The organism is Allofournierella massiliensis (assembly GCF_964241245.1).
GTDB lineage: Bacteria > Bacillota > Clostridia > Oscillospirales > Ruminococcaceae > Allofournierella > Allofournierella massiliensis.
This window is the reverse complement of record NZ_CAXSWZ010000013.1, coordinates 1-57,017: the sequence shown is the minus strand read 5'-3', so window position 1 is coordinate 57,017 and position 57,017 is coordinate 1. Positions and strand designations below refer to the sequence as shown.

Here is a 57,017-nt window from a genome sequence, read left to right as displayed (position 1 = left end):
ATCCAGCAGCGCAGCGGTGAGCATATCGCCCGCCGCGCCCATGGCACATTCAATATATAAGGTTTTCATTGGTCACTGCCTCCCATATGATTGATCATGCTGGCCAGATAGCCCGCACCGAATCCATTGTCGATATTCACCACGCTCACTCCGCTGGCACAGGAATTAAGCATGGACAAAAGTGCAGACAGGCCGTTGAAATTAGCGCCGTAACCCACACTGGTGGGGACCGCGATCACCGGGCAATCCACAAGGCCGCCCACCACACTGGCCAACGCACCCTCCATGCCTGCCACGGCAATCACCACACGGGCCTGCATCAGCACATCCAGCTTGGACAGCAGCCGGTGCAGCCCGGCCACGCCCACATCATACAGCCGCTCCACCTTATTGCCCATGGCGATGGCGGTGCGGGCAGCCTCCTCGCAGACCGCCATATCACTGGTACCTCCGGAGACCACGGCAATGTAGCCGGGTGCGGTGATTTTTCCGGTGGGGTGCACGATGCCCAACCGGGACATGGGGTCGTAGTCCATCGGATGGCGCTGCGCCACATAATCCGCCGACTGCTGATTCATGCGGGTCACGATGATGTCGGTGGCATCCCGGCTTTCCATGGCTGTGAGGATGCCGTCGATCTGCTCGGCGGTCTTGCCCGCGCCGTAGATCACCTCCTGCGCGCCCTGACGCAGGCCCCGGTGGTGGTCCACCTTGGCATAGCCCAGGTCCTGAAAGGGCTGCAGCTTCATCTGAAGCAGCGCCTGCTCGGGCGTGAGCGCTCCCTGCTGTACCTGTTCCAGCAGGGCCAGCATCTCCTGTTTTTCCATTGTTATTCCTCCCCTCGGGGTTCCAGATCCAATACGACCGCCGCAAACTGCGGCTTCAATGCCTTCACAAGCTCTTTCCGCTGCTCCAGTGCCTTGCTGAACTGGGCGGCGGGCAGCTGCAGCTTGGCCGTGTCGCCCACGCAGCGCACCCGAAAATCGGAAAACCCCAGCCGGAACAGTTCATTTTCCGCCGCTTCCACCCGCCGCAACGCCTCGGTGGTAATGGCAGTACCGGTGGGAATGCGGGTGGCAAGGCAGGCATAGGCGGGCTTGTTCCAGGTGAACAGGCCCAGTTCCTGGGATGCCTGCCGCACCTGGGCCTTGGTCACGCCGCACAGCCGCAGCGGACTGTAGACCCGCATCTCTTCCAGTGCCCGCATGCCGGGGCGGTCGGATGCATCATCCGAGGCGTTGGTTCCGTCGATAATCTCTTCGAAGCCGTCCGCTTTGGCAGCGGCCAGAATCGCTCCGAACACCTGCTTTTTGCAGTAATAGCAACGCAGCGGACCGTTCTGCCGCACGTTTTCGTCCGCCAGCGGCTGGGCGGGCAGCACCTTCAGTTCCACCCCCTGTTCTTCGCACAGGCGGCGGGCATGCTCCAGCTCAAAGCGGGGCTGAAAGGGGCTGTCCACAAAATAGGGTTGAATCCGGCAGCCACAGCGCACGGCCTCGGCCAGCAGATAGGCGGAATCCACGCCGCCGGAAAGGCCCAAAGCCAGACGGGGATGCCGGGTAAAGAACTCCTGCAGTGTCATGTGGGTGGTTTCTCCTTATTCTTTATTATACATCGTTTGAAATGGGTTTCACAGCTCGATCCGACGGGTACACACCCGGTCCAGCAGGGGGGCGGAGTGGCTTACGGCCACCAGTCCAATGCCGCGGCGAGTGGTTTCCTCCACCAGAAAGCTCCACAGCTGTGCCTGGGTTGCCAGATCCAGCATGGCGCTGAGCTCATCCGCCAGCACAAATCGGGTGGCAGGACCCAGTGCCCGGACGATGCAGAACCGCTGCAGTTCACCGCCAGACAGCTCTGCCGGATAACGGCTGAGCCATTCCGGTTGGATGCCCAGCGCCTGAACCAGCCGCTCCTCCGGCTCACCTGCTTCCCGCAGAGTTTTCCCTAACGTCAGGCGGGGGTCCACCACCTGCTCCGGATGCTGCCAGATCAGCTGCACCGGGCAGTAGCCCCGATAGCTGGCAAGAGACTTGCCGTCCAGCAACACCTGGCCGGACTGGGGCTTCTCGTAGCCCGCCAGCAGCTTGCACAGGGTGGTCTTACCCCGTCCACTGGGGGCGAAAATACCCACTCGCTCGCCGCCTTCCACCCGCAGGGACAAGTCTTGCAGCACGCTCCTCCCGCAAGGATAGGTAAAGCAGAGATTCTTTGCTTCCAGCGTCATAGCTGTTCTCCTTCCGGGTGCAGGCAGCGCACATAGCCTGCACCCCGTTTTTCATAGGCGACCGCACCCTCATGACATTCCGGCCCCGCCTTGGGGCAGCGTGGTGCGAAAGCACAACCTGCCGGCAGCTGGCCCACCGGCTGAGTACCAGGCAGCGGAACAAAGCCATGGTTGGGGCTGGCCTGCCAGAGTGCCTGGGTATAGGGGTGCTGCAGCAACTCCTTTGCTGCAAAGCTGGCCGCCGGAGCCTCCTCTACCGCCGCGCCCGCATAGAGCACGATCACCCGGTCCGCCACTTCCAGTGCGGCCTCCAGATCGTGGGTAATCAGCAGTACGCCCGCGCCTGCCTGGGCCAGCTCCTTAAAGTGGCCCAATACCCGCCGGGCCGCTTCGGGATGCAGGCCGGGGGTGGGTTCGTCCGCCACCACCAGCGACGGGGTGTGCTGCACTGCGGTGGCAATCAGCACCCGCCGGGCCATGCCGCCGGACAGCTGAAAGGGATACATTTTTTCCACCTCAGGACCAAGCCCGTAACGCCGCAGCGCCGCCGAGGCCTTTTGTGCATCGCCTTTTTCGCCCTTTGCCTGCTCCCCCACCTGCATCAGCGGGTCCAGATAGGAGACATTCTGGGGAACCAGTACAATTTCATGTCCCCGCAGTTTCCCGGCCAGCCGGTCGTCCAGCGGCTGGCCCCGGTAGAGTACCTGCCCGCCCACCTGGGCATTGTGAGGCAGGATACCCAGCAGCCGATGGGCCAGCAGGCTCTTTCCGCTTCCGGAAGCACCGACCACTGCCACCAGTTCGCCCTCATCCAGCGAAAAGCTCAGATCCCGCACGCCGGGCAGCGTCACCCGCCGGAAGCCCTGAGCGTACCGGGAAAAGGACACCGTAAGCCCCTGCACCTGCAGCAGCGGGGCTTTTTGTCTGTTCGATTCCATTATGCCGCCTCCTGTTCCGCGTTCACTGACCAAAGCGCGGCCAGGCTTTTGCCCGCCAGCTCAAACAGCAGCACCACCGCCACCAGACAGATGCCGGGCAACAGCGCCAGCCACCAGCGGCCGGTGGCCAGATACTGCATACTTTCCGAAAGAATCACGCCCACCGCGGGCTGTTCGCTGGTCAGACCAAAGCCCAGGAAGGTTACACTGGCCTCATGGAGGATAGCGTGGGGAAACAGCAGCACCAGCCCGGTGAAGAACTGGGGCAGCACGCCGGGCAGAATGTGCCGGACCGCGATGGCTGCCGGGGATGCTCCCAGCTTGCGCGCCACCTGCACATAGCCGCTCTGCCGCAGCTGCATCACCTCACCCCGGATCAGCCGTGCAAGGCTCATCCAGTGGGTGGCCACGATGCCGATGGTCACGCCCCAGAACCCACGTCCGCAGGCGCAGGAAATAAGCACCAGCAGCAGAATGTGAGGAATTCCCATAAACAGATCAATCAGCCAGGTGAGGGCGCTGTCTGCCCAGCGGCCCAGCAATGCGGCGCTCACGCCCGCCGCCAGCGCCACCACTGCGCTCACCGCAGCGGTAACCACACCGATGCGGATGCTCAAAGAAAGTCCGCTCAGGGTGCGGGTAAGCATATCCCGGCCCATCCAGTCCGTACCGAACAGATATTCGGCACAGGGCGCCAGATTCTTGCGCGTGAAATCTGTGGCAAGGGCCTGCTCCCGGCATGCCATGCCGGCGATCATAACCGCCAGCAGAATTGCAGCGGCAAAAACCAGCCGGATCAGCGCAGCGGTTCGGGGCTGGCGTAAATTGTTCAAAATCCGCTTCATGTCCTGCCTGCCCCCTTTCGGATGCGGGGGTCCACCAGACCATACAGGCAGTCCGCCACAAAATTCGCACCGAACACCATGGCACTGCAAATCACCGTGATGCCCAGAAGCAGCGGCAGATCTCCGCCCAGGCCCGCTGTCACCGTGGCCTGACCGAGACCCGGATAGGAGAACACCTCTTCCACCAGTACCGAGCTGCCCAGCAGCTCACCCAGGCTGGCAAACTGCAGGGTGATAGCAGGCAGCAGCACATGCCGCAGCACATGGCGCAGCAGGATGCCCTTTCCGCTCTCTCCCCTGGCCCGGGCAAACAGAACGAAATCCGACTCCAGCGCCTGAATGGTCTTCTGCCGGGTGTGCAGGCAGACCGATGCGGTGCCGGTGATGCTGAGAGCCAAAGCAGGAAGGATTGCATGCCGCAGCCTGTCCGCCAAGGTAACGGCGGTGGCTTCCAGTCCGATGGGTACACTGAGCCCCACCGGCAAAAGCTTGAGCCAGACGCCGAAAATCATCAACAAGAGCAGTGCCACCCAGAAGGCGGGCGTGCTGGCAATGATCATGGACCAGCCCCGAATCAGTTTGTCCGGCCAGCGGCCCTGCGTCGCTCCGGCCAGTACGCCCAGACCGAAGCCCAGCAGCCCGGAAATCACCCAGGCCAACACCAGCAGCCAGAGGGAATTTGCCAGCTTTGCTCCAATCACCGTAAGCACCGGCTGACGGTAAAGCAGCGAGACACCGAAATCTCCCTGCAGCATTCCGCTTACCCAGGCTGCGAACCGTTCCAGGGGCGGGGTATCCACACCCCAGTACGCCTGAAGGCGCTCGATTTGCTCCGCGCTCATGCTGCCCATCGCCGCCTGGCCCACATTCTGCTGCAGCGGGTCGATGGGAGACAGGCTCAGCAGCACAAAGGCTGCCAGACTGGCGCAGAAGATCAGCAGCAGCATCCGGATCAGCTGCCTGACCGCCATGCGGGCCATTCGTTTTGCCATAAAAACTTCTTCTCCTTTTTCCTAACGGGCAGCCGCACTGCTCCGTTCAAAGCAATGCGGCCGCTTTGTCTTCGGTCAGGCCTGGTTCCAGGTCCACTGGTCCACGTTGTTCACCAGCGACCAGCCGTGGCCATGGGGATGCAGCTTCTGCTGCGCCACTTCCAGATTCTGATTCACCCAGTACAGATGATCCACATTCACCATCCAGACCCAGGGCACATCGTTCACGATCTCCTCCGACTGGGTCTGCTGCCACAGCGCGTAGGACTCTTCCAGATCGCTGCAGGCCAATGCCTGGTCCATCAGCTCATCCACCCGAGCATTGGCATAGGGAGAATACCGGGCCAGATCGCCCACCGTGTGGTAGATATTGTACATCTCCATGGGGCTGTGAGTTCCCCAGCCCCAGACCAGCGGAGTGTTCTGGGCCCGGTCATAGGCGGTATCCCAGCCCACACCCTCGGTGCTGGTCTGGATGCCCAGCTCAGCCAGCTGGTTGGCCATGTCGGCCGCAAGAGCCTGGCGGGTGGAATCGCCCATGGGGTACAGCAGGTTCAGACTGGCGGTCTGGCCGTCCTTCTCCCGCACGCCGTCACTGTTCAAGGTCCAGCCCGCTTCCTCCAGCAGGGCGGCGGCCTTCTGAGGATCGTAGGTCACCTCATCCGCCTCAGAATACCAGGGCATGCCGTCGCACACACTGTAGGCCGGAGTACCGTAGCCGTTGAGCACGTTATCGATCATTTCCTGCCGGTCAAAGCCGATGTTGATGGCCTGACGCACCCGTACATCCGCGGTGAAATCGTTACCGATGCCGTTTTCTTCCTCCACTGCAGGCAGGTTAATGCCCCGGTTGTCCACGGTCTTCACGGCCATCAATTCAAAGCCGTCATTGGTCTGGTCCGTATAGGAAGCGGCGGTGTAGGCCACATCCACCTGACCGGCCTTGGTAGCAGCAAAGGCAGCATCCTCGCTCATGAAGAGGATGACAACCTTTTTCATCTTTACTTCCTCACCGTAATAATCCGGGTTGGCTTCCAGGATCACCTGCTGGCCCTTATCCCACTGCTTGAGGATATAGCGGCCGGAACCAATGGGATTCTGGCCATAATCCGGGCCATAAGCGTGCCCAGGAACAATGCCTACCACCGCCATGGAATAGGGCCAGGTGGAATAAGGCCGGTTCATGTGAAACACCACTGTGGTGTCATCCACTGCCTCCGCGCTGTCCAGCATGGTGAAATCGTTCACCGTGCTCTCTGCCTTTACTGTATTATAAGTAAAGGCCACATCCGACGCGGTGAGGGGCTCGCCGTCGGTGAACTTCACGTCATCCCGGATGGTGACCGTCCAGGTCAGGCCATCCTCGCTGACCTGCATGTCAGTGGCCAGGTCATAGCCAATGCTCATATCCGCATTGGTGACCACCAGCGTGCTCTGGATCAGCGGCTCATGCACATGCTCGCCCGCACCCCAGCCATAGGCCGGGTCAAAGCCGGATGCCGGTTCGGATTCCACGTTCATTGCCACCACCACAGTGTCGGTCTGCTGCTGGCTGGCGGTGCTGGCCGCAGCTGTGGACTGGCTGGCCGGCTGGCCGCAGCCCGCGGCACCAATCGCCAGACACAGGGCCATGACCGCTGCAAGGATTTTCGTTTTTTTCATGCTCGTCTTTCCTTTCCTTCGCTGAACTTGCCGCGCAGGCGCACCCCGGATGGGCACAAAAAAGCCACGCAGGCAAAGAGCCCCGGCCATAACGTGCCGAAGCATCATGCCTTCGTGGCATTCAATTCGCTGTTGCAGAATTTCTCGCTTCTCCTTCGTGAAGAAGCAACAAAAATATATTAACATAAATTCGTGTGTATGTAAAGATACACGGAAGAAAAAGACGGCGGGCGCACCGCATATACGATACGCCCGCCGATTACTTTTGTTATTTACGCTTTTTCCCTCTCCATTTGGTCATTCAACCGACTGATCAAACTGCAGATTGTCGAAGCTGGTCAGCTCCTGAGCCTGGCTGGTGCGGGGATAATACTCCACCTTTACCTGGTCTCCTGGCTGGGTAATGGCCAGCTCAGCGGACAAACTGCCCTGCACGCTGAACAGCAGCTCGGGATGCTCGTTCAGCACCAGATAATAGGTGGAGCCGCTGCTGTTGTACTCGCTGCCGATGCGCTGCACGGTACCGGTCAGGCTGGTACGCTCGCTGTTCACGTTGCCCACCATGGTGCTGCCGCCCGCACGCAGTGCCTTTTCGTAGCTCAGGCGCGCTTCGTCGATGGTATCACCCACGCCCACGGTCTGATAGTCCTCCACCGATACATAGGCGTATTTCTTAATCAGACCTTCGTTGTCCTTCAGGGTCATGAAGTAGGTGGGCCGGCTGTTCAGATTGACAATCAGCGGGAAGGCCGCCTGGTAGCCGTACTGCTGCACCTCGCCCTGAGCCGACTGCTGAGCCGCCGTCTCGGTGGCGCCGCTGATGCGGTACAGATGCGGCTCCTTGGTGACCATGTCCACCATTACAAAACCGATGGCGCTCTCGTCGCCGCCCACACTGGTCAGGCCGGTGAACAGATAGCACCTGCCGTCGTTGTAAATCAGGGTTTCGCCTGGGCTGGTACGGTATTTGTCCTTGTCGCTGAAGTTCAGATAGCCATGCACGTACTCGCCCTTGTTGTTCAGCTGGGTTACAATGAAATCCTCCGGCTGAACGCGATCTACCCAGTCGGGAAGCTCGTCAATGCTGTAACGCTGGCTTTCGCCGGTGGAGCAGTTGAGTACCACCGCGCCGGTGGCCTCCGGCAGCGAGAAGCCCCGCAGATACTTATAGGTAGTGATGACCCAGTAGGGCTGGCCGGAATCGTCCAGCTCAAAGCTGTAATCGGTCAGGCCGGTGAAGGGCGCGGCCGTGAAGCGGGCATAGAACATCAGGTTCTGCCACAGATAGGCGCCCGGCTGGTATTTGATGGTGTAGCCGTCCACATACTGCACGTCCTGAGGATTAGTGGCGGATACCACCACATAACCGGGAGTGCCTTCCAGATTGGTAAGCCATTTGAATACACCGGAATGGTAGGTGGGTACCGCCCAGACCAGCTTTCCGTTCACCTGCTGCAGGGTGGGCTCGCCCAGCACCACCTGGCTGCCCAGGCTGGGACGCTCACCCAGTTTTTTGTCCGCCAGCTTCTGAGCCATAGCCTTATCTACGATTGGCAGCTGGCTGGTATCGGTGGTGTCGAAGTCCTCGGCGAAGTCCATCTGAACCAGCTCCGGCATCTGATCCCGGAAGGCGTTCACCTGGAACAGAACGCTGGACCCGGCCCATACAATAAAGTACGCGCCCCAGAGCACTGCCACCAGAATCAGCGGCCAGCGGCTGCCGTTCTGGAAGCGTTCAAAACGCACGCTGCCCGGCACGCCCTGTACCGGCCCCGGCTGTGCCACCACCCGGCCAATGCGGTCCAGAGTAAAGATGGCCACCAGCACCGTGATCAGCACACAATACATAAATGCCGATTCCGGATAAAGAGGATTCAGGTTGGGGTGCTGAAACACCACATACAGTGCGAATACCAGCAACGTGGCCAGCACTGCCTTCAATTTCCAATGTTTCATGGTTTCGGTTCCTTTCTCTCCTGTGCGGCTGCATGCCGCTGTTTACTGGTATTCTATCACTGATCCTGCCTGCTGCCAAGAAAGAAACGGTTAAAATTCCTCTGCACATAAAAACAGCCGGGAGACTTCGCTTCTCCCGGCTGTTTTCACGCCTTATTATTCACAGGGTTCCGGTTCGCAGCCGCCTCCCCGCTGATCCGGTGCAGGCTGGACCGCCTGCACCGAATCATCCTGAATCTTCTGTACCCCGCCAGGCAGGAGCATGGGATCTACCCAGGGCAGATACGCCCCAAACCCTTCGTCTGGGTCGGTCTGATGCTTTTTCCCGCCTTGTTTGCCGGGCTCGTTGCCCTGATCCACCTGCCCCACTGCGTTTTGTCCCTGATGATGAAAATTCATACCGCTTTCCATAGTTGATTTTATATCCTCCTTTTCAAGGTTTGGCGCACGGAATGATCTTGGAATCCTGTTTTTTCTCTCCGTTTTTGGCCTTTTGCAGATAGTATGACCAATCAACTGTAAAATATTTGGAAAACTTTTGTAAAAAGGAGAAAACTGAAAATTCTCCGTTGACAAAACAGGTTGCATGGGCTATAATAAACAACGTCGCCGGTGAGAACACCGGGCCAGACGTCCGGGTGTAGCGCAGTTTGGTAGCGCGCTTGAATGGGGTTCAAGAGGCCGTGAGTTCGACTCTCGCCACTCGGACCAAAAGCCATCAGCTGAAAAGCTGGTGGCTTTTTTGTTGCTGTAACGCGGGTTTGCGGGCGGTTCCGAACTTCGGAACCGCCACAAGCCCTTTCTTTTTTCCTGGCCGTTTTGCTCCTGTCCTGGGGGACATAATGAATGGATTCATTGCGCTGTGCTGGTCTTGTGATCAAAAATCCATAAAATGCGCCGCATCGCCAATACCACTGCCGATAGCACACACTTACATCGTAAAAGATGTCGCTGTCATGCTCAACATTATGCGTACACCGGCATACGTGCTGGTAAAGGAAGGTCCTCCAAAACCTCATGTACTGATACGCCAATTCATATTTTTCAAAAGTCGTTTGATGACTGGCTGGAGAAGTTGCAGTTGTAGAGTAGGGCGTTAAATATTCAAAGAGTCGCCGTAGGCTCAAAGCTACGACGGCCTTCTCATATCGGTTACTTTCCAAACAAATCACTATGAGTCCCTGTACGGGTCAAAGTCAATACCAGAACATCGTCCTCAACTCGGTAGACCAAGAGCCAATCAGGCAGAATGTGACATTCTCGATGGCCGACCCAGTTGCCGGTAAGTGCGTGATCTTTATTCTTTTCTGGTAGAGATTGTCCTGCAGCCAAAAGAGCAACGATCTGTTCCAGCAATTCGATTTTCAAGCCACGCTTGATTGCCAGCTTGTAGTCCTTTCGGAATTGCGTGGTGAACTTGACCATATATTTTGTCTGGCTCATTTTTTCAAATCCGCAAACAACTCATCCATATCGGTGTATCCCTTTACAGACGGATCCTTTGCGATCCTTTCCGCCTCCAGCATGGCTGCAATCGTTTCCTTGTTGGGCTGATTTAAACTAATCTCAAAAGGAATCCCGCCCTCTCGAAGAGACTGCCGGACAAAGATGTTGAATGCGGTGGACAGGTTCATGCCGAGTTCAGCAAACAGCGCATCAGCCTGTGCTTTCAGTTCGGAATCCATACGAATACTAATATTGGTGGTAGAACCGGCCATAGAATCATCTCCTTCCTATTGGTACTTTTATTATATGCCATTTGCACGAAGAAAGCAATGCAATGCACGAAAATCTACAAACATTCCATACCGTTGCAGGAGATGCAGAAAAAGCCCTCACATCACACCTTGCGGCAAGGCAAGCAGACATTGCATCAGCACAAACAGCAGACCAAAACACAGCGTCTCCTGCGCAAAAGGTCAAAAGCAAGGACCGGAAAATGGCGCGGTGACAGAAACTCTGAATAAGCAGCTCTTCCTCAATCTCCCGTATGTGCTGAACAACTCAGAAAACACACCTGAACTTTCTATGAACAGCAAGGGAACGCAACGAAGTCAGGCGTTTGTGCTTCACTCAATCTTCTGCACTCCTCGACATATCTCACCTGCTGAAAGCACCGATAGGCGCATAAGATAAGGGACAGGCAATCTTGATGCCTGTCCCTTCCTTTTACTTGATGCCGATATACCGATTTTGCCGGACTTTACGCAAACAGCTTCTTCTTTTCTCGAATTGTATAGACCGATGGATCTGCCAGCAGTGCATACCCATCGGATCTGCATCGAATATCTTCCTGCCACTTTTGGCTCACACTCACATTATCACCTCGACAGCTGGTATGGGCCATGGGCTCTGTTTCGGCAACGATTAACTGCCATTTGCTGTTAGCCGGCAAAGTCAGTTCGATGGCACACGCCGGCACCTCCGTCTCGCTGAACTTTTCGCCAGCCTGATACCGCAGCGGATGTGGATCATGATACAGCGTACGGCTGACATGCTTCCCAATGCACATGCGATAGATTTCGCCGGGTGTGGCACCAATGGCCCCCGAACGACGCTGCTCCGACTTGTCCGCGTGGCCCATCTGCTGATACGCCTGTTTGGTATCCATGCCGCTCTCACAATATATCCAGGTACAGAAATTACGACGCAATGCATGACATGTAAGCATACTCAGCAAATAATTATCCTGGCACACCTCATCAAAACGATAAGGTCGGTTCTTCTTCAAGGCCTCCAAAATCCGCGGATCACGCAGAAGCTCTGGAATTTGCTCCGTAATATTGTTCATCGTACCGGACACCGTTTTTGCGTCTGTACAGTACTCCCCTGCCTGCACACTTCCACACATGAGCATCAAGGAAACGTTGCCATAATCCCTTTCCAGCTCCTGCTGACGCTGCATCAGGATTTCTCCCAGTTCGACCGACATCGGCACCACTCGATAGGACGACGTCGTTTTGGGAATTTCTGTTCGTGTGTTCGAACTGACGCCGAGCTGACCTGTAACACGCAAGTAATACATGGCGCCCTGCGAACCCTCCAGCCTGGCAATCGAACAAAACAGCAAACCTCCATATTCACTGATCCGTAGCCCCGTGTCCGCCAATATACCGACCTGTCCCGACAGGATAGTCTCATCGCACACCTGCTTCAACAAATGTCTCGGAATACTGCGGGCACTGTCAATATAAGACAGCAGCAGATCCTGCCGGGAAGGCTTACCCGCATAGCGCGTGGGCACGAGCGGTATATTATAGCCTTCCGTCGTCTTCAAATCCCAGATCAGCAGATACAAGAGATTCAAACGTTTTGCGGCCGATGGGGGAGCTTCTGCACCCGCCACCCAGTCAGATTTTTTGCGCGCAGTCCCCGCTGCGTTGCGGCAGATACGCTCCTGCAATGCACGATAAATTTCCGGCGTAAGAGATTCTGCCGTCGTTCCGCGCAATTCGGTAACCAGAATATCATACTGACGCCGATAGTCATCGATTGTACGTTCGGCCCACTGCTGTTGATGAATCGAGAAGAACATCTCTTTATAGGACTCCGCCGCATCTCCCAGGTCATGGGTAGGCTCATAACGATTGCCGGCCGCCAACAATCCGGCCTGATACATCGCCTGAATCAACTCATTGGCAATGGCCGGAAAATGGTGCTCCTCAATGTCTGCCGGATTTGCTCCATACACGGGTTTATCCACCGGGCAATCGCTCTCACTGGCAAAAAGCTGGCGCTTGGTAATCACTTCACCGGTTTCGGGGTTGATGGGGCTTATCAAGGCGCGGCACGGCGCCTTGGATGCTTTGCGACCCCTGGGGTAGGCCGTCCGTACACGGAAGCTTACCCCGCCATAATCAACTGTTTTTGTCATTTGATTTCCCTCCATTCCGCCTTTACGGCATAATCCGATATGATTTTCACCGTCTGTGGTCCTCCTGTGTCATTCGCTGCCTCAAAGATATAGCGATTTCCAACCGCATCTCCAAAAGATGGACACCGCCGCAGCCGCAGATAACGCGCCACAGCATACTCATCACTGAGGATATCCAGATAGGCCTCTTCATCCGTTTCAGTCCGAACAAGGCCAAACATGGCATGCAGCATCGGAAGGTCAGCACCACAGGTCTGAGCAAGGTACTGTGCATCCCGGTAGAGCAGCTTGACACCAGCAGCCTCTGCCTGCAGGTATACCGCTCCATTCTTCCGGGTACGCGGAATCGGACTTTCGGAAATTCCCGCCTTCGCCAGAAGATCACCGATCATCTCATCCAGGTCTGCGGGGCCTACAATCGCACCATCCGGTGCCAGATCAGACAACCTCATCTGAGCAATTTGATGATCGCTATAACCTTGATGCCGCAGGTAATCGATGTACTCCAGCAAAATGGTGGCCGCCCACGGATAGAGGACCACCTTGCGCAGCCGCCGCAGCGGAAAGTCATTATTTGTGGGTCCGATCTGAGAATACCGTTTATGCAATCTGCGCATAACGCTGGTGATTGTGATGACATAGCAGCTTTCGCCTCCTTCCAGAATCAGCTGCACGATGTCGCCAAAACGCTGGGCGCTGATTTCACAGGTTTCCATGCCGCAATAGATCATCGCCAGCACAAACATCAGATACTCGCGCCGCTCCACATTCTCAACTGCAAACAGTGCCGCCCTCTGATCATCGTCCAGATGTGCACTGCGTACGCTGTTTACCAATGCACTATTTTTGCCTTTGATCTTGGCAATCATATCCGCCAACTGAATGCCAGTCGCGCAATCACCGTATCCGCTGCTCTCGATTGCAGCAAACAGCCCTTTATAGGCCCGTTTTGCGTATCCGCGGTAGGATGCACTGGCCTTCTTCCGGGACAGAAGGTGGTTGACTTTGCAAATGAGCTGCGTCTGTGTGGTGCTATCCATATCACGCAAACGCATCTCCCCGATCACCGGCAGTACAAACGTACGGAGCGCCGACATCATATGATTCCGGGCATCCGCCGTTTCGCCCGAAAACAATGCGTCTCCCGCATAATGTACATACTGCTCAATTGTCACATTGCCATACTCGATGTTGGCCTTCCAATAATGTGCAAACAGCAGCGCCGCCATGCGTTCGATCCGCGGCAGCAATTCCTTCTTCGCCCGCCTGGTTGCCTCCTGTGCAGTTTTGCCGCGGCAGCGCATCTCGTACTTGGCGTCGGGGTTTTCTTTTGCTTTCCGTTCGATTGCAGCAATGTCTGCCGCAATCATCTCTGCCAGGGCCGGCTGTTCCGCCGCGCGCTCTTTAAGCGCTGCCACAATCGTCGCATTTGTGTACGGGGCTCCCGTCTTCGGGTCGATCAACTGATAGATCGCATCCTGCTGCCCCTTCTGGTCGCGCGCCGGGCGGACATAAAACCGCTTTGTCCCGCCCATGCATTCTGTGTCATTTTTTGATTTGGACATCCTCTCATCCCTTCTTTCGTTTTGTCTGTTGTGTGTAATTTAAGGTAGTAGTGATTAACGTCCCTCTTCAAGGACTATGCAGACCGCACCTGCATCCGCCTGTATTCCGCAAAAAACAAACAGTCATCCTGTATGCTCCTTTCCGGCATTGCACCGGTCGAATCACAGAATGACTGTTTATCTCACAATATTTATATTAATAGCGCCAAAAGATCCCACTTCGAGTGGGCAATTACGATTCGCCAAATTAGCACTCAGGTTGTGCTTTCTATGTCCCTATATTAACACACAGCATTTATTTTTGCAACACTTTTTATCAAATTTTTTATTTATTTTGCATTAAAAAATCTCTTAGGTTTAAATTAAAAAACGCAGAAATTTTCATTTTACGGCATTCTTCACTTCAAGCAAAAAAGAAACAATTCATTTAATAAACCTTCAAATCAATACATCACAAAGAGAAAACCGCATGCTTCGATCTATAAAATTTTATAACAGAAAATTGTGAGTTATTTCTCACATTGAACAAAAAGCCATCCCGCAACAGTCCGGCAATGTCGGCGCAATCACAGAATGGCTTTTTATCAGAAATAATCTTGTAAACTCCAGAGGACGCACTTGGAGTGGGTAGTTTCGTTGCTCAAAATTCGCGTTGGATTCCTGTTTCCCTTTATGATATGAATTGCATCTGCAGATATCAATCAATCTTCTGAAAATTTTCAGAAGATGTCATGTGCGGCTGCATCAATCCGCTTGCGGAGAATTTCCTGAACCTCCTGCATCAGCAGCAATCCGGTGGAAAACCCGTATTGAAATGCATCGCTGCTTTCTGTATCGCAGATAATCAGTGTCTGTTCCAGCATCTGGTCCACCAGCGCCATATCCTCCTCGCTCAGATTGTTCCGCAGGTCTTTCAGGAGCTGTTCAATCTCCTTGCCCGCCTGTTTGTGCCGGCTGTTTCCCTCCAGGTTATTTTCACAGGGAAGCAACTCTCCCCGGTAGATTGCATCCAATACCATGCGGATTCCCTCCTTTATCACAGAAGCTGCTTTTCTTTGTGGGTAGCAAGAGAGAAGTTGTAGGGCGCACTGGGCCGTCCGTCCGGGAAGTTGGGCGCGGGCAGGGTATTCAGAATGCGCACCATCTCCTGCAGTCTGTCAGAATAGCCGTTTGTCAGCAGGATTCCCCGGGTGGGCTGAATTCCCTCCAGAACCAGACCGTCCCAGTACATGCGCAGCTGGTACAGATCCTTCGGTTCCGCCTTTCGAGTCTTCAGCTCATAGATATCGCATTTTCCATTTTCTCCTTTGTCCACCACATCCACGCGGGTACCGGTGGGCCAGACGCAAATCTCGCTGGTTACCTCATCCTCCGGGTTTGCTGCCTTGAGAATTTTCATCCACTTCTTTTTCAGTTCATCCTCGCTGAATGTGGCTGCGTTTTTCTGCGGCGGGAACTCAGCCAGCGCTTCAAAGACCTTGTCCCAGTCCGGGTCGTTGCGGTCAATACCGGTCTTGTTGTTCAGAGTGGCAAGAACACCACGGGGCAGCTCCGGCAGGATCAGCTCGCCTACAAAATCGTTGTAGCTGTTGTGCCGGGAAATGGGCGTGCCGTCTTCTTTATGCCAGATTTCACCCAGCTGAGCGGTGGCAATCACCCGCTTGCCCAGCCGAATATCGATGCCCTGCGTGGGCTGGGTTCCCTGATAGTAATACCGGGACTTGCCGCCCAGTACCAGATGATCCCGCTTGGATTTATCGAGGGTGCCATGGACGTAGATCACCGGTACAATCTGGCCGCCCAGTTCCACTTCCAGTTTTTCGGTGCGGGCCATCATCATGGGAACCTGGATGGGCGGAACCAGCATACTGCTCTGGCCTACCGTCACCGCGATCTTGGCGCTGGGCTCCAGCGTGACCGGATCCAGTTCCAGGTAGCCCCGGTAGGCAACGCCCAGATGCTCGATCAGCCACAGCCGCAGGGTGGCCAGATCGCTAAGCTTCCGGTTGCCCTGCCGCTGCAGGGTGCGGGCAATGGCCATCGGCACCCGCACATAGATGACCGTGGAGGGATCAGGCCACTGAAGATTCAGGCCCTCGGGCAGCTGAAGAGCGTCTTCCTCTGTTACGGTCATCTTCAGGTCAAAGGGGCCGCTCACTTTGTAATAAGGGCCGGGCTGGCTGCGGGTGTAGATGCACCAGTCACCGGTGCCGCCGGACAGACAGGCCAGCGCATTGTTGAGACCATATCCGTGCTCATTCAGGCGGCTGTTGGTCAGCGGAGCACTGCCCAGCTGAAGCGCATTGGTGAGTGCGGCAAGATCCATGCCACAGCCCCAGTCGGCCACTGCCAGGTGAATATAGTTCTTGTCCGCATCAGGTGCCAGCGCCACGCAGATCCGAGCCTTTTCGCCCGCCAGTGCGGCGGCAAGAGCATCATCGCACCCCTCGAGGATACCCTGATGGAAGAGCATTCCTTGACGGGCCAGCCCGACAAAAGCCTTGCGGGTGATGTTGATGGAGATTTCGTGGCTCTCGTTGGTGGCAGCGGTGATGTTGTTCATGTTCTGGTTGTTCATATTGAATCCTCTCTTTCTTATTTATAAGGAATGTGGTTGATCCACTGCCCTCTTACGGCTTGTTTTGTTGCGGCCGGCATGTTATGATAAGAGGGCAAATTGGATTATTTTGGCGAATGGTTCATTTTGCGTTTGCCGTGTTCGGGTGGCAGCCCGAATGCGGCTTTTTTCGTGTGGGGAAAGCAATCTTTATCACGGCCAGCAGGCAGGGACAATGACCGAACTGCCTGCTTCGGTGATCCGGGATGTTGTCCACTTCGTAGATGAAGTGGGTACGGATGTGTTTCATGTTGATACCTCACGTTATTTTGAGTAGCAAGAGCGTGTCTCCTGTCTATGGTTAAATTATATCATACTGGTACCACCATGTATATTCGACGATTCTACAAATAATACTGGTACCACTATGCCAGCGTTTGTGCATATTGCATACTGGTACCACAAAAATAGGTGTGCTATACTTATTTAAATATATTTTTATAAAAGGAAGTGATTATTTGTGGGGAAAACCTCTGTTGAAGTAAAGGATCGCTATAACAAAAAAGCGTATGATGACGTTCGGGTTCGGGTGAAGAAAGGACAGAAAGAAATCATTCAGAAGCGGGCGGAGCAGCTGAATAAGAGTGTGAATGGCTATATTACAGATTTGATTGAAGAGGATCTGGCCGGCAGCGATTTGGCGGAATATGCAGAAGCCAATTCTGAATCAATTTAAATCCGACCTACAGGAAGATGGCGGTCCCTCCCTGAGCACAAATCGACATGTTCAACTATAGGAAAGATGATGCTTGGGAAATCCAATGCCTCAAGAGACCACCGCACCAGCCATAAACCAAGCCTGCTTACATAACTTTGTGAAATGAAGAACCTTACATAAAGCAGAGGAACCTACCCAGAGCCTTGATTGGTACCGGGTAGGTTCCTCTTTATAATTTATTAAATCAACTGCCGTTTCTATCCATTGTCCTCTCGGCTCAGCTTCTTCAGACGATTATCTTCCACCAGGATTTGCAGATGCTCCCGGGACGCAAGATCATACAGATTTTTCAAGTCTCTGTGCGTATCACCTGTCATCAGAGCTCTCAGGGACGACAGTGTCCACTTCCAGCGTGAAGTCAGACGGGGAACCTAACGTTCTGTATGATCCATCCGATCAGCATCCAAAACAGACCGCACACCGAAGCCCACTGGGTGCCGATCCACATTCAGGATCATGGCGCTCTATTCCACTTCCACAAATTTTGCTGTATTGGCGTTCAATAAGTAGAAAGACCAGAGTGAATTTACGGAGAACAACGCTTTATATACTCCTGTTTTAGATTTGCTTTTGCAACTGCTTCTGGAAGAACTGCGTGTTGTATAGCTTCCGTGCAACAGGTACATTCAGCCGGCTCTTCTTGTAGCCCAACACAATCTGACAATTGTTGGCCATATCCCCGATCAACAGTTGACCAGAAACGAATCGGGCCATCGGAGAATTTAAAAACAACAAAGGTTCTGCCATCTCGACAGGGGTAGCCAAACGACCGGCTGTGCCATTTTCTTTTAGCAGCGCCTCTATGCCTTCTTTTGTTCCAGTGCAATCCCAATCAACCGATCGGTCTGATCTGCCATAAACAGTGGGACATTCAGCACATCATCATCCAACTTCAAATTACTCAGTGAAAATCGGACACGGAGCTTAACCTGGTCTGGAAATAGTTCTTTGAATTTCTTGAGACTTCTGCTGGTGGTATTGGCTTCGGACTTGACCTCCACAGGAAAAATATCGTTTTCACGCTGAATCAGGAAATCCACCTCATAAGGAGGATTTGTCTGCGTCCAGTACCGAGGAGTCACTTCAAACTGTGTAATCAAAGTCTGAAGCACAAAATTTTCAGTTAATGCGCCCTTGAACTCGGTAAATAACCGATTACCCTCACCAAAGGCAGTCGGTGCCAGTTGCGCCAGTCGGCGGAGCAGCCCCACATCCACCAGATAAATCTTGAAAGCAGCGAGGTCATCATAAGCAGACACAGGCAAACCCGGAGCCGTACTGCGGTAGACCTTATGCACCAGTCTGGCATCCACCAGCCACTGCAAGGCATCCTCGTATTCACGGGCCCGTGCCCCTTCTTTGACTACCTTGTAGATAAACTTTTTGTTTTCCCTCGCCAACTGGGACGGTATGGACTTCCAGATCATTGAAATCTTGGGAAACTCGCTGATGTTAGGGTGCTTGGCAAAGTCACGTTCATAAGCACCAATAATCCCAGACAGAGCTTCCTGCATGGCTTCCACATCCCTTGCTTCTGTCCACATCTTGACGGGTTCTGGCATACCACCGGTCACATAGTACATTTTCAGCTTTTCATACAAAGGATTAAAGAAGGCATCGGGAATTGGCTCAATGGTGTTTACTGTCTCCAGATAATTTGCAAAGTTCGCATCTCCATTGGCCAATAGAAATTCTGTAAAGGTCATGGGATCAATCTGCATAAAATTGACCTTGCCTACCGGGAAAGAAGATGGCTTTGCTAAGGCAATACCCAGGAGAGAACCAGCGCAGGCAATATGATACTGCGGCGCATTCTCACAGAAATACTTCATGGAATTGATGACCTTAGGGCAATCCTGTACTTCGTCAAAAATAATAAGGGTCTTCTCTGGCCGAATCTTCTGACCACTTGCCAGCATCAAATTCTGCAAAATTCGGTCTACATCTTTCGTGGTTTCAAAAAACTGCTTGTACTCTTCGTTTTCATCAAAGTTGAAATAAGCAGTATTTTCGTAGTAGCGTTTGCCGAATTCTTTCAGAATCCAGGTCTTGCCGACCTGGCGCACACCTTTTAAAATTAAAGGTTTGCGATAGGGAGAATTCTTCCACTTCAGCAGTTTCTTCAGAATCAATCGTTCCATATATACGCCCCATCACACTTTTATGATATATTTAGTGCCTATTAATCACACTTTTATTATATGTCAAAACGTCAAAAAATACAAGCCGAATCACAAAATTATATGTATTTTAAGGCGATACAATCACACTATTATTAAAAATCCCAATTGAATTTTCTGGAAAAGCAGAAGGCCTGGATTTTATATCACAAGTAGCATCCAGGCCTTTGGGGAGTAACTATGGAGCTATACAGGAGCCGATCAATCTGACTACCGTAGATGCAGATTACCGGTATAATCTGGCCGCCCACTTCCAGCACTTGGCATAGTATCCGTCGGTGGCAAATTCCGGTGGGTGGAGAAAAGGCTCTGCTCACTGAAGGAGCCGTTCAGCTCGGCTTCGGCAATGTTCTCATCAAAGTCATTCTGATACAGGGAGACATTTCGCCAGCACAACTGGGAATCCGCCTGTTTTACCCAAAAGGTATCGTTGAGAGAAGGCGCATGGCTGACCTGCAGAAAGCCGTCCAATGTGCAGCAGCCATATTTCTCCAGAAGCTGCTCGATGTGCTTTCGGTGCTTGGGGGCACGCCGCCCTTCCAAAAAGCTCAGAAGAGATTTATCGCCAATAGGGCGCAAGGACGAGAGCCAGATTCCTTCCAAAGCCACCACATCGCAGAATTTATCCTCTTGGGTAGAGAACTCCAGAAATGGTGTGTCTTGGTTCAGCAAAATCCAGTCCATCTTGGCCCCCTCCTTCCTGTTTTTCATCATACCATAGAACCGGTGCTATTCTTGCCTTTCTCTGTCTGTAAAAGAGAGCACTCCCCCTTTTCTGCTCCCGCTGGTGTTGAAACTATTGATTTATTGGTGTCCAACAAGTATTCTCTTCGAGGAGAAGTACGGAAAGCCTATTCTTTTTGGAAATGCAGTCCTTAATATCCCTGAATGTCAAATCTGCTCTATTCATAGGCCTTCTCATATAATCATCGGCCATCTCCCGATGCGCATTTATTGTGGCATCTTTCCAACACCCAACGTATCGAAGGGGGCATATATTCCGTTAGTCCGTACCGCTACTTTTTTCTTCCTTCAAAATATCAATAAGTTCCAAGGTTCGCTCGTAGGATTTGTCGGCCTCTGGCACACCCACCAAAGCATTCCTGATTTTTTCCAAAGCCCCCATATTGCCCAAACGATCTGCTCGCCTCAAGAAAATCATACCAGTAATCCAGCTGTGTGGCAACCGAACAGCAGTAGAGCCCCACCCTATCTTCAGAAAATGCGGGTGCTTTTCCCTTCTATTGACACCCTGCCTGAATTCCTGTATCGTTTTTATAAAGATGGTTCCAAAATTCCGCACACTTCATCATCCGGAAGGTACAAAATGCAGTCAGGCAGAAAGGGATGTTTGCTCATGAAATGCTATGATGAACAGCTGCGTCAGTTACAGGCCCAGTGCGCCCGCAAGAAAAAGCTGGATGCTTCCATAGAGGAACTGCGCGCCCAGCGCAAAACCTATGCCGATCGTGCGGATGAGCTTCGAAAACTCCTCGCTGACGAACAGGCGGATGTGGAACGGCTGGAGGGGCGCAGTCTGGCTGCTTTCTTTTATCAGATGGTTGGCAAAATGGATGAAAAGCTGACCAAAGAGCAGCAGGAAGCCTATGCCGCTCAGGTAAAATACGATGCCGCTGCCCGGGAGCTGGAAGGCATTGAACGGGATTTGAAGCGATGCGAAGACGAGCGAAACTCGCTCTGGGGCTGTGAGGCTCGCTACGATGCCGTCCTGCAGGAAAAAACGCTTGCCGTAAAAGCTGCGGGCGGGCCCACCGCGGAAAAGATCCTGCAGCTGGAAGAGCGAAACGGCTACTTGGACAGCCAAAAGCGGGAATTGCAGGAAGCGATGAGTGCCGGGAATGCCGCACTGTCCTGCGCGGATCAAATTCTGTCCGAACTGAACAGTGCAGAAGGCTGGGGAACCTGGGATCTGGTCGGCGGCGGACTGCTCTCGGATCTGGCAAAGCACAGCCATCTGGACCAGGCACAGGCTTCTGTGGAAACCCTGCAGTCGCAGCTGCGTTGCTTCAAAACCGAGCTGGCCGACGTGACGATTGATGCGGACATTCAGGTCAGCATTGATGGTTTTCTGCGTGTGGCCGATTACTTCTTTGACGGAATCTTTGCCGACTGGGCTGTACTGGATCAGATTCACCAGTCCCAACAGCAGGTACAGCGCATCCGCAATCAGATCGAAAGTGTTCTGAACCATTTACACACATTGATGAATCAGACGGACGCAGAGCTGTCCCGTATTTCTCGAGAAATTGAGCAGCTGGTCGCGGGGATCTCCATGTAAGATTCACGAACCTCCCCTTGCCATTGCAGGAAGGTTATTTTCGTTATTTTCGGTTCTTCCACATAAACAAGAGGGATCTGCTGACAAGCAGCAGATCCCTCTTGTTCAATTAACGCATGATTACCTCAATGCCTCCCGAAATTCCGAAGTGTTTCAAGGCCGCCTTGTGCAAAAGCGGTTCGGTTACCCTCCAAACCTTCTGACGATACCGGCTGCGATTTTTCTCCGCATTTTCTTCCAGACTCAAGGTTTCATCAAAATCAGTCAGAAGATGACGTACGGCATCCGCCAAAAAATCATTTTTGGCCGGCTTGTGCGTCATTGCATAAATCACCTTATAGTGTTTTGCCGCCTCGTAATATGCCAAGCGGGTATGGCCAAACACGATTTCACTGCTAAGCGCCCCCGATTTTTCCAACAAATCACCAACCAGATACGGCTTTCCGTTGTTGGCGGGAGCACCCTTTTCGTACGCATACACAACACGCCAGGCACAGTCCGAAATCGGGATAAACTCACGCACCAGCGGGTACAACAAACAGCTTGTAGGCTTTGCATCCCCGAGAGTACATTTGCCCTCACGGCAAAAAACGCAGGCTCCCATTTTTCCAGTTGCCGCAAGCGTGACTGCCGTTACAGCCTTGCTTTTTTCATCGTAAATCGGCTGACAGAACTTATCATAAAACTTTTTTCCAGATAAATTCAGATGCCGCGAAATGCGCTGAATGTCTGCCAGTGTAACCTCTGCATCTATCGCCTTGCAGCAGCAGACAGAATTCTCTGCCCGTTCCACAATAACAGTATCTTCAGCGGTCACTTCGCGGTAGGTAGAGCCTTGATTTTTCATATTTGTATTCATTTTGTTACGTCTCCTTTTTTAAGATATTTATAAAACAAAAAGCCATCCTGTGATGCTTCAGCGATAATCGCGCCGATAAAATCACCAGATGGCTTTTTATTCACAATATTATTTCAATTTTGGGATTAGAAAGAAAAAAGGGCCCACTTGGTGTAGGAACTTACGAAACACCAAATGAGCCTTGGATTCTTGTATGGTTTTATTATACCTTCACCTATCTTCTTTGTCAAATTTTTTATTTGAAAATTTTATTTTTTTCAAATAAAGCATTTCTTATATTACAATACAAAAATCTCGTTTCGTCAATATTTTTCTAACCGCAGGCCACATAGTTTAACCAGATACTTGCGTTTCCTCGAAATAGTACTTCTATCCTTTTATAGTATTCCAACCCGCATGGAGCATAAAAAGCAACGACTCCAGATCTGGCAATGAGGTACATCTTCATATAAAAAGATCCTGCATTCGAGGTGTACGGTTCAGGAATTCCCGCTGTTGTCCCCCCATCTCTGGCAAAGGTTCCGGCCAGGTATTCCAAGAACTGTCGAGTGGTTCCTGACACCTTCTGGGGGCGATACATTGCCAGACGATACGCCTCCTGGGGAACGTCCCGGATCAGCAGCGTCAACTGCCGATCATATCCCCGCGCCATGGAAGGAAACAGAATCGCCACCCACGCTGAACTGGATGCCCACCGTCAGTAACCCATACCGACTCCTGCTATCAGCCGGAGCTCCCCTCTGTCTGATGCATAGCATTCGGCTCCGGCATTTTTTTGCTGTGCCCCCCGGCAGGAGCATACGGCGTACGGTCCCAAAGCAGCCTCAATACGCTTCAAATCCAACGGCGCTTGACGCCCATGTCAGAGCATCCGGTTAACAAGCAATCCGGCAGCAAAAGAAAACAGCATACTATTATGGTTTTCAACAGGTCACAGTTTTGAATGCTGATACGATTTTCTCCAACATTACTCTAACCAAAATTCCCGGACGATATGGAAATTGGGATGAGGAAATGCTGGACCACGCGGGCAGTGTGTGTGGGGTGATTTTCCAAGCATCCGATGAGCCTTGCCTATACGCCACAGGGGACACCGTCTGGTATCCTGGTGTGGAGCAGGCCGTCCGAACATTTCATCCCCAAGTGGTTTTGGCCAACGCCGGAGGAAATATGGGGTGGCAATATCAGAGCAATATGGGAACAGAAGATGTATTGGCTCTGCACCGGGCAGTTCCTTCTGCCCTCATCGTAGCCACCCACATGGAAGACCTGAATCACTGGACCCTGTCCCGTCAGCAACTGCGAGACTTCGCCCGAAAAAAAGGGTTTCTTTCTAAACTTCGTACACCCGCAAATGGTGAAAGTATTTGCATTTTCAAATCTAAGATACGTAATTCACCCTGAAAGCTTGGAAAAAGAGAAATACGAACTTAACCTTTTCAAGAAATTGGGTAAAACACTCACCAATTATAGCAGCTTGGCCATTGCTTTTTGCCCAAGATCCAACTCGCCACGGGCTTAGTCGGCGTTTTTTGAATCCCCAGCGGAACGAGACTGGTTGTTCTCCACTGTTGAACGCGGGGTGTGCAGAACACACCTTCCAACAGCATTGCAAGATACATACAAGCAACGCCAACCGCATTTGGCATTGCTTTTTCGTTTCTTCTATTGTAACCTTTTTCGCCCTTCATCGTAAACGATCATCTAAAAACCTGCATCGACGGTACACACATTCTTTAGCTGTTTACTGCCGCTCTAGCTATTTGATGGTTTTGCTCGCTTTCTTACCTGTCTGATATTTTTCTGTTTAACGCTCGTGCTCAATCGGAATTTCAGCAGAAGATTTTGAGATTACACAAATCACATACCTCCTGGTGCATTTTTACAATTAATAAACCCCAGACTTCCGCAGGGTCGGAAATCTGGGGTTTAAAAGAGGAAACGATCGCACTTTGTGTGCGAATTATCTCAACGCCAATGCTATCGGCAAGAGATCAGATTATCAATTTGTTTTTAACACATTTAGCTCAATGCGCACCCATAACTTAACCATCGCACAAATTTGCCTTCTTAAAGTGCAGTATGCCGTTATAATCAAACTAGAAGTTTACTTCATGCGATTCCGGTAACGGCGAATGGTGATCCACTCGCAGACTGCCAGCACCAGGATCACCCCGGCCAGACACAGATAGAACACGGTCTCCCAGGAGAGGCTCGCCGCATCGCCGTCGGTCATGTAGGCGTTGCTGTTGGCCACCGCATACAAGATACTGTGGGCGGAGTCCCGCATGGCTAGTACCGAGGTGGCACTGGTCTGGTCGTGGACCGAGGTCTCCTCCACCAGATCCGGATTCAGGATGGCGTTGGTGCCGTTGCGGATGGCCTGGTCACCGTTGATGTAATTATAGCCGTCCAGCGCGGCGTCGGTGAGCACCATGCCGTTGAAGCCCCATTCCTCCCGCAGAACGGTTTTCATCAGAGCAGAGGAACCACCCACCCACTGGTGGCCGATGTAGTTGAAGGCCGCCATGGCTGCGGTGGCGTGGCCTTCCTTCACCGGCAGCTCAAATGCCTTCAGGTAAATTTCACGGATGGCCTGCTCGTTGGCCCACACGCACAGCTGGTTGTTCCGGTTCAGCTCCTGATCGTTCAGAGCGAAATGCTTGAGGAAGCAGTACACGCCCTTTTTCTGGGCGGCGGCCACCGACTGGGCAGCCATCTCACCGCTGAGCACCGCGTCCTCGGAATAGTATTCGAAGTTGCGGCCAGAGAAAGCAGAACGATGGATATTCATAGCGGGGCCGTACCAGCCGTTTACGCCCACCTCACTGGCCTCCTGACCGATCATCTCGCCCAGGCGGCGGGCCAGCTCCTTGTTCCAGGTGCAGGCCAGGGTGGTAGGCGCCGGGTAGGAGTAGCCCTTCATGCTGGGCTTGAAGAAGGAGTGCAGGCCGGAGGGGCCGTCGATCTCGTTGGTGGCAATCTTGCCGATGGAAGGAATTTCGATGGTGGAGAAGCCGGCCTTGGCGATCAGAGTAGACATTTCCTCCACAGTCAGCTCGTCCAGCAGCTGATCCCACAGGGGATCGTCATAATCCTTGCCCGCCAGGTCTTCCAGCATCACGCCATTGTCGGCGCCGGTGGTGGGCATCACGTCGTCGGGGTTGTTGTAGTCCTCGGGGTTATAGTTGTCGTTGTTCAGGAAGACCGCCTTCACCTCGTCCGGCATACTGTAGCTGGTGGGAGCTGCAGTAGCCTGGGCATAGTTTGCAAAATGATCGGCGCGGCTCAGATAGGTCACGTCGCCGCGAACGTCGTCAAACACATTGGTGGCGGCAATCCCGTCGGTGGAGCGGGCGTTCCCCTCGCCGTAAACCAGTGTTTCGGCCCTGTCATAGGTGCGGGAATCCAGCACAGTGTGGGAGTCGCTGCGAATGCTGATCACGTAGCTTCCGGCCTCCAGCACATAGGCCCGGTTCACCTGATCGTCGTAGGAGGCCATATCCTCCTCATTGAAGGTAAAGGTAATGGTTTCGGAGGCACCAGGCTCCAGCAGACTGGTTTTGGCGAAGTCCAACAGGTTGACCTCAGCCTTCTCAATGCCACCGTTGGTGTAGGGCGGTGTGAAGTAAAGCTCTACCACATCCTTACCGGCCACATCGCCGGTGTTAGTTACAGTTACATCCACCGTGATGGTTCCGTCGCCGTTTTCCTTCAGATCGCCCATGGTCTGGGTAAAGGTGGTGTAGCTCAGGCCGTAACCAAAGGGATACTGGACAGTGGCTTCATAATCGATTAAGCCCTCAACCGCAGCGGTCTCGTAAAACTTATAGCCCACATAGATCCCCTCGGTGTAGTTCACGAAGGAAACCAGGTTGTACAGGTCGGTGTCCTTATCGGCAAATTCCTGGGTATTGTCGTACAAAAAACTGCCGATGTTGTTGAAGTTGTAGCTCTGGGTCAGGTCATAGACAAAGGTGTCCGCCAGACGACCGGAGGGATTTACCTCGCCGCTGAGCACCCGCCCCAGCGAACCGAAGCCGTCCTGCCCGGGGCCGGCCACAGTGAGCACGCCGTTGATGTTCTCGTACTCGTCCACCCAGCCCAGCTCGAAGGCGTTGGCGCCGTTGTACAGCACAATCACGTTTTCAAAGTTGGCGGTGACCATCTCCACCAGACTGCGCTCGGTGGCGCTCAGCTCCAGATAAGTCTGGCCGGCCACAAAGTCACCCTCATGGGCCATTCCCGGCTCGTCGGTGATGTACTTTACCGTACTCATGTCGGTGGGCAGGTCGTCGCCCTCGCCGCCGATACGGGCAATCACGATGAGTGCCGTATCCGAAAAATTGCGGGCGTTTTCCATCATCTCTTCAGAGTAGCTGTCCACCGCAGGCTCGGGCAAAGTCCAGTTGGTGTTGCCGTCCAGACTGCCAGTCTCGCGTACAGTGTTGTAACTGGTGTAGAAGTCGCTCAGCTCGTCGTTCAGCTCAAAGCCGGCATTCTTCAGGCCCGCCAGCAGCGAAATAGCGGTGGAGCTATCTACACCACCGGAGCCGGTGCCGCCGTAGCAGGGGTTAGTGGAGGCCCAGCCAAACACATTCAGTTTCTTTTGCGCGAGTGGCAGTGTGCCGTTCTGGTTTTTCAGCAGCACAACACCTTCGTCGCCGATGTCACTGCTCAGCTGCGCACCAGCAGCGGCGGTCTCGTCACTCAGCACTTTGGCCGGCTGCATAACCAGGCTCAGGGATGAATACATGGGTCCCATACAAATGCCGGTAACACCCAGTACAAAGGCCAGAATCACCGCAATCACGGATTCGCTGCGGATCAGCTTGCGTTTGGGTACAGGTTTGTGTTTGGTCACGAACGCCAGCACACATGCAATCACCAGCAAAATCAGAAACGGAATCAGGTACGGCAGGCATTTCGACCCATAGTTAATAATATCCTCCATGCGGAGCATATCCAATGCCATGATGTTTCCTCCTCAATATAAATTTCACGGGCAGGCGGCGGGCTGCTCCGGCAGGTTTTACGGCCGATGAACCAGCCAAAGATAACACCCGGCGCCTGCTGAATCTGGAGGCATTGTAACACAATGTCGTCCGCCAAAGAGAGAATTTTCGTATCTTGTTGATCTGGCCCCGTATCCTGTAAAAAAAACACTCCCGGCGAAGGACACGGCTCCATGACCGTTCCTCCGCCGGGAGTATTTTTTTATGAAATTGCAGATTCCGCGGCGCTCTCCTGTCGGGGCGGCTGGATCGGCAGCACAACGCACAGCACAAACACATGGTCCTCCACCTGCACCGACAGCGAACCTCCGTATTTTTCGGCGGTCTGCCGCATGCTTTTCATTCCGAAGCCATGGAGCGTACGATCCTGTTTGGTGGTCACCGGCAGGCCATCCCGGAACAGAGGTGGCGTTTCGCAGTAATTTTCCACCCGCAGGACGGACAGCCCATCCCGCCGGAACAGCGTCACCCCGATCACCCGCTTGGCCGGATCCTGCAGCTGCTGCACGGATTCAATGGCATTGTCCAGCGCATTGCCCACCAGTGCATACAGATCCACCGGATTCATACCGGCCAGTCCCCGGCCATCGGCCATGCAGGTCCACTGGATGTTCCGGTGCTCACACACCAGGCTTTTTTCGGTGAGCACCGTGTCCAGCACCTCATTGCCGGTCTGTACCACCGCGTCGTAGATCAGCGCCGCCTGTTCAATCTCCCGCAGAGATTCCTCCCGCTGAGGTTCACTGCAATGGCGCAGTGCGGCCAGTTGGTGCTTCAGGTCATGGCATTTGCGGTTGATCACCTCAATGGTGGCCCGGGAAAGCTGATACTGCTCCTTCTCCTTTTCCCACAATGCCTGCTGCACCTTCAGCTCGGCTTGCAACTGCACCTCTCTGCTCTGGCTCACCTGCACCCACAGCACATACGCACTGCACAGCATGGCGTACACCTGACACACCAGAAAAGCGCCACCGTCACCACCCGAAAGCTTTGCCACCAGACTCAGGAACAACGCCACCGGCAGCACCAGCACCGTGATCCCACCAGCCCGGAACAGGCTGGCCCGGTAGCTGCCGCCCCGGCCCAGAGGCCTGGCACACAGCCGATAGATGAGAAAATAGGGTGGCACGTAGGCCAGCAGATAATAGCCCAGGGTCGCGGGGTCCAGCAGCCGCCAGATGTCGTGACCGGCCCCGGTGCCCAGGCAAAGCAGGATATAAAGCGAGGAGGAAAAATGCTGCATGGCATAGGCACAGATGGTACCATAGACCGCATCCTCCACCGAAACGTCGCAGCTCAGCCAGATGGGCAGAACCACCACGATCAGCTGGGCCAGATAGGCTACACCCGCCTCGGCCACACCTGTGGAGGAAACACCTCCCACCGTCATGCTCACCACCAATGCCGCAAGCGCCCCCGCCCCAAAACGCAGCCAGGGGCGATGCCGTTTTTTCAGTGGCAAGGCAAACAGCAGACAGGCGGCCAGCATTTCCAGAATATAATTGCACTGCTGCAAACGATCTAACAGTCCACTCATTCTCCCCCACCTCCGTAATAGGCCGAAAGGGCCTGCATGAAGGCCTTGCGTCGGGGTCGGCTGATCTTTAGTTCAGTCTCGCCCACCACCACCTGCTCCTGATTTACCGCCCTCACATACATCAGATTCACAAGGTAGCAGTTGTTGCAGCGGGCAAAACCCTGAGGTTCCAGCTCCTGCTCCAGCTTTTTCATGCTTCCGGTAGCGGAGAATTCCCCTTCGCCAGTGTAGTAATACAAGCTGTGATCTCGCACTTCCACATATAAAATAGAACGTACCGGAATGCGGCGGAGCTCCCCCTTACTGCTCAGTACCACGCTGTTACCCTGCCGCTCGGCCAGAATTCGGCGCACCTTTTTCATCTTCATTTCAAAGGAATAATAGCTCACCGGTTTGAGCACATAATCCAATGCATCCACCTCATAGCCCCGAATAGCGTACTGGGCCATATTGGTGATAAAAATAAGGATTACGGTCCGGTCCAGCATACGCAGCTCCCTTGCGGTCTCCAGCCCGTCCAGGCCCGGCATCTCCACATCCATGAGAACCAGATCGTAATTCGGTTGATATCCTTCCAAGAACTCTGCTCCGCTGCCAAACACCGTCGCGATACAGCATTCCCCGCAGGCCTCAGAAAACCGGTCAATCATCTCCTGAAGATGTCGGCGGTCACCCAAATCATCCTCTACAATTGCTATTCGAAGCATGTCGACCTCCTTTTTTATCGCTCATCTTATTATAGCTGTCTCACGCCGCATTGACAACGACACTTCGTTGTCAATATTGTCATAAAAGCAATAAAATCATCAGGCACCACCCTCACATTCATTTGCCTTGTGAATAAACATTTTTCAATCGGCGTGTTGAGGAGTTCGAAGGTCGTTCCCATGGAATTGGCATACTACCCTGTGTATGCTATACTTTAAACAGTCTGAAAGTGTGGAAGTGGCATCCATGAATCGTGCAGAATTGAAACGGTTTATTTTCGAAAATTATAATGTAGAATCGGATTTTCCCTGGATGAAATATCCCAATTATGAAGTATTTCGCCATAGTAACAATCAAAAGTGGTTTGCCCTGATTATGGATATCCCCAAAGGCAAACTCGGATTGCCGGGTTCCGATCTTTTGGATGTAGTTAATCTCAAGTGCGACACAATCCTGATCGGCTCTTTGCGATGCGAACCAGGCTTTTTCCCAGCATATCACATGAACAAGGACAGTTGGATTACGGTTGCTCTGGATGGCAGCGTTTCAGATGACAAAATCAAAATGCTACTCGATGCAAGTTATGATGCAACCGCACCAAGGGCAAGGCCCAAGAAACACTAAAGAACATTTGCGCTCAGCAACAAATAAACGGCGCAGGCATCACTGATACGGTGATACCTGCGCCGTTTATTTCAGGTTGCAGATTCGATGGTCATTCATCCTTGAATTTCAGATCTTCCCTGTTTATAGGCCCTCCCATATTATAGATGCACATTTATTCTGTCTTTCCCAAAGCCCAACATATCCCAAGGAAGCATATATTTCCGTCAGTCCGCACCGCTATTTTTTTCGTCCTTCAAAATATCAATAAGCTCCCGAACCCGCTCATAGGATTTGGCGGCCTCCGGCACTCCTACCAAAGCATTACGGATTTTTTCCAAAGCCTCAATATTGCCCAAGCGATCTTCCTCTGTCTCGTTGCTCTCGCAGCTGATCAGCGATCCCAATATAAAATTCCGCATGGTTTCCGTCTCGGCGTTGTCATCTCGAAACAAATTTATAATTTGATCTTTATTGTCGGTCATTTCCTTCCCCCTTCTCTGTACTCGTCATTTAATCATTCTGGACTCCGGTTTTTATCCAGTAAGTTCTCCGACTCTGCCCTGATTCTTTGCCAAGTCAGAAGTTCTGCTGATGTAAAATTGCTCTGAATCATGACAGAAAAATCTTGCTTTTGAACTTTCCAGAACAGTACATCTACCATGCTGGAAATGAAATAAAGTTACTGTTGTCCTGCACCGCATCACAGCTTCGCTGTTTGCAGTTATACGCATTCAACTTGGCCGCCATGGTATCAATTATATCTTTCCACCAGCAGTCCCTCATGCCGAATATAATTCAAGAGAATACGTCCAGGCAGTTCTACAACTCCATATCTGGGTGTTGCGTAATTGATAGCACACCTGCTTCGGGCCTGTATTCCCAGACATTCGAACCCCATACGCTGGATCAAGCACTGACAGGCAGGGTTAAAGAGCATTGAAAAGCAGCGGTTTTTCTCTGCCCTTTTCCTCCATTTCTTATAATCCCAAATACGGAAACATCTCGAAGACGACCCCTACATAGAAACATCTTCCATGACAAGTTGTTCGCTTTCTGCATGACCGCAAAGTGCCAGAAATTCACCGGCAATATCCGAATTTGTGAACCGGAGTACATCCGTATCTTTTCTGCCAAACGCAAGAAAATCCACTCCTCCATACCACACAACGCTTTCATCAACGACGGCATACCGCTGATTGAGCGCCTTGTGCGTATGAACCACAATGTCCGCCAGTTCCAGCATCTTGATCGTTTCACGCACGCTTTCCTGATTTGAGAGTTCTCTGCCATCTAACGTTCTGGTATGGATTACAATTTCGACACCGGAAGCGACCGCCTTCTGCAAAGAGGGAAGCAATTTCACGATTCTTTCTTTTTGCAGATAAGGACTGACGATAACCACGCTGCGGATGGCATCATCCAAGTCCTGCTCAAAAGGAAGCATAGATGAGTGTCCATCATAAATCACACTGACAGACTGATCCGCTGCACCGAATTTGACCTGATATCCAAGTTCCGCATAACCTTTCAGGCGTTTATGATACATCCGCTCCAGAGTCGGAACATGGATATCCACATAATCGTAGATACGAACTTCCTGCTTTCCTTCATAATTTCTGTGGAGACGTCCGGCATACTGTGCCAATGTACCTTTCCACGATATGGGCATAGCCAGGAGCAGGGTGTCCAGCCGCGGGGCGTCAAAGCCTTCTCCAATATATTTTCCGGTAGCAACGACTACCACGTCCTCACCGTCAGGCACATTCTGCAATGCCGTCAGCTTTTCACGCTTATCCTTTTGCTTGTCACTGCCAATGAGCAGGAAAACATGTTTTACCTTGCCTGACAGATGACCGGCAAGCAGTACAGCGTGGTCTTTCCGTTCCGTCAGGAGAATTGGGGTGCGCCCCTCCTGAACCAACTTTAACGTGTCTGACACCAACAGTGCATTCCGGTTGTGATTTTCAATCACACCGGCGTACATATCCTGAATCCCGTTGGCATTCGGCAGTCTTAGACGTGTGAATCTGGGAATGACCATATGGGAGAATCTTCGCTTTTCCGCCTGACTTTTGGCATCCACCAAATACCGGACGGGGCCGCACTGCATAAAGATGATGGGATGATGACCGTCCTTGCGGACAGGGGTGGCAGACAATCCGTAAACATATTTGGCTTCCACTGCTTTCAGCACGGTTTCGAAGGTGAATGCGGCCACATGATGGCACTCATCCACAATGACCATTCCGTACTCTGTCACAAAAGACTTTACGGACTTTTCTCCTCCCTCAAGCAGAGACTGCATGGTGGCAATATCGACGATCCCACTGCGGGTATTCTTTCCGCTGCCAATTTGGCCAATGAGGTGCTGTTTTTTCTTCCTGCCCCGCTTTTTGGGCGGTTCCGGCAGAACTTCATGGATATTCAGAAATTGTTCCAGCGAGGATTTCCACTGTTCCAACAATGCACTGGACTGCACTAATACCAGGGTATTGACTTTGCGCTGTCCAATCAAATAGGCGCCAATTACGGTTTTCCCAAACGCAGTCGTTGCAGACAGAACACCCATGTCTGCATCCAGCAACGCTCTGGCGGCAGGTTCCTGTTCTGGGCGCAGCACTCCATTAAATTCCACATCAATGGAATGTCCCAGTGATCTGTGATCTTCCAGAACAACAGGGACTTCATATTGATTCAATGACCCCAGAAGTTCATCTATACAACCACGGGGAAGAGCGATGTATTCCTCGTCCTCATAGCCGCAGTCCAGAACACGAGGAATGCCATAAACGGAAATACGCATGGCTTGTTTGGAGCGAAATTCCGGATTTGGAAACGCCGCAAGCCGTTTGAGCGTATTCAACGCTCCTTGAGAGAAGCCCTTTTTCTCAATGTAAATCAAATTAGAACGATGCAGGTTTACCTGCAACGGAAAATCTCTGCGCGTCAGTTTTGTCTGGGTTCGCTTGCGTTTCCAGGGCACTTGCTTCTCCTCAGCATCCGCCAATTCTCCCATGTCCCCATGATAACACAGTTTCCTTAAAACTTCTTCCAACTGTTCCGGCGTGATTTTCGGCAAGGAGGACAGAAATGCCCACTGATCAGGATAAGGCTCAAAGCGGTCATCCACAAACAGAGAATTTCCGTCTTTCTGCGCCTGTCCTTGAAATGGCAAGGCAATCAAATTCCCGAAACCGCCCTTCGGAACAAGATCCTGAGACGGGAACAAACGATCATAGGATGAAAAGGATAGTTCATGCCGGCCCGACATTGTCCGAGTCAGCAAACCGCTCCCCAAGCGCCTGGCATCGGCGGCGGAAACAGGCTCCGAAAAGAAAAACCAGACATGGGCGCCATTTCCGGAACGAGAGCGTTCCACTGCCGGTACAAGTCCCGCATCATTGCAGGATTTACAAAATGCAGTCACATCAAGTTTCCAGTTTTCTTCATCAAAATCCGCAGCCAACAGCCAGGTTTTGTTGTCCTCCAGCATTGGATAGATCGCCGCCACATCTCTGCACAAAGCATCACGGCCCATCAAATGCGCCTTGACTACATCGGCCGTGAGCGGCCGAAACTCGCGATTGGGACATTCTGCGCACCTGTATTTCTTCTTATCACACAGGCCATGCACCCATTCGTTTTTACAGACAGGGGTGTAACCGGTTTTTCCGGTGGTCGTGCTGTGATACCGGCGTGCATATACATCTTCCCGCCCTTTGAAAACAGAGAGGAAATACTGAATTTTTTCTCGTGAGGAGCTATGTGCGTGAACTGGGGCAGACTGTACATCCGTTCGCGCACAGCTGCGCCACAACGGCTCGGAGCAAACCGCCCTTTTGCCGTTTTCATCTTCACAGAGAAGCAGCGCCTGCTCTCCATCCAGAGACGGGACAATTTCAAGAAGTGTATACTCCCGTCCACTGATAATCGCTTTTCGATTCATACACAGCCCCTTTCTACACCAGCAGTTACTTCCGTCTATACTTTGTTTTCCTGCCGTTTCCGATCTGATAAATGAGCCCCTCCGCCACCATTCGTTTCAGAATCCGGTTGGCTGTAGCCTGGCTTACCTCCAGCAGCTGATCCACATCACTGCGCACGATATGACCATGTGAACCAATGAAATCCAGAATCTGTTGCTCTTCGCTTTTGAGCGTACCAACCAGTGTCACTGTATGATTTGCGCTGGCGTTCCTGTTTGGCAGCGTGATTTTGAATGCGTTGCTCGACACCTCGATTTTGGGCTTCAACTCCTTCTCCGTGTAGGCGTTTATGATTTTAGGCATACCTGTGCCGTATGCCTCAATCAGCTGCAGACGATAAAATACGGCTGCCAGTTTGGGATTTCGGCAAACAGAGAGTCCCAGCATAATGTCGTCAAGTGCAATGCCAGTTGGCAGCCCACCCACAGAGACAAATTCAATTCTGTCCGCATATACACTGACAAGGGTGCTTGCACGGAAAGAATAGTCTCTGTGAACCAGTGAGTTTAACATCGCTTCCCTCAGTGCATCTTCCGGATAATCCCGTGTATCGATTCGGTATAGCCCATCAAACGTTGCCTTTGTCTGGTTACGCAGATCGAGATAGCTGTATAGCTCCTCCATTTGCTGAAACAGCGAACCGTCAAATTCTCTTCTATCCTGAAAACTTCCTTTATCTTCCCCCGAGAAAGTCGCCGCCTTGATGGTGCCGGGACACTGATCGGACAGGAGGAGTGCTACATTGGAGTAAATACCATCTGCAGAAATCATCCCAAGGGTCTGCATTTTTGCAGCATCAAATGGGATATTCTGCTTTTCAAATTGCTTCTTTGCCGCGTCAAAGCTGAGGTTTTGTTCCAGTGAACGCATGGATTCGAAGCTGTCGCCATCAGTTTCTTTAATCATTCTTCGGATCGCAGTATCTGTAGCTGGGTCAGAAGAAGTACCGTTCCTGACATAGACCCCACTGGGTTTCAATCCCTTACTGCCCAGATAATAGGGCCGGTCGGTTCCTTTTTGAATGGTCACGGCAATGATATCTTTGTCGCCGACATGCTGGGTCTCATAGCCCACAAACATTGTCACATCAGGCTTAATAGAATCTCGAATCATATTGTTTAGCTGCAACATGACTTGGTCGGTGTTTTTGATCCCCAAGACAGTTCCGTCATTACTGACGCCAATATATAGCGTGCCACCTTTTGTGTTGGCAAAGGCAACGACTTCTTTGCAGATATCTCCCACAACCTCTGCTTTTAGTTCAACAACTTCACTCTCAACAAATACCATACACCGTGCCTCCTTTTCTTAGTTTTCATTATATTCATACTTGTCATTCTTGTCAAAATATATTCATCTGCCAAGAGCATCGTTCCGTGTTGTCAAAACCCACAGTCCAGAGGATTATTGGGTTTATACGGCGCAGTTTCTGCTCCTCTGTTCTGAGGTGATTGGCCTATCATCGCCCCCTAAAACCGGGCGGAACGTCTTTATAATACACCGAATCCAATCCCATACAAATCCCAAAAAGGCGAAAGGATTCCTTGCACCAAGCAGGGCGAAAAGTGGGAACTGCCGGAGCAGCGAAAAGGTTCAAAGAAGGCGGTAGAAAAATCAGCAAACAATTTTTTAATTCAGCTATGAACCTTATCCAACACATACATCCGCTCTGCCACTTTCTTCTAAACCAGCCCCTTCTCCTCGCGCAGCCGTGCCACAAAGGCCCCGAATTTTTCCTTATCAATTGCAAACACTCCGCTCACCTCGAGAAAATCATACCAGTGATCCGGCTGAGTGGCAACCGAACAACAGTAGAGTCCCCTTTTTTCGCCCGCCTGACAGAAGATTCCCTCCCCATTTCCGGAAAATGCGGAGCAGTTTTCCCTTCTATTGACACCCTGTCTGAATTCCTGTATCGTTTTTATAAAGACGGTTCCAAAATTCCGCACACTTCGTCATCCGGAAGGTACGAAATGCAGTCATGCAGGAAGGGATGTTTGCTCATGAAATGCTATGATGAACAGCTGCGTCAGTTACAGGCCCAATGCGCCCGCAAGAAAAAGCTGGATGCTTCCATAGATGAACTGCGCATCCAGCGCAAAGCCTATGCCGACCGTGCAGATGAGCTTCGAAAGATCCTCTCCAAAGAACAGGCAGATGTGGAACGGCTGGAGGGGCGCAGTCTGGCTGCTTTCTTTTATCAGATGGTTGGCAAAATGGACGAAAAGCTGACCAAAGAGCAGCAGGAAGCCTACGCCGCTCAGGTAAAATACGATGCTGCTGCCCGGGAGCTGGAAGGCATTGAGCAGGATTTGAAACGATGCGAAGACGAGCGAAATTCGCTCTGGGGCTGTGAGGCTCGCTACGATTCCCTTTTGCAGGAAAAAACACTTGCCGTAAAAGCAGCCAGCGGGCCCACTGCGGAAAAGATTCTGCAGCTGGAAGAACGGAACGGCTATCTGGACAGCCAAAAGCGGGAATTGCAGGAAGCCCTGATTGCCGGTAATGCTGCACTGTCCTGCGCGGATCAAATTCTGTCCGAACTGAACAGTGCAGAAGGCTGGGGAACCTGGGATCTGGTTGGCGGCGGACTGCTCGCGGATCTGGCAAAGCACAGCCATCTGGATCAGGCACAGGCTTCTGTGGAAACCCTGCAGTCGCAGCTGCGTCGCTTCAAAACCGAGCTGGCCGATGTGACGATTAATGCTGACATTCAGGTTAGCATTGATGGTTTCCTGCGCGTGGCCGATTACTTCTTTGATGGGATCTTTGCCGACTGGGCCGTACTGGATCAGATTCGCCAGTCCCAGCAGCAGGTGCAGCTCATCCGGAATCAGATTGAAATTGTTCTGAACCATTTACACACATTGATAAACCAGACGGACGCAGAGCTGTCCCGTATTTCTCGGGAAATAGAGCAGCTGGTCGCGGGTATCTCCATGTAAGATTCGTGAGTCGCACCTTTGCCGAGTGAAACTTTCTTCACCGCTCCACTTCGGATCCCGTTCGAGATAAATCCAAAACGGTCTGCATACCAGTGCTCCATGGGCTTTCCGGTACAGTTCTTCCCTGTTCCGCACCGGAAAGCTCCAACCAGGATTATCCGGTTCCAGAATCACAGGAAGGTCGGTTTTCAGTTCTTCCACATAAATAAGAGGGATCCGCTGACAAACAGCAGATCCCTCTTGTTCAATTAACGCATAATTACTTCATTCCCGCATATTCGTTACCGGCAAATTCAATTCCACTTTTGCTCCCTGCGAGGTATTTGAAAGATGAAGAGAACCACCATGCTGTTTTGCAGTCTGTACGGCACAAAACAGGCCCATCCCCAGATGCCCCTCCTGAGGACGGCTGGCATCACTGGTGAAAAAGGGCTGGCCGCCCCTGACGAGGGCCGCAGCTGAAAACCCGGGGCCGGTATCCTCCACCGAAAGTTTCACCTGTTTCTCTTCCAGTAATATATTCAGAACAACTTTGCCACCCGCCGGGGTATAACGCACCGCATTATCCAGAAGATTCATCACTGCCCGATCCAAAGCAGCAGGATATACCCAAAGAGAAATGGGCGGAACCGAAGAACAAACGAATTCCACCTGTTTGGCTCCGCAAAGGCTTTGCCCGGTCTGCTTCCAGCCTTCTGCCAGGTACTCCAGAGAGACCTGTTCTTTCTGTTGTTCCACCATTCCTTCCGGGCTGGTCATGGCTCGGAGTTGTACCAGATACTCCTGCATTCGAACCGCACTGCGAAGAATAGTCTCTACCATTTCCTTCTGGAAACCGATTTGTCAAGGGGAGATTACCCTGGAGTTATACATTTTTCTTTTTTGAGCTTCTGAGCCGTCGCCTTTCACCGCGGCCCTAAAATTTTGCATAAACACAACACAAGATCAGCAGCGTGTAAGCAATCAGAAAAAACTAAACCGCCTGTCCCTATGGCCGAGATAAGGGTCACTAGGACAAGCGGTTTTCTTTGCCTTAAATGATGACTGGTAAGATGTACATATTCCATGACGTTAGTCAGAACGGAAATAAGCCTGGTGGTGTACCATAACATCGTCTAGAATGCCTGAATCATCAAAACCAAGCTTCCAAGAGGCCGGGTCAAGAGGGTCATCAATTTCGTATTTCAAGCTATATCCACCATAGGTTGCCTCAAAGCTATCGTTCGGTTGGCCATACAGTTTTAAGACATCTTCTCTGGTAGACCATCCCAGCATCAACCCACCGGGAAGGCGTAGTTCTGTACCGGAAAAGTCGTAGTTGCCATATATTACATGAATACCTCCCACCGTGCTCTCGGCGACGGGGATCGTGCTTTCGGTGGTGTTGAAGACACAGACGCTGATATCCTGCTCGTGGTCATTGGTCAACGAGACCCATTCCCATTCATAGGACGCATACGGGCCTTCCGCGCCAGCCAGAGAAAGCCCGGCATCCTCCTCGGAAATCACCCACCCATCGTCAAGGAAAGCCGCAAGGGGAACTGGTAATGTATAAACCGTATCATTGATCTGGATTGAAAAACTTTCCCAATCATTCGGGAGTTCAGGGGATGGTGGGTACAATTCTGCCCCTGACGCGTCGAGTTCTGTCATAAATTCGAGCGACATCAAGGTGGAGGTGTGCGGCAGGTAGGTGACTTTCGCAAACAGATTGTAGTCGTTCCCGCCCCACAGCGCGCGCCCTTCCTCGTACCTCTTTTCACTGATTTCAAAGGAATGCCGCTCGCCGGTCATATCTACGCCGCGCAGATAATAGTCGTCCGAACCATAGTCCCCGATCCCTCGCGAATATTCAAATTCCAGCCGCTCCAAATAGGCGGCTTCCGGGCGCTTGAGATAGGGAATGTCCAAAACGAGCGGCCGGACAAGGAAGAAAGCGGCGGCGACGCATAGCAGAATGCCTGCGGTTCTGCCGACCTTTTGCAGGAACGTTGCGTCCGGCCGAATCAGCAGTACGAATAAGACAAGGGCGATGATCACCGCTACCAGCCCTAAACCGCCATGGACAATGACGGCTTGCATAAACCCCGTGATTCCGATGGCAAAGGCATCGGCGCTTGTAAACCATTCCATCACCGCGAGGATGGTGATCGGCAGAAAAAAGATGACGGCAAGGAACAAAATAAACCATTTTAACTCCGCCTTGTTTTTTTCGCCGCCGGGTGTTCTTTCGTCTGTTCGGTTCTCATTTATATTGTTCATTTTCTCTCTTGCTTTTATGAAAATCAGTGTTTCAAACGCTCCAGTACCTCGCAAATCGCGAGCATCCCCTGTTTTTGATCTTTGATTTTGGCGGTGATGCTGTTGTTGACCAGCGACAATTTTATTTTGGTTTTCCCGCTTTTCGCTTTGATGATCCGCTGGGAAGGCAGTAAACCTTTTTGTACTTTCAGTTCGTCAAACTGGTCAAACGGAATGCAGATTTTACCGTAAATATGCGAGATATCAAAAGTTTCCAACACTGCGATAACCAATGTTTTTTCTGTCACGCCAACATAACAATATACATTACTCAAAGCTCCCAGTGCCAACATTTCAGCCGTCCCAGACATCAAGGTCCCCCATGCTTTTCCCTGGTACGTTTCCCCGTCCGGGCAAATACTGGCTAACATTTCATTCATATCTTTCTCATTCATGAACAAAGTCATATAGTTCACCTCGTTGTTTTGTTCATGGGTCAGTGGATCCGATTCCATCTTAGTTATAGCACTTATCTTATTTTACGATGTGAAATCAGGGTAAAATACCCGTAAATATTAGGCGAGAAAGGCACAAGGTTACCCAATAATTTGGCTACGACGAGATTCTGGAAGATGTGATGCTCGCTGAGGAGTGGGAAGGAAGTCCATGAAAATGTCAGAAAGGCTTGTTCCTGATAATGATAGCATTTAATGAAAACTTTTGAATCAGTTCCGGGATCATGCCATAATTTTACGCAATCTTAGCCTGCTCATGATAGATGTCAAACACGAATCACGATATAATTATACTGAATTGTTGTATCTAATGGATGAGGCGTTTTTTATGGGGGCTTTCTTTGACTGGCTGCTGTCAAATTCGAACGGAATCATTACAGTGATCGTCATCCTGGCGGTTGCGATTCCGTCTTTAACCGTAGTCCGCAGGCTGACGAAAGGGCATGTCAGCAAAAATTCCTGCACCGTACAGACCGTGGGATTTATCCGCTCCACCCGGCAGACCGGCCTGTATGTCAACGAAAACCCGCAGCTGCTTTTTGAACTGGACGCCCTGGCGGAGGACGGAACGGTGTTCCAGACCAGCGTGCGGAAAATCATCCCCATAACGGCGATGGCCGGTATGGTTCCCGGCAGGGCGATCCCCATCCGCTATAACCCGGACGACAGAATCCGGGCAGTGTGGGACTACCATCCGGATGAATCGCTGGCGCAGGAACGCGCCGCCCGCTATCTGTGCCAAAAGCACCCGGGCGATCTTTCCTATGAACAGCGGATGGAGCTGTTAAAAAACGGCGTGATGAAAAAGGCGTTGCTGAAAAGCTTCCGGCTGACCGGGAAAGAAGAGGCCGGGGACTATGAGGCAGAAGCGGCCATCCAGCTTGCCGGCGAGGAGCAGAGCGGCCATACATTCGAGCGAACGCTGTATGTACCCAATACGGCTTTGGAATACCTGATTCCCGGGCGGTATGTGGACGTGCGCGTCATCCCGGGCAGGGAAAATCTCTTTGTTTTTGTACTGGATACCTCCGTGGCGTCCGGCATCAGTTAAGAGGAATACGGCGTCCGTTTGATACAGAGAAAGGGGTTGACCGTTTCGTGGAAAACGTATGGAGTCTTTTTTTTCAACTGGATGGCTGAAAATCCGATTCGGGCCACCGTGATCATATCTGCGGTGGTCATTGCGCTGTGTATCCTGCTGGGATTTGTGCTCCCGGCCAGATCCGAAAGGCGGAAAAGGGAGAAGGAGCAGCGCTGGAGGGATGCCCGCACAGTGAAGACCTTGGGTTTTATCCGTTCCGCAAAGCATACGGGACGATGCGTCAATGACAATCCCGAGTTTCGCTTCGTGGTGGACGCACTGGCCGAGGACGGGACTTTTTTTGATACCACCGTGACGGAAATCATCCCGAGGGCGCAGCTTCCCATGTGCGCCGTCGGAGCGCCGCTCTCCATCCGGTATGACCCGGCAGACCGCTCCCATGCCATCGGGGATGATAATCCGGATGCCGATGTGCTGAATGAGCGCATCGCCCGCTACCAGTGCCGAAAACATCCGGGCGAGCTGACCTATGAACAGCGCATGGAGCTTAGCAGAAACAGCGTGGTCAAAAAAGCGCCGCTGGAAAACCTGCGGCTGACCGGGAAAGAGGAAGCCGGGGACTGGGAAGCGGAAGCGACGGTTCGGATCACGGACAATGCGGCGGGAGACACGGTCATGAACCGCACCCTTTATCTAAACGACAAGATGCTTAAGCATATGGTTCCAGGCAAATATATCGACATCAGCGTTGTGCCGGGCAGGGAGGACTTTTTCGGTATCGTAACGGATATCGCTACGAAGGTTGTCCCTGAGAAAAGCGGGTCTTGAACGTCAAGCGGGCGCTCTTTCCTGTCCGGGATAAGTCAAAAAAGAAAGGATTGCGTTTTGAAAACGATCATTCATGATCTTAATAAAGCAGACTTCTCTGCTTTTGAACTTCCAGATGAAAATGTCGTGGTTTTCACTGCGGACGGCCAGTATGCTCCGTGCAGTGGCTGCTTTGCATGCTGGCTGAAAAATACCGGATTCTGTGTGATGGACGACTCCTTGAAACATGCGGGCGCATTGATCGGGCAAAGCGACCCGCTGATCATTATCAGCCGTTTGTGCTACGGCGGCTACAGCCCCGGCGTCAAGGCTGTTTTGGACCGCGCTATTGGAGTATCTCTCCCCTTCTTTACCTGGCGGGGCGGCCAAACCCATCATATAGGGCGCTACCCGCAGCGAAAACTGCTGCGGGTTCTCTTTTACGGAGATTCTACGGAATCGGAACGGCAGACTGCCACAGAGCTTGCCGAGCGTAACCGGCTCAACCTTGGATACAAAACAGCGGAAACGCTGTTTTTCCAAAATCCTGCACAGATCAGGGGAGCAATATCATGAAGCTGCTGATCTTCAATGCAAGCCCCAAAAAGAGAGGCGGCGCTTCTCAATTTTTCTCCGGTATCCTCCGGCTGTTTCTTCCCGGCCTTGTCAAAAAAACGGTTCCTCTGCGGAGCCGGAAAGACTTTGACCATGCGCTTTCCCAGTTGGGCAGCGCGGACGCCGTATGTATCTCTTTCCCGCTTTATGTGGATGGATTGCCCTCTCATTTAGCAGAGTTCCTATCGCTGGCAGAAGAATATTGTAAAGCCCGTTCTCTTCGGTTCCGCCTGTACGCCATTGCCAACAACGGCTTTATAGAGGGACAGCAAAACCGTACTGCACTGCGGATACTGGCATCCTGGTGCCTGCATTCCGGCGCTATCTGGAGCGGCGGGATCGGGATTGGCGGAGGCGTCATGCTGCGGGTGCTGGGAATCGTCTATCCTGTTTTGATCGCGCTATCTATCGTACAGATCGCCGTTTCGTTTCTTACGGCAGGAAGCGTACCGCCGGACATGCTTTATACCCTCGCCATTCAGGCGGGAAGCTGGCTGTTTTTCAATTTCGGTGTATTGTTTTGCCTGGCCCGGTTGTCTGCGGCCGTTTACAAGCGCAAAACCGTAAAGAGCCGCTACACCCGTGTGCTGCTTTCATCCTTCCTGTTTGTTCCGATTGCCGATCTGTTTATGATTCTATCCTCTCTGTCTTGCGGCCGGTTCCTGTTCGCACTTTTAAAACAGGACGATTGTTCTCGTAATAAGGGGTAAGGTGATTGCATGAAGTCTGTCATTTTATACGGAAGCAGGTACGGAAGCGCCCGCCGGTATGCGCAGGAGCTGTCAAAGCAAACAGATATCCCTGCTGTCAGCTATCAAGAAGCACCGCCGCTTTCCAAACTGGAAACGATCGTGTATATCGGCGCGCTGTATGCCGGAGGCGTTCTGGGATTGACAAAGACGCTGCGAAGGCAGTCATTCGGAGAGCATCAAAGGCTGGTGATCGTTACGGTCGGGCTGGCTGATCCGGATATACCGCAAAATCGGGAGAATATCCGGAACTCCCTGCAAAAACAGATTCCCGCCCAGCTATATGGCAGAGCAGCGGTTTTCCATCTGCGAGGCGCCATTGATTATCAGGCGCTATCTCTGGGACACCGAACCATGATGGCGCTACTGCACCGATCTCTGCAAAAGAAACCGGCGGAAGAATGGAGCGAAGAAGACAAGGCGTTAATGGAAACCTACGGCAAGCAGGCAGATTTTGTCGATTTCGCTTCCCTGCGGCCGATTATCAATGAGATGCAGAGGGAAAGCAGGTAAGAAAAATTATTTGAATGCATAGCTTAGCCAGTTTGGCTTTCTCTGCTGCGAGGGATTCTATGTAGGTGCCACGAGCGCATTATTTTACGCTCTCTTATCAATCGGGTGCTTTCACGCGTATCGGAAAGGAAATGGTTTATGGCTGAAAAGCGAACTGTCCGCTTTGTAAAATGGCTGATTAAGGTTGTGATATCCTACGTAGTGTTTATCGGGACCGGCTGGCTTCTCGGGCGGATCCCCGCTCAAAAAATTGGCCTTTCCGAGGATATGTTTTTCGATCTGCGGATGTTTTTCATGCTGTTCGGCCCCATTTATCTCTCTCTGATCGTAAAAATTGTTTTGACAATTCTGGCCGCAATAAAGCATAAAGAAAAAGATACCGCCGAACAAAACAGGGGCGTTCTGCTTGCCGTCACTGCCATATTGATGCTTGCAAATCTGTCCAATGCCCAGACCGCAGCGGATCTGAGCAGCGGACTCATCGAAAGCAAAGGGCTGAAAAGCCTAAACAGGAGCAAACGGTACAATCTGAAAGGCAAGCGGTTTTTAAATATTTTCCTTCCCATCGCCTTTTATATGCTGATCCTGGAGATATTGACGCTGCTGGTCTGCATCGTCACCTTCGCACCGTTATCCAACGCGGCAAGCAACGCTTTTATTTTTACCATCGCCCTGACCGCTTTGCTCCTGCTGTTGATCCCACTCATTCTCACTTTTATCTCCGGGTTTAAGGGAGACAAGGCGGAACATGAAAGAAAGCGGGACAAGGAACGGCAGGCCGCAGTTGTGTCCGGCAACCTGGTCCTAGAAACCGATCCCATTCGCCGCAAACAGTATCTGCGGCTGCCGAAGCTGCTTGTGCTGGCGGTTTGCCCGGGCTCGTTCCTGCTTTCTTTTCTCGTGCTGTATTTCACCAAGAACCATCAGGACCAGTTGGCGGTCTTGATGCTGCGTCAGCCGTTTATGGCTCTGGCGGCCGCCTCGATCTTCGCTGTGATCCCGCTTCTGATGTACTGGGCAAACTGCTCAGGGACGTCTTTGGTTCAGCGCGTATATCTCTCGGAAAACCGGCTGTGCTATACCGGTCATAGCGGCAGCATGGACGAGCGGGTGGAATTTGCCTTTGTGCTGCTCCGGCTGAAAGAGTATTCTGTGGGAAGACGATCCATCTGTATCCGGGGAATATTTACCCGGAAGACAAAGGACGCCTACGGTACGCATCAGAAAAATGCCTTTTCCAAGACGCTCTGGATTCCCCGCACCTTTCCAGTGGAGCAGGAACGGATCCTGCTGGATTTTTTAAGAAAAGCGTAGCCGTAAAATGATTTGCGCTCACACACTCCAAAAAAGATAACAAATAGGAGGCTTCAGAATGTATAAGACGATTGTTGTAAAATACTCTCCTAAAGCAAAGGAAATGGCTGCAAGAATCGAAGATGTAGCCAATCAAATGGAACAGGAAGGATTTGAACTGGTTTCTTGTTCTATTACACCTTCTTCCAAGGGGATTCTGGTTTTTAGACAGATAAAGGCTCCCCAACCGACCGAAGTTTGTGAACACGAAAAAGGATAAAATAAAAATTCCACCCAATTTACGCTGCTTATCTGTGAATAAGCTTATCCTGCTACACACACAGCAAAAACATAAAATTCCTTTTCAGGTTGTGCTGAGCAGTCAGTTTTGCAACCTGAAAGGGATTTTGCCATTTTGTCTATTACTGCTGCGCAGCTTCAAGTAGCGCCTTTTTAAGCTGCCGCTCGATCCTCAGGAGGTCCGCTTCCGCACTCTGGCGGGCAGCGCGGCCCTCCTGCCGGTGCAGTCTCAGAGCGATCTTGATCTGGCTTTCCCACAGTGGAACGGTGCTGAGAGCCGCCATTTGGATTTTATCTGCCGGCATTTTATCGTTGCTCTGGATCAACCGGATCTGCGGCGCAGTCTGGATGGCGACGTTTTTGCTCAGCTTTAGGTCGTGAATTTTCTCTTCAAAGCGGTTCACGGCGTCTACAAAATCTCATACCACCTGGGCGCTCATAGGATCGTCCTCGTCCGACGCCTCGGCATGAAGCTTCGGCAGGTTGGAAGCTTTATCCAGTATATCATCGCCTCCGGATGAAGGACAGCAGGACTGCAAGAATCCCAACAAGAAGGATGCCGGCCGAGAGACCCATGAGGATACCGGAGGTGAAATTCTGGGACGGAGATCCGCCCGCCGCCCTGGAAACAATCCCCAAAACAATACCGAGCAGGATCAGCAGTACGCCGATACATCGTTTCCGGCTGCTCCTGAGCTTTTACCTTATCCGTGCGATGGTCTCCTGAAAAGAACGATTTTCCTTCATATCGCTAACAACCTGTGCTATACTTGGTGCAAAGCCATTACCATTTTGCTCTTTCATCGCTTTTCCTTTCCGCTGGGTTGTTGGCACTTTCCAGTGTACAGGATTTAAAAGAGCATCGGTAGTGGCTTTATCTTTTCCGACTAGGTGTGGCTGCGAACTCCCGACACTTGAAGGTTAGTTTCGCCCGACCCGAATAATGGTAAACACATCCGCTAAGACTTCTCCCTCAGAGCTGAGAATGAAGCAATCGTGTTTATCCTTTGAGACATCAACACCAACAGAAACGACCATACCAGGCCGGCCAGATAGCCGGCCGGTGTATCCTTGGGAAGACGAATGCGGATATTGCCCGTTCGGATCTCGATGCTTTCTTCGCAAACCACCGGCGCGGCCTTTTCCAGAGCCGTCTCTGTGCTCCGATGGGAAGATTGTTCCGGCAGTTCCACCTGCACCGGCACGATCTCCTGCGGCGCCAAAAGTTCTCCGGCCAATTCATCCCGAAGCCGTTTTTGCCACCGCATGAAGGTGGAATAGCCAATGCCGTTCTCTGCGCACCACTCCCGCTTGCTTTTTCCGCTGTGCGTACACTCCTGCACAAGCTGCAGGCACCGCTGCTTTTTCAGATTTACATATTCCTTGCCCATTTTATTGCTCCTTTGTGAGACTTTTGAGACTTCTGAGATTTTTGCGACTTCTTAGACTTTTGAGACCTCTTTTCTCATTTGTCCCATTTCCTCCTATTGTCCCACATCCTTTCAGCCTTCGGTAGCCGGGGGATTATGGAGCGGTTACGTTTTCTCCACCCAAGGCTAAAAATTGGCATAAAAAATACCCCGTCAGATTTCTCTGACGAGGTAAGATAGGTTCAGACTATTGAATCATGCCCAGCAAGGACTTTGTGCTCTCCATGATGTCCTCGTAGCTGATTGTGGCAGCGTATGGATATTTATTCTGGTAGGACTTCCACAACGCATGCAGTTGCTCATCGTTCTCAACGGCTGCAATAATCTGCGGTGCGTCCGTTCTCAAATTTTCTGTACTCCGCTTTTTGCAAGTGGCATCAAACGCTCTTCCTAAAACTTCTGCATTGATTTCCTGTTCATAGATAGCAAGCAGCGTTCTGATATCGTAGAAATCCCTCATGCGTGTGTTCAGGAGACCTCTTGCAAGAACCGTCTGAAGCTTTTCCGCAAGGATGGTTTCGAGGTTGTATGACCATAGACTGATTGACCGGTCATCCAGCAGCAACTTATATTGATACTCAACTGCCCTAGGCGTAATCACGTCGCCAGTCGAAATATCAATTTTCATTGGAGTAATGAGCTTCCCCATTACGGCGTTCATAGTGAACCGAACACCCGGATACTCCATTTCGTCCATAATGTTGGAAACTTCTTTGATCTCGAATGTCACACCGTCTCCGAGGTCAATATTCTTGATTTCATTTACAATTCGAAGTGCATCCTCCGCAGAAAGATTTTGATTCTTGAGACTGGTATCAATGTCCATCGTAGATCGGAGTGCTACGCCGACCATCGCAGTCACAAGCATTCCACCCTTGATGATGAAATTGTCCTTGTACTGCGAAACCGCAACTCGTTCCAAGAATCGTTCCATCATGTAGATTCGCATCAGTGTTCTTGCATCGGCTTTGTTCTTTTGGGTGACACTTTTAATTCGCCCCTTTACCTGATCTGGTGTAAGCTGCATTTTACAATAGTACTCCCATATATCTTCGGATCACATTATCAACACGAAACAACTTCGCATATTTCATCAATCGGTTCAGATCTTTATCTTTTCTCGACACATACGCTTTAAGAACCGAATTGAACTCCTGTGCCTCAATGGAATTACGGCTTCGCATCAAATCGCAGATTGTTCTTTCCAAATCGTACATCGGGATTTCATTACCACAATTGTCTTTGACCATGATTTTTCCGACATCCAAAAGTTCCTTCTTCACCGTGTAAGCTTTACAACTTCCATCGGCTGTCAATCTGTGCGAATTGTAGCCACTATAAATGGTAAACGTATGCACAAGTGGCTCTCTGTCCGTCAGATCATAATAGTAAAATGCTTCGTCATGCGAAAAAACAGCATTGGGGCATCTCTGATGCAGCACATACAATTCGTCCGGCCAGTTTTCACTCGCGGAATAGATTCCACGGCCAACCTGCTCTAATCCATTTTCACGAACATATTTATAGAATTTGAATTTTGATACTCCAGATTTTCCTGCAATGCGCGGCGTCAAGTAGTCATGGCTTTGAATCAGTCTTGTCATCTCATTCATAGAACCACCAACCTTTCGTGCTTATATTGTAAGTGAAATAAGCACGAAAGTCAAGTAAAATTCAACGACCGTGCTTATTTCGTTTCTAATATATGCACGGTCGTTGAGTGCGACGCTGTTAAAATTTGTCAAAGTCAGCCTGCGAAGCCAGTTCTCGATAGGGATACTCGTCGTTCTGCCGCTCTGTGAACATGTCGTTGACCAACCCGATGGTCAGCAAGTCGAGGTCGGCGATGCTGATACCGAGCTGCACACAGCGCAGCATGAAGAGCGGGGTGGTCATTACCCGCTCACTTTTGCGAGGTTTTTTCTTGCCTCTACCTCCGTCTGCACGTTCAGGCCCCACAGTTCGATCAACTGGGGCAAAATCTGGTAGATGGAGAAGGTTGCAAAAATCGCCACCCCAGCCCCATCTGCACGCAGTTTTAGCACCACCTTGCCGGAGTTTTAGCCCCACTTTCACGCACTGAAGCCCCAAAGCCTTATAATTGGTTTAGCACAGCCAAGCTGTGACTAAATCAATTGGAGGTTTCGTAATGACAAATTATCGGGAGATCTTGCGGTTAAGCAGTCTTCAGTACAGCCAGCGAACCATTGAATCAATGGCACACTGTTCCAGACATACGGTGCGAGATGTACTGCAGGCAGCAAAGAAACAAGGCATATCCTGGCCCCTCTCCGACGATGTCGCCAATGCCGATCTGGAACAGCTTCTCTTTCCGAACAGGCACAAAGCATCCAGTCAATATGCTGAGCCCGACTATCCGTACATCCACCGCGAACTGGCACGGTCGGGCGTGACCCTGACGCTGCTATGGGAAGAATACTGCGCGAAGTGTCAGGAGGCGGGCCAAAAGCCGTACATGAGTACTCAGTTTGGCGAACGGTACCGCCGCAGTGCCTATCTGGAAGAAGAGAAGCCCTACATGCTGCCGCTGCCGGTCAGTGCGTTTGAACTGGCCGTCTGGTCGGTTTCCAAGGTCGCCAACGACTATCTTGTTACGGATGGCAGGAACAAGTATTCTGTTCCCTATAACTTGATGATTGGCGAGCGCGTGGACATCCGCGTGACTAAAACAACGGTAGAGGTATTCTACCACGGCAGCCGTGTAGCCAGCCACCGCCGGCTGCAGACCCGGCAGCGTGATCCGCTGGTGAAGCGCGAGCATATGCCGCCGGAGCACCAGAAATATCTCACCTACAACGCTGACGAGTTCAGCCGCTGGGCGATGTCGGTCGGTCCTATGACCGAGAAGGTAGCCGAACACTTCCTGAAGTCCGGTAAGGCCGCCGAGCAGGGCTACAAGGCCTGCGCTGGTCTGACCAAACTGGAACAGCGGTACGGCAAACAGCGGCTGGAGGCAGCCTGCGGCAAAACTCTGGCGTACAGCACCACGCCCTCGCTGCGCACCATTGCCAGCATTCTGAAAAATGACCTGGACAAGCCGGACAAGGCCGAGAGCCAACTGTCGCAGTCCAAAGCCAATAGCTACGGCATTATCCGCGGCGCGGCCTACTTCCGGAAGGGAGGTGACCGCTGATGCTGAACCAGGCAACGATGGATATGCTCACGGCAATGAAGATGACCGCTATGGCAGCGGAGTTCGCCAACCAGTTGAAAGACCCCACGTTCAATGAACTGGGCTTCGAGGAGCGCCTGGGCTTGCTGGTAAATGCGGAATGGAACCGACGCCAGAGCAACAAACTGAACAGATTTATCCGCAACGCGCGCTTCGCCGTGCCGTCTGCCACTGTAGAAGGCATTGAATACCACGAGGACCGAAAGCTGGACAAGGCACAGATGCTGCGGTTTGCCACCTGCCAGTACATTGACGAAGGCCACCACATTATCCTCAAGGGAGCCTCTGGCAACGGCAAGACTTACATCGCCTGTGCCCTGGGCAATGCCGCCTGCCGCCGTTTCAAGAAGGTGCAGTACATCCGTATGCCAGAGCTGCTGGACGAACTGAGCATTGCCCGCAGTGGTGGAACACTGAAAAAGGTGCTTGAATCGTACAAGAAGAAAGACCTGCTGATTCTGGACGAATGGCTGATTCGTCCGCTGTCCCCGCAAGAATCCTATGATACTACGCTTAGACTCTTCGGAAGAACAATCATCAGCAAGCAGACCACACAGCCAAAAACAACTACCATGCATGGGAAGCCATTCAGAAGGTTGTCCACACACAGCATAATGTTGCCATTTCCGTCAAGCAGAAGGTTCACCTTGCCACTGCGTTTGATGCCGTACTGGCCTTTAGACAATGCTTTTGGATTACCATCCGCATCAAAATACATATCCGTATCTGCTGTGCCATCTCTATGATAGGTACGTTTGAGGATGGTATAGCCTGCATTGGTGGGGGCGGGGTTTCCATCTGCGTCAAGATATGTGATCTGGCCAATGTATCCTTGCTCGTTGCGCTGGTATAACTCGCCATACTGACCAAGCAAAGACCTCGCTGGGTTCCCTTCTGTATCAAAATACTGCTCACCGACAACAATACCATCAATATCGCACTGATAAGTCACACCTGCACAACCAGATGAACTACACATCGCACAACCATTTTTATCAAGAAATGTCAAGCTGATGTTCCGCCCCGCAATACTATACTCGCGATGAATCCCATAGTATCCACCTAAACACGGCACTTGCTGTCCGTCCAAATCATAGTAAAAATCATCCGAAGGTTTGCCATCAACCAGCGTTCTGACAATAATAGCATATCCGTCACTGCGTTTTATTGGATTTTCCTCTGCGTCAAGATATGTTATTACCGTACTCGTTTCGTTGTATTCATACGATACTCCACAGTAATGACCATTCCTTGTCACAGGGTCTCCGTTTGCATCAAGATATCTTTCCTCTACAACTCGGCCGTTTTCATCCTGCATTCTACACACAGTCGCATAACCCATATCAATGGCATCTGTGATCAATCCTTCAGGATTTACATAGCTCGTTCTGGTCATGCCTCCATCTAAGGTTTCTCGGATAGTCAGCTCTGAGGAAATACATCCCGCATCGTGGTCTACATCAGCATCTGGAAGCATCGCAAAGATGGAAAGAAAAACCACCAATGCTGCCAACAAAATACCGTTTCCTCGTTTCAGGTTTGCACTCAAACTCCGTAGCCTCTGCTCTTGATAGTCTCCACGACCTGAGAGACATATTTCTGGCAGGTGTCGTGGTCGGGAGCTTCGACCATCACACGCACAACAGGCTCCGTACCAGATTCACGGACGAGGATACGGCCAGTGTCACCCAGTGCCTCAGCCACAGTCTTGACGGCTGCCTGCACTGCCTCGTCATCCTGCGCAGCCTTCTTGTCGGTGACGCGAACGTTTTCCAACACCTGCGGGTAGATTTTCAGCGGCTCAGCCAGCTTGCTCATGGGCAGCTTCTTGGCCAGCATGACTTCCATCATCTTCAGACTGGTCAGAATTCCGTCGCCGGTGCTTGCGTACTTAGAGAAGATGATGTGGCCGCTCTGCTCGCCGCCGATACGGCAGCCGTTCTTAGCCATATACTCGTAGACGTATTTGTCGCCCACAGCAGTCTTTGCGTAGCCAATGCCTTGCTCATCAAAAGCCTTGTACAGGCCGAAGTTGGACATAAGCGATGTCATCGCTGTCCATCCGAGCGACCAGCTCATTTTTGCAATGCTTGATTCCCTCGTTCAGTGCATTGCCAAGTCCACCGTTCTTTGCGAGTCGAACAACATTCAGAGATTCACCCATCTCCTGTTGCTTCGCTGCGATTATGCTATCCAGTGGTCCGTTCAATGGTCCATCACATACCAATACGAAATCGTTTGTGGAGAGCGTCTGCGCTTGTATGCTCTCTATTGCCTGCTTCAGATACTCCGGTTTCTCTTTGTGATAAACCGACATAAGAACGGAGTATCCTTTGTATCCCACAACACTCATAGTCCCTCTCCGCATATCAAAGATTACAGCCCAGACTCAATCTCAAAGAGTCTGAGCCGTTTATTCCTTATAAAGCTCTACTAATCGTCCTCAGCAGTGTGATCCACACGCTGCTGCTATGTCTTGTACCGTTGCAGTGGGCCTCCGCTATGCTCTATCCTGCCTTTCCATAGCACTATCAAAGCCCTTGTCTTTATTCCTGATGACACCATCATCTCGCCATAGGAATCCATGTATTTATGCCAGAAATCACTCATATCACTACGGGAGTCCTTGCGTTTATTCCCGATAGCACCATACCTTTTCACTGGGAGTCCTCGTATTTGTGCCTGATAGCAACTCCATGACCGGGTTAAAAGTTTCGATGATATTGTCATCGAAACCCCTTGTTTATTCCTGACCGCACATTCCGGGAAAATGTCAATTTTTAGGCTCAGAAAGCGGTTGAAAAGCTCGATATTTAGTCGTTTTCTCCACTCATTGCAGTGGTTTGACCCTCGGAAACTCCCTCGGTGCTTTCAGGCATAAACAGGATGCGCACCGTGGCGAACATGATTTTTAGATCCTCCACGAAGCTGGGGTTGGAAATGTACATCAGATCCATTTGCAGCTTGTCATAGGGAGTGGTGTTATATTTGCCGTATACCTGGGCGTAGCCCGTCAGGCCCGCTTTCGCCTGTAATCGCAGTGCGAACTCGGGGAGTTCTTCATAATACTGCTCCGCAATCTCCGGCCGCTCCGGGCGGGGGCCTACGATAGACATTTGACCCTTGAAGATGTTAATGAGCTGAGGCAGCTCGTCCAGACGACATTTTCGGATAAACTTTCCGATCGGAGTGATTCGATCATCGTTATCACCGGTAGAAAGCCGGGCCACGCCATCCTTCTCCGCATCCACCCGCATGCTGCGGAATTTCAACACATTGAAAGTCTTACCGTCTTTGGTCAGGCGGCACTGCTTATAAAAGGCCGGGCCACCATCGGTAGCCTTGATAGCAAGTCCTACCGCAACCATAATGGGAGAGAGCAGCACCAGCGCCAGACCGGACACAAACAGATCAAATACTCTCTTGATGAACAGATATTCCGGGTTAGGATTGTACCGGCCTACCCGCAGCATGGGCAGATGGAACATGTGAATCCGCTCGGCACCGCTCATAATCACGTCGCCAATGCGGGGAATCACATAAACCTGCACGCCCTTTGCCACACACTGCTTCAGGATGATATTGCGCTCATGGGAATGTACTCCGCACAGGAACACCACTTCAACGCCATCCAGAATGCCCAGCTCTTCCTGCAATGCGGTGTTCACGTCAGCGGTAGCGGTCACATAGAAGCGCTTCTCCAGACCGTACTCTTGAATCAGTTGCTCCAAGCCTTCACGCATGTCATAGATTACTGCGGTTTTCTGGGCCTTATATCGACCGAAGTACCACTGGTGGGCCAGTGTGCACCACAGACCGGCCAGCGCCACCTGCACCGCGAACACGCCCAGCATAGGCAGCACCGGCGGGAAATGCTTGGTGAGCAACCAGGTGACCACGTACATGATGCCGTCCGCGATCAGGGCGGACAGAGCCTGCGACATGAGCATCTCAGAAATGCGGCTCAGTGTGAGTCGGAATCCCTCGTAGATGCGCCCGTATGTAACATACAAAACAAAGAACAGGGCAATCACCAGCCAGTTACCCTTCTGAAAATAGGGTTCGGCCAGACTGTCTGCATACACCAGGTACCAGCACACTCCGAATGGAATGGTAAGCAAAACCGCATCCAGCAGTTTGACTGCTCTCAGCGCTGTATTGTGTTTCAATGTTTTCATTGTCTTAACTTTCTCTCCCTTGAATATCTCTTCTCCATCGCTGTTGTTTTGCGTTTCAAATTCCCAAGCGCTGTAATTTTTCACGTTTCTCCTCGGACAACGATTTCTTCGCTCCGGGCTGGAGAGCTCTCCTCTGCTCATAAATCCAGCGGCCCAGCCAGATGCCATCACTGGTTTTGTATTTCGCAGGGATATCCAGATTCCCATGCTCTTCCAGATACTCCTGTGCCAGCTCATAGCGGTGCTGCCAAGGATCCTCTTTTTGCCAGACCATTCCGATACGTTCCAGCAAATCAATCCGATCCTGTGACAAGGATTTTCTGTTTTTCTCCGGATACAGATAGATGTATCGCTGGCGGGCAATCCATTTCCCCAATGGGATGCCGTCACTGGTCTTGTACATCGCCGGAACGTCCAGATCTCCATGGGTTTTAAAATAGCGTTCTGCAGCTTCGTACCCTTGCATCCACTGATTGTCGTTGCAGTTGCCCCAGTACATACCAATCTCATCCAGGCGTTTAATCTGCTCTGGCGTCGGCGGTTTTCGATTGAATTCGCCTTTTCTTGCCTGCCGCAAAGCTCTGATCCAAGCACCCAATGCAAAACCACTCGGCGTTTTGTAATCGAAAGGGACCAGAAGATTCCCGTTAGTTTTGTAATATTCCAGCGCCTCACAGTAATTCTTTTCCCATCGAACACTGCTTGCATCCCATACCATTCCAATGGAGTCCAACCGTGCAATCCGGTCTTCATCCAGAAGCTCACTTTGTTCCCCATTGAGCCGTCGCTGACGCAGATTGCAGATCCAGCTTCCAAGTTGAAATCCGTCCGGAGCTTTATAGCGGGCCGGAACAAGCAAGTCGTCAAACTCTTCGTAGTAGGCTTTGGCGTGCTCAAACCCGTTTTCCCAGGCACTTTCCAAGCGGTTCTCCCAGATCATCCCGATGCTGTTCAGCTTTTCAATCTGACTTTCACTCAAGGAACCGGCACGGTTGCCTGCGTACACAGATCGCTGTACACTGATCCAGCTCCCCAGAGAGAGCCCCTCTGCCGTTTTATATTTTTTCGGCACCTTTAAATCGCCGTGTTCCGCTACGTACTCTCTGGCCGCTGTGAAGTACTGTTCCCAGGTTCCGCTCAGGCTGTTGCGCAGTGTCTCAAACAGAACGCGACAGTCCTGTACCTGCTCCACCACCTGGAAGCGTTCCGTGACGATTTTGTCGCCTTCACCCACTGCGTACATGTGCTGCACGGCGGTGGCCATCTCTTCCTTGAGAGTGTCGATGCTGCACAGTCCCTCGAAGTTATTCACCACATCCAGAATCAACGGCACTGCACTGTCGCCAGCGGTCAGGGCACGGCCGATCTGCTGCTTGTAGATGATCGGGCTGATGGTGGGCCGGAACAAGATTACTCCTGAGATTCCATCCACATGCACACCCTCATTGAGCATGTCAATGCAGAAGAGCAGCTTCAGTGCGCTGCTGGAGTCCACCTTGAATTCCGCAAACGCCTTACTGGTGCCCGGGTCTTCAGAATAGGCCATGTAAAAATGGATGTCCGGATTCACACCGGCAAACCAGCTGCGTGACTGCTCCATCATCTCGCGCATGTGTTCCATGCCGGAGCAGAACACGATGTATTTGCCGCTTTTGCTCGTCATGTGGCGAGCAAACACCTGCTCCAGACCGTCTGCCTGCTCCAGCGCCCGGCGCAGGGCATCTAGGTATTTCTGGTTCACATCCCGCAGCGCAGCCGGCCGCATGGTGCGCACCTGTTTCTGGTACCGTTCCAGCTCATTCTGGTATTTGAACACGGTGGTCACATACTTCGGAGCAGGCAAAATTCCCCGGACGATCGCCTCACCCAGGGAAAGTTCACTTGCGATATGGCCTTCGAACAACTCTTCTGCCATATCGCGCATATTATCCAGATATCTTACGTTGGTTGCGGAAAGGCCCAGCAGCTTTGCGTCGGGGTTGGCTGCAATGGTACGCTGTACCGCATTGCCCCACTGCTCTGCACCGCACCGGTGGAACTCATCCAGAATGATGTAATCCGCATTCACAGCCAGCTCTTCCTCGCTGAGGAGCAGCAGCTTGGCGTAGGTGCGGAAGGTTACATTGGACAGCTTGTCCGGCCCGCCGCAGCGTGCCAGACTTTCCAGCTGAGTGGCATAAATATACTCGCTGGGACCAAGCCAAAGGATTTGTTTTTCCGCCTGGTCCAGAGCGAGTTGAAATGCAATGAAGCTTTTTCCGGTTCCGGTGGGGTGGACGATGGCTGCTTTGCCTGCCTGTTCCAGCATGGCAACGGCGGAAAGATATGCCTTCTGGTTGTGTTCAAACAATTTCACCGCCACATGCATCGCCTCCCTCTCCGCGGTTTACAACGTAAGAAGCATTCTGTATCGAAATTTTAGATAAAAGATTAATGCATTTAGAACAGGGTACACAAGATTGTTTTAATCATAACCTATTTTGCAGCTTTTTTCAATGCTATTCGCTGCTTCTCGAGAGAATTCAGTCATTTGTCTGCATTCTGCGGCGCCCAGCGGCAGCTGGTGCGGTGGCCAGCGGCAGCTAAGCGCCGCTAACGGCAGCCCCGTTTAG

The 57,017-nt window shown here is 51.9% G+C and carries 53 protein-coding genes, 1 tRNA gene and 4 pseudogenes (1 of these 58 running past the window's edge); 17 read left to right on the top strand and 41 right to left on the bottom strand.

Features of this window, described 5'->3' with window-relative positions:
* The 10 genes from larC to ACESYO_RS08555 all read right to left on the bottom strand — a co-directional run.
* Nucleotides 1-69 carry the 5' portion of a nickel pincer cofactor biosynthesis protein LarC gene (gene larC / locus ACESYO_RS08600; protein WP_373209789.1) on the bottom strand. It extends 1,362 nt beyond the left edge of the window, so only the first 69 of its 1,431 coding nucleotides appear in the window; it begins with the start codon at nt 67-69; its stop codon lies beyond the left edge, outside the window.
* Entirely contained in the window at nt 66-827 is a 762-nt protein-coding gene (gene larB, locus ACESYO_RS08595) for a nickel pincer cofactor biosynthesis protein LarB (RefSeq protein WP_087182042.1), read from the bottom strand. The genes larC and larB overlap by 4 nt, the downstream gene beginning before the upstream one ends.
* A gap of 2 nt (nt 828-829) precedes the next feature.
* Complete coding sequence (gene larE / locus ACESYO_RS08590) at nt 830-1,582, bottom strand: ATP-dependent sacrificial sulfur transferase LarE (RefSeq protein ID WP_373209788.1); 753 nt, start codon at nt 1,580-1,582, stop codon at nt 830-832.
* Between the two features lie 48 nt (nt 1,583-1,630).
* Nucleotides 1,631-2,227: an ABC transporter ATP-binding protein gene (locus ACESYO_RS08585; RefSeq protein WP_373209787.1), complete on the bottom strand. Its 597-nt coding sequence runs from the start codon at nt 2,225-2,227 to the stop codon at nt 1,631-1,633.
* Nucleotides 2,224-3,165 carry an ABC transporter ATP-binding protein gene (locus ACESYO_RS08580; RefSeq protein WP_373209786.1) on the bottom strand — a complete coding sequence of 314 codons (942 nt, stop codon included), beginning with the start codon at nt 3,163-3,165 and terminating at the stop codon, nt 2,224-2,226. The genes ACESYO_RS08585 and ACESYO_RS08580 overlap by 4 nt, the downstream gene beginning before the upstream one ends.
* Nucleotides 3,165-4,010 (bottom strand): ABC transporter permease, encoded by an 846-nt coding sequence (locus ACESYO_RS08575; RefSeq protein ID WP_373209785.1) that lies wholly within the window; start codon nt 4,008-4,010, stop codon nt 3,165-3,167. Before ACESYO_RS08575 ends, ACESYO_RS08580 begins: the two co-directional genes overlap by 1 nt.
* Nucleotides 4,007-5,002, bottom strand: a complete 996-nt coding sequence (locus tag ACESYO_RS08570; protein WP_333766344.1) for an ABC transporter permease — start codon at nt 5,000-5,002, stop codon at nt 4,007-4,009. Before ACESYO_RS08570 ends, ACESYO_RS08575 begins: the two co-directional genes overlap by 4 nt.
* A gap of 75 nt (nt 5,003-5,077) precedes the next feature.
* Nucleotides 5,078-6,664 carry an ABC transporter substrate-binding protein gene (locus tag ACESYO_RS08565; RefSeq protein WP_373209784.1) on the bottom strand — a complete coding sequence of 529 codons (1,587 nt, stop codon included), beginning with the start codon at nt 6,662-6,664 and terminating at the stop codon, nt 5,078-5,080.
* 297 nt (nt 6,665-6,961) lie between these two features.
* The gene (locus ACESYO_RS08560; protein WP_276871818.1) at nt 6,962-8,620 is read right to left on the bottom strand and encodes a hypothetical protein; all 1,659 of its coding nucleotides are present in this window, start codon (nt 8,618-8,620) and stop codon (nt 6,962-6,964) included.
* A 156-nt stretch (nt 8,621-8,776) separates the two neighbouring features.
* The gene (locus tag ACESYO_RS08555) at nt 8,777-9,019 is read right to left on the bottom strand and encodes a hypothetical protein (RefSeq protein ID WP_337575125.1); all 243 of its coding nucleotides are present in this window, start codon (nt 9,017-9,019) and stop codon (nt 8,777-8,779) included.
* Between the two features lie 235 nt (nt 9,020-9,254).
* Here ACESYO_RS08555 and ACESYO_RS08550 point away from each other — a divergent pair.
* A tRNA-Pro gene (locus tag ACESYO_RS08550) sits at nt 9,255-9,331 on the top strand.
* Nucleotides 9,332-9,772: 441 nt separating this feature from the next.
* On the opposite strand, the gene ACESYO_RS08545 is transcribed toward ACESYO_RS08550, so the two are convergent.
* Together ACESYO_RS08545 and ACESYO_RS08540 are read right to left on the bottom strand one after the other, a co-directional pair.
* Nucleotides 9,773-10,063 carry a type II toxin-antitoxin system YafQ family toxin gene (locus tag ACESYO_RS08545; RefSeq protein WP_317408402.1) on the bottom strand — a complete coding sequence of 97 codons (291 nt, stop codon included), beginning with the start codon at nt 10,061-10,063 and terminating at the stop codon, nt 9,773-9,775.
* The gene (locus ACESYO_RS08540) at nt 10,060-10,338 is read right to left on the bottom strand and encodes a type II toxin-antitoxin system RelB/DinJ family antitoxin (protein ID WP_058966146.1); all 279 of its coding nucleotides are present in this window, start codon (nt 10,336-10,338) and stop codon (nt 10,060-10,062) included. Before ACESYO_RS08540 ends, ACESYO_RS08545 begins: the two co-directional genes overlap by 4 nt.
* 62 nt (nt 10,339-10,400) lie before the next feature.
* Between ACESYO_RS08540 and ACESYO_RS08535 the strand changes: the two genes are divergently transcribed.
* Complete coding sequence (locus tag ACESYO_RS08535) at nt 10,401-10,571, top strand: hypothetical protein (RefSeq protein ID WP_373211247.1); 171 nt, start codon at nt 10,401-10,403, stop codon at nt 10,569-10,571.
* A 252-nt stretch (nt 10,572-10,823) separates the two neighbouring features.
* On the opposite strand, the gene ACESYO_RS08530 is transcribed toward ACESYO_RS08535, so the two are convergent.
* The 5 genes from ACESYO_RS08530 to ACESYO_RS08510 all read right to left on the bottom strand — a co-directional run bounded on the left by ACESYO_RS08530 (nt 10,824) and on the right by ACESYO_RS08510 (nt 16,926).
* On the bottom strand, nt 10,824-12,494 hold the full coding sequence (locus ACESYO_RS08530; RefSeq protein ID WP_270913835.1) for a site-specific integrase: 1,671 nt from the start codon (nt 12,492-12,494) through the stop codon (nt 10,824-10,826).
* Nucleotides 12,491-14,059 carry a hypothetical protein gene (locus tag ACESYO_RS08525; protein WP_270913836.1) on the bottom strand — a complete coding sequence of 523 codons (1,569 nt, stop codon included), beginning with the start codon at nt 14,057-14,059 and terminating at the stop codon, nt 12,491-12,493. Before ACESYO_RS08525 ends, ACESYO_RS08530 begins: the two co-directional genes overlap by 4 nt.
* 719 nt (nt 14,060-14,778) lie before the next feature.
* Nucleotides 14,779-15,078 (bottom strand): DUF6809 family protein, encoded by a 300-nt coding sequence (locus ACESYO_RS08520; protein WP_270913837.1) that lies wholly within the window; start codon nt 15,076-15,078, stop codon nt 14,779-14,781.
* Between the two features lie 17 nt (nt 15,079-15,095).
* Complete coding sequence (locus ACESYO_RS08515; protein WP_270913838.1) at nt 15,096-16,637, bottom strand: PDDEXK family nuclease; 1,542 nt, start codon at nt 16,635-16,637, stop codon at nt 15,096-15,098.
* A 121-nt stretch (nt 16,638-16,758) separates the two neighbouring features.
* The gene (locus ACESYO_RS08510) at nt 16,759-16,926 is read right to left on the bottom strand and encodes a hypothetical protein (RefSeq protein ID WP_373209783.1); all 168 of its coding nucleotides are present in this window, start codon (nt 16,924-16,926) and stop codon (nt 16,759-16,761) included.
* 210 nt (nt 16,927-17,136) lie between these two features.
* Between ACESYO_RS08510 and ACESYO_RS08505 the strand changes: the two genes are divergently transcribed.
* Nucleotides 17,137-17,352, top strand: coding sequence for a hypothetical protein (locus ACESYO_RS08505; RefSeq protein ID WP_373209782.1), 216 nt, complete (start codon nt 17,137-17,139; stop codon nt 17,350-17,352).
* Nucleotides 17,353-17,952: 600 nt separating this feature from the next.
* Here ACESYO_RS08505 and ACESYO_RS08500 read toward each other — a convergent pair.
* From ACESYO_RS08500 to ACESYO_RS08485, 4 genes are all read right to left on the bottom strand, one after another.
* The gene (locus tag ACESYO_RS08500) at nt 17,953-18,141 is read right to left on the bottom strand and encodes a hypothetical protein (protein WP_373211245.1); all 189 of its coding nucleotides are present in this window, start codon (nt 18,139-18,141) and stop codon (nt 17,953-17,955) included.
* Between the two features lie 53 nt (nt 18,142-18,194).
* Nucleotides 18,195-19,535: an ATP-binding protein gene (locus ACESYO_RS08495; protein WP_058966160.1), complete on the bottom strand. Its 1,341-nt coding sequence runs from the start codon at nt 19,533-19,535 to the stop codon at nt 18,195-18,197.
* Between the two features lie 249 nt (nt 19,536-19,784).
* A complete protein-coding gene (locus tag ACESYO_RS08490) occupies nt 19,785-20,258 on the bottom strand; it encodes a hypothetical protein (protein WP_373209781.1) in 474 nt (157 codons plus the stop codon).
* Nucleotides 20,259-20,577: 319 nt separating this feature from the next.
* A complete protein-coding gene (locus tag ACESYO_RS08485) occupies nt 20,578-20,736 on the bottom strand; it encodes a hypothetical protein (protein WP_373211244.1) in 159 nt (52 codons plus the stop codon).
* Between the two features lie 195 nt (nt 20,737-20,931).
* Between ACESYO_RS08485 and ACESYO_RS08480 the strand changes: the two genes are divergently transcribed.
* The gene (locus ACESYO_RS08480; RefSeq protein ID WP_373209779.1) at nt 20,932-21,873 is read left to right on the top strand and encodes a hypothetical protein; all 942 of its coding nucleotides are present in this window, start codon (nt 20,932-20,934) and stop codon (nt 21,871-21,873) included.
* A 109-nt stretch (nt 21,874-21,982) separates the two neighbouring features.
* On the opposite strand, the gene ACESYO_RS08475 is transcribed toward ACESYO_RS08480, so the two are convergent.
* Nucleotides 21,983-22,732, bottom strand: a complete 750-nt coding sequence (locus ACESYO_RS08475) for a YkgJ family cysteine cluster protein (protein WP_373209778.1) — start codon at nt 22,730-22,732, stop codon at nt 21,983-21,985.
* A gap of 548 nt (nt 22,733-23,280) precedes the next feature.
* Here ACESYO_RS08475 and ACESYO_RS08470 point away from each other — a divergent pair.
* Complete coding sequence (locus ACESYO_RS08470; RefSeq protein WP_373211242.1) at nt 23,281-23,436, top strand: hypothetical protein; 156 nt, start codon at nt 23,281-23,283, stop codon at nt 23,434-23,436.
* A gap of 235 nt (nt 23,437-23,671) precedes the next feature.
* Nucleotides 23,672-24,136, top strand: coding sequence for an MBL fold metallo-hydrolase (locus ACESYO_RS08465; protein WP_373209777.1), 465 nt, complete (start codon nt 23,672-23,674; stop codon nt 24,134-24,136).
* A 703-nt stretch (nt 24,137-24,839) separates the two neighbouring features.
* Here the strand turns inward: ACESYO_RS08465 and ACESYO_RS08460 are convergent.
* From ACESYO_RS08460 to ACESYO_RS08450, 3 genes are all read right to left on the bottom strand, one after another.
* Nucleotides 24,840-27,707, bottom strand: a complete 2,868-nt coding sequence (locus ACESYO_RS08460) for a glycoside hydrolase family 3 C-terminal domain-containing protein (RefSeq protein WP_373209776.1) — start codon at nt 27,705-27,707, stop codon at nt 24,840-24,842.
* Nucleotides 27,708-27,949: 242 nt separating this feature from the next.
* Nucleotides 27,950-29,284: an ATP-binding protein gene (locus ACESYO_RS08455; protein ID WP_373209775.1), complete on the bottom strand. Its 1,335-nt coding sequence runs from the start codon at nt 29,282-29,284 to the stop codon at nt 27,950-27,952.
* On the bottom strand, nt 29,281-29,991 hold the full coding sequence (locus ACESYO_RS08450) for a LytR/AlgR family response regulator transcription factor (RefSeq protein WP_373209774.1): 711 nt from the start codon (nt 29,989-29,991) through the stop codon (nt 29,281-29,283). Before ACESYO_RS08450 ends, ACESYO_RS08455 begins: the two co-directional genes overlap by 4 nt.
* A gap of 247 nt (nt 29,992-30,238) precedes the next feature.
* On the opposite strand from ACESYO_RS08450, the gene ACESYO_RS08445 reads away from it, so the two are divergent.
* Nucleotides 30,239-30,616, top strand: coding sequence for an MmcQ/YjbR family DNA-binding protein (locus ACESYO_RS08445; RefSeq protein ID WP_373209773.1), 378 nt, complete (start codon nt 30,239-30,241; stop codon nt 30,614-30,616).
* 206 nt (nt 30,617-30,822) lie between these two features.
* Here the strand turns inward: ACESYO_RS08445 and ACESYO_RS08440 are convergent, their stop codons facing one another.
* The 3 genes from ACESYO_RS08440 to ACESYO_RS08430 form a co-directional block, all read right to left on the bottom strand.
* Nucleotides 30,823-31,080, bottom strand: a complete 258-nt coding sequence (locus tag ACESYO_RS08440; RefSeq protein ID WP_373209772.1) for a hypothetical protein — start codon at nt 31,078-31,080, stop codon at nt 30,823-30,825.
* Nucleotides 31,081-31,613: 533 nt separating this feature from the next.
* Nucleotides 31,614-34,544, bottom strand: a complete 2,931-nt coding sequence (locus ACESYO_RS08435; RefSeq protein ID WP_373209770.1) for a TOTE conflict system archaeo-eukaryotic primase domain-containing protein — start codon at nt 34,542-34,544, stop codon at nt 31,614-31,616.
* A gap of 25 nt (nt 34,545-34,569) precedes the next feature.
* Nucleotides 34,570-35,874, bottom strand: coding sequence for an RNA-binding domain-containing protein (locus ACESYO_RS08430; protein WP_058966210.1), 1,305 nt, complete (start codon nt 35,872-35,874; stop codon nt 34,570-34,572).
* A gap of 713 nt (nt 35,875-36,587) precedes the next feature.
* On the opposite strand from ACESYO_RS08430, the gene ACESYO_RS08425 reads away from it, so the two are divergent.
* On the top strand, nt 36,588-37,529 hold the full coding sequence (locus ACESYO_RS08425) for a hypothetical protein (protein ID WP_373209769.1): 942 nt from the start codon (nt 36,588-36,590) through the stop codon (nt 37,527-37,529).
* A 264-nt stretch (nt 37,530-37,793) separates the two neighbouring features.
* On the opposite strand, the gene ACESYO_RS08420 is transcribed toward ACESYO_RS08425, so the two are convergent.
* The 3 genes from ACESYO_RS08420 to ACESYO_RS08410 all read right to left on the bottom strand — a co-directional run bounded on the left by ACESYO_RS08420 (nt 37,794) and on the right by ACESYO_RS08410 (nt 40,225).
* Nucleotides 37,794-38,318 carry a sensor histidine kinase gene (locus ACESYO_RS08420; RefSeq protein WP_373209768.1) on the bottom strand — a complete coding sequence of 175 codons (525 nt, stop codon included), beginning with the start codon at nt 38,316-38,318 and terminating at the stop codon, nt 37,794-37,796.
* Between the two features lie 282 nt (nt 38,319-38,600).
* The gene (locus ACESYO_RS08415; protein ID WP_058966216.1) at nt 38,601-39,791 is read right to left on the bottom strand and encodes a hypothetical protein; all 1,191 of its coding nucleotides are present in this window, start codon (nt 39,789-39,791) and stop codon (nt 38,601-38,603) included.
* Between the two features lie 23 nt (nt 39,792-39,814).
* Complete coding sequence (locus tag ACESYO_RS08410; protein WP_289600353.1) at nt 39,815-40,225, bottom strand: hypothetical protein; 411 nt, start codon at nt 40,223-40,225, stop codon at nt 39,815-39,817.
* A 535-nt stretch (nt 40,226-40,760) separates the two neighbouring features.
* Here ACESYO_RS08410 and ACESYO_RS08405 point away from each other — a divergent pair.
* The 7 genes from ACESYO_RS08405 (at nt 40,761) to ACESYO_RS08375 (ending at nt 45,584) form a co-directional block, all read left to right on the top strand.
* Complete coding sequence (locus ACESYO_RS08405; protein WP_087182781.1) at nt 40,761-41,336, top strand: hypothetical protein; 576 nt, start codon at nt 40,761-40,763, stop codon at nt 41,334-41,336.
* Nucleotides 41,337-41,417: 81 nt separating this feature from the next.
* A complete protein-coding gene (locus ACESYO_RS08400; protein WP_373211240.1) occupies nt 41,418-42,155 on the top strand; it encodes a hypothetical protein in 738 nt (245 codons plus the stop codon).
* A gap of 57 nt (nt 42,156-42,212) precedes the next feature.
* Complete coding sequence (locus tag ACESYO_RS08395; protein ID WP_058966224.1) at nt 42,213-42,710, top strand: flavodoxin family protein; 498 nt, start codon at nt 42,213-42,215, stop codon at nt 42,708-42,710.
* Complete coding sequence (locus tag ACESYO_RS08390) at nt 42,707-43,459, top strand: hypothetical protein (protein ID WP_373209766.1); 753 nt, start codon at nt 42,707-42,709, stop codon at nt 43,457-43,459. Before ACESYO_RS08395 ends, ACESYO_RS08390 begins: the two co-directional genes overlap by 4 nt.
* A 9-nt stretch (nt 43,460-43,468) precedes the next feature.
* A complete protein-coding gene (locus ACESYO_RS08385; RefSeq protein WP_058966228.1) occupies nt 43,469-44,011 on the top strand; it encodes a flavodoxin domain-containing protein in 543 nt (180 codons plus the stop codon).
* Between the two features lie 138 nt (nt 44,012-44,149).
* A complete protein-coding gene (locus ACESYO_RS08380; RefSeq protein WP_373209765.1) occupies nt 44,150-45,325 on the top strand; it encodes a hypothetical protein in 1,176 nt (391 codons plus the stop codon).
* A 58-nt stretch (nt 45,326-45,383) separates the two neighbouring features.
* Nucleotides 45,384-45,584: a hypothetical protein gene (locus ACESYO_RS08375; protein WP_087182776.1), complete on the top strand. Its 201-nt coding sequence runs from the start codon at nt 45,384-45,386 to the stop codon at nt 45,582-45,584.
* A 142-nt stretch (nt 45,585-45,726) separates the two neighbouring features.
* Here the strand turns inward: ACESYO_RS08375 and ACESYO_RS08370 are convergent.
* The 5 genes and pseudogenes from ACESYO_RS08370 to ACESYO_RS08350 all read right to left on the bottom strand — a co-directional run.
* Nucleotides 45,727-46,011 (bottom strand): annotated as a pseudogene (locus ACESYO_RS08370) (toxic anion resistance protein); the annotation flags it as partial.
* A 774-nt stretch (nt 46,012-46,785) separates the two neighbouring features.
* A pseudogene (gene tnpA, locus ACESYO_RS16450) lies at nt 46,786-46,995 on the bottom strand (IS66 family insertion sequence element accessory protein TnpA); the annotation flags it as partial.
* A 226-nt stretch (nt 46,996-47,221) separates the two neighbouring features.
* Nucleotides 47,222-48,061 carry a nucleotidyl transferase AbiEii/AbiGii toxin family protein gene (locus tag ACESYO_RS08360; RefSeq protein WP_373209764.1) on the bottom strand — a complete coding sequence of 280 codons (840 nt, stop codon included), beginning with the start codon at nt 48,059-48,061 and terminating at the stop codon, nt 47,222-47,224.
* Nucleotide 48,062: 1 nt separating this feature from the next.
* On the bottom strand, nt 48,063-48,647 hold the full coding sequence (locus ACESYO_RS08355; RefSeq protein ID WP_058966244.1) for a type IV toxin-antitoxin system AbiEi family antitoxin domain-containing protein: 585 nt from the start codon (nt 48,645-48,647) through the stop codon (nt 48,063-48,065).
* A 118-nt stretch (nt 48,648-48,765) separates the two neighbouring features.
* Nucleotides 48,766-48,930, bottom strand: a complete 165-nt coding sequence (locus tag ACESYO_RS08350; RefSeq protein ID WP_164496677.1) for a hypothetical protein — start codon at nt 48,928-48,930, stop codon at nt 48,766-48,768.
* Nucleotides 48,931-49,510: 580 nt separating this feature from the next.
* Here ACESYO_RS08350 and ACESYO_RS08345 point away from each other — a divergent pair.
* Nucleotides 49,511-50,188 carry a Mu transposase domain-containing protein gene (locus ACESYO_RS08345; RefSeq protein ID WP_373209763.1) on the top strand — a complete coding sequence of 226 codons (678 nt, stop codon included), beginning with the start codon at nt 49,511-49,513 and terminating at the stop codon, nt 50,186-50,188.
* Nucleotides 50,188-50,667 (top strand): annotated as a pseudogene (locus ACESYO_RS08340) (ATP-binding protein); the annotation flags it as partial. The gene ACESYO_RS08345 and the pseudogene ACESYO_RS08340, both read left to right, overlap by 1 nt.
* 59 nt (nt 50,668-50,726) lie before the next feature.
* Here the strand turns inward: ACESYO_RS08340 and ACESYO_RS08335 are convergent.
* From ACESYO_RS08335 to ACESYO_RS08315, 5 genes and pseudogenes are all read right to left on the bottom strand, one after another.
* Entirely contained in the window at nt 50,727-51,776 is a 1,050-nt protein-coding gene (locus ACESYO_RS08335; protein ID WP_373209808.1) for a hypothetical protein, read from the bottom strand.
* A pseudogene (locus ACESYO_RS08330) lies at nt 51,773-52,285 on the bottom strand (phosphoglucosamine mutase); the annotation flags it as partial. The pseudogene ACESYO_RS08330 and the gene ACESYO_RS08335, both read right to left, overlap by 4 nt.
* Nucleotides 52,236-52,544, bottom strand: coding sequence for a glycosyltransferase (locus ACESYO_RS08325; protein ID WP_373209807.1), 309 nt, complete (start codon nt 52,542-52,544; stop codon nt 52,236-52,238). The pseudogene ACESYO_RS08330 and the gene ACESYO_RS08325, both read right to left, overlap by 50 nt.
* 496 nt (nt 52,545-53,040) lie before the next feature.
* Nucleotides 53,041-54,405: a sugar transferase gene (locus ACESYO_RS08320; protein WP_373209762.1), complete on the bottom strand. Its 1,365-nt coding sequence runs from the start codon at nt 54,403-54,405 to the stop codon at nt 53,041-53,043.
* Nucleotides 54,406-54,460: 55 nt separating this feature from the next.
* On the bottom strand, nt 54,461-56,767 hold the full coding sequence (locus ACESYO_RS08315) for a Helicase associated domain protein (protein WP_443983741.1): 2,307 nt from the start codon (nt 56,765-56,767) through the stop codon (nt 54,461-54,463).
* Nucleotides 56,768-57,017: the final 250 nt, after the last annotated feature.

What these genes read in the sequence shown, in the direction of transcription:
- ACESYO_RS08495 (WP_058966160.1), bottom strand. Translation starts at nt 19,535, where the DNA reads ATGGAACGATTGATTCTGAAGAAACTGCTGAAGTGGAAGAATTCTCCC.
- ACESYO_RS08560 (WP_276871818.1), bottom strand. Translation starts at nt 8,620, where the DNA reads ATGAAACATTGGAAATTGAAGGCAGTGCTGGCCACGTTGCTGGTATTC.
- ACESYO_RS08555 (WP_337575125.1), bottom strand. Translation starts at nt 9,019, where the DNA reads ATGAATTTTCATCATCAGGGACAAAACGCAGTGGGGCAGGTGGATCAG.
- ACESYO_RS08360 (WP_373209764.1), bottom strand. Translation starts at nt 48,061, where the DNA reads ATGCAGCTTACACCAGATCAGGTAAAGGGGCGAATTAAAAGTGTCACC.
- ACESYO_RS08430 (WP_058966210.1), bottom strand. Translation starts at nt 35,874, where the DNA reads ATGGTATTTGTTGAGAGTGAAGTTGTTGAACTAAAAGCAGAGGTTGTG.
- ACESYO_RS08460 (WP_373209776.1), bottom strand. Translation starts at nt 27,707, where the DNA reads ATGGCATTGGATATGCTCCGCATGGAGGATATTATTAACTATGGGTCG.
- ACESYO_RS08345 (WP_373209763.1), top strand. Translation starts at nt 49,511, where the DNA reads ATGAGTACTCAGTTTGGCGAACGGTACCGCCGCAGTGCCTATCTGGAA.
- ACESYO_RS08385 (WP_058966228.1), top strand. Translation starts at nt 43,469, where the DNA reads ATGAAGTCTGTCATTTTATACGGAAGCAGGTACGGAAGCGCCCGCCGG.
- ACESYO_RS08490 (WP_373209781.1), bottom strand. Translation starts at nt 20,258, where the DNA reads ATGGACTGGATTTTGCTGAACCAAGACACACCATTTCTGGAGTTCTCT.
- ACESYO_RS08390 (WP_373209766.1), top strand. Translation starts at nt 42,707, where the DNA reads ATGAAGCTGCTGATCTTCAATGCAAGCCCCAAAAAGAGAGGCGGCGCT.
- larB (WP_087182042.1), bottom strand. Translation starts at nt 827, where the DNA reads ATGGAAAAACAGGAGATGCTGGCCCTGCTGGAACAGGTACAGCAGGGA.
- ACESYO_RS08510 (WP_373209783.1), bottom strand. Translation starts at nt 16,926, where the DNA reads ATGAAACACATCCGTACCCACTTCATCTACGAAGTGGACAACATCCCG.
- ACESYO_RS08400 (WP_373211240.1), top strand. Translation starts at nt 41,418, where the DNA reads ATGGCTGAAAATCCGATTCGGGCCACCGTGATCATATCTGCGGTGGTC.
- ACESYO_RS08415 (WP_058966216.1), bottom strand. Translation starts at nt 39,791, where the DNA reads ATGAACAATATAAATGAGAACCGAACAGACGAAAGAACACCCGGCGGC.
- ACESYO_RS08525 (WP_270913836.1), bottom strand. Translation starts at nt 14,059, where the DNA reads ATGTCCAAATCAAAAAATGACACAGAATGCATGGGCGGGACAAAGCGG.
- ACESYO_RS08355 (WP_058966244.1), bottom strand. Translation starts at nt 48,647, where the DNA reads ATGAATGAGATGACAAGACTGATTCAAAGCCATGACTACTTGACGCCG.
- ACESYO_RS08580 (WP_373209786.1), bottom strand. Translation starts at nt 3,165, where the DNA reads ATGGAATCGAACAGACAAAAAGCCCCGCTGCTGCAGGTGCAGGGGCTT.
- ACESYO_RS08540 (WP_058966146.1), bottom strand. Translation starts at nt 10,338, where the DNA reads ATGGCCGGTTCTACCACCAATATTAGTATTCGTATGGATTCCGAACTG.
- ACESYO_RS08440 (WP_373209772.1), bottom strand. Translation starts at nt 31,080, where the DNA reads ATGACCGACAATAAAGATCAAATTATAAATTTGTTTCGAGATGACAAC.
- ACESYO_RS08450 (WP_373209774.1), bottom strand. Translation starts at nt 29,991, where the DNA reads ATGCTTCGAATAGCAATTGTAGAGGATGATTTGGGTGACCGCCGACAT.
- ACESYO_RS08375 (WP_087182776.1), top strand. Translation starts at nt 45,384, where the DNA reads ATGTATAAGACGATTGTTGTAAAATACTCTCCTAAAGCAAAGGAAATG.
- ACESYO_RS08425 (WP_373209769.1), top strand. Translation starts at nt 36,588, where the DNA reads ATGAAATGCTATGATGAACAGCTGCGTCAGTTACAGGCCCAATGCGCC.
- ACESYO_RS08565 (WP_373209784.1), bottom strand. Translation starts at nt 6,664, where the DNA reads ATGAAAAAAACGAAAATCCTTGCAGCGGTCATGGCCCTGTGTCTGGCG.
- ACESYO_RS08410 (WP_289600353.1), bottom strand. Translation starts at nt 40,225, where the DNA reads ATGAATGAGAAAGATATGAATGAAATGTTAGCCAGTATTTGCCCGGAC.
- ACESYO_RS08575 (WP_373209785.1), bottom strand. Translation starts at nt 4,010, where the DNA reads ATGAAGCGGATTTTGAACAATTTACGCCAGCCCCGAACCGCTGCGCTG.
- ACESYO_RS08520 (WP_270913837.1), bottom strand. Translation starts at nt 15,078, where the DNA reads ATGGTATTGGATGCAATCTACCGGGGAGAGTTGCTTCCCTGTGAAAAT.
- ACESYO_RS08570 (WP_333766344.1), bottom strand. Translation starts at nt 5,002, where the DNA reads ATGGCAAAACGAATGGCCCGCATGGCGGTCAGGCAGCTGATCCGGATG.
- ACESYO_RS08475 (WP_373209778.1), bottom strand. Translation starts at nt 22,732, where the DNA reads ATGAATACAAATATGAAAAATCAAGGCTCTACCTACCGCGAAGTGACC.
- ACESYO_RS08480 (WP_373209779.1), top strand. Translation starts at nt 20,932, where the DNA reads ATGAAATGCTATGATGAACAGCTGCGTCAGTTACAGGCCCAGTGCGCC.
- ACESYO_RS08500 (WP_373211245.1), bottom strand. Translation starts at nt 18,141, where the DNA reads ATGGCAGAACCTTTGTTGTTTTTAAATTCTCCGATGGCCCGATTCGTT.
- ACESYO_RS08380 (WP_373209765.1), top strand. Translation starts at nt 44,150, where the DNA reads ATGGCTGAAAAGCGAACTGTCCGCTTTGTAAAATGGCTGATTAAGGTT.
- ACESYO_RS08455 (WP_373209775.1), bottom strand. Translation starts at nt 29,284, where the DNA reads ATGAGTGGACTGTTAGATCGTTTGCAGCAGTGCAATTATATTCTGGAA.
- ACESYO_RS08420 (WP_373209768.1), bottom strand. Translation starts at nt 38,318, where the DNA reads ATGCAGGAGTATCTGGTACAACTCCGAGCCATGACCAGCCCGGAAGGA.
- ACESYO_RS08320 (WP_373209762.1), bottom strand. Translation starts at nt 54,405, where the DNA reads ATGAAAACATTGAAACACAATACAGCGCTGAGAGCAGTCAAACTGCTG.
- ACESYO_RS08530 (WP_270913835.1), bottom strand. Translation starts at nt 12,494, where the DNA reads ATGACAAAAACAGTTGATTATGGCGGGGTAAGCTTCCGTGTACGGACG.
- ACESYO_RS08435 (WP_373209770.1), bottom strand. Translation starts at nt 34,544, where the DNA reads ATGAATCGAAAAGCGATTATCAGTGGACGGGAGTATACACTTCTTGAA.
- ACESYO_RS08515 (WP_270913838.1), bottom strand. Translation starts at nt 16,637, where the DNA reads ATGAACAACCAGAACATGAACAACATCACCGCTGCCACCAACGAGAGC.
- ACESYO_RS08545 (WP_317408402.1), bottom strand. Translation starts at nt 10,063, where the DNA reads ATGAGCCAGACAAAATATATGGTCAAGTTCACCACGCAATTCCGAAAG.
- ACESYO_RS08325 (WP_373209807.1), bottom strand. Translation starts at nt 52,544, where the DNA reads ATGTCGGTTTATCACAAAGAGAAACCGGAGTATCTGAAGCAGGCAATA.
- ACESYO_RS08445 (WP_373209773.1), top strand. Translation starts at nt 30,239, where the DNA reads ATGAATCGTGCAGAATTGAAACGGTTTATTTTCGAAAATTATAATGTA.
- ACESYO_RS08535 (WP_373211247.1), top strand. Translation starts at nt 10,401, where the DNA reads ATGCACGAAAATCTACAAACATTCCATACCGTTGCAGGAGATGCAGAA.
- ACESYO_RS08585 (WP_373209787.1), bottom strand. Translation starts at nt 2,227, where the DNA reads ATGACGCTGGAAGCAAAGAATCTCTGCTTTACCTATCCTTGCGGGAGG.
- ACESYO_RS08350 (WP_164496677.1), bottom strand. Translation starts at nt 48,930, where the DNA reads ATGACCACCCCGCTCTTCATGCTGCGCTGTGTGCAGCTCGGTATCAGC.
- ACESYO_RS08485 (WP_373211244.1), bottom strand. Translation starts at nt 20,736, where the DNA reads ATGATTTTCTTGAGGCGAGCAGATCGTTTGGGCAATATGGGGGCTTTG.
- larE (WP_373209788.1), bottom strand. Translation starts at nt 1,582, where the DNA reads ATGACACTGCAGGAGTTCTTTACCCGGCATCCCCGTCTGGCTTTGGGC.